The sequence below is a fragment of the Streptomyces sp. NPDC037288 genome (assembly GCF_055603265.1).
The window spans coordinates 25,981-83,651 of record NZ_JBVJVY010000017.1 but is presented as its reverse complement, the minus strand read 5'-3'; the positions used below and the strand labels follow the sequence as shown (position 1 = coordinate 83,651).

Genomic DNA, 57,671 nt, shown 5'->3' with positions numbered 1-57,671 from the left:
CGGTCCGGCGGCGGGCAAGGGCCGTCGTCACCGCCGCCGGACCCGTCCGCACCCTAAAAGGACTAGACCAGCACGGTCAATGGGTCCGGACCAGGCCAATCGGCCCTGACCGACCGGCAGTTGCGCGGCGTGACTGCGCCGCGCAAGACCGGCGACACGCGCTGTGAGGGAACCCACATCGCTCACGTGTCGGGACGGCCGTCCGGCGTGGCACACTGGCCCTGTACCAGAAGCAGCGCACTCCGGGGTCGGTGAAAGTCCGAACCGGCGGTTACAGTCCGCGACCCGGTCGCTTCCAGCGGCCGGTTGACCAGGTGAAATTCCTGGACCGACGGTTAAAGTCCGGATGGGAGGCAGTGCGCGGCGGGCGGGCATGCGTTTCCGTGTGCGCGCCGCCGTATGTGGGCGCGTCCGTATGTGGACGGGCCCGTTCCGGCGACGCCCCGGTGTGTGCTCACCCGTAGATTCTGTCGTCATCGACAGGCCCCGGAGTCCGTGCCCGAAGAGGCAGGAGGACCCGGGAAGTGTTCACCGGAATCGTCGAAGAGCTGGGTGAGGTCACCGCCGTCGAGAACCTCGGCGACGCCTCCCGCTTCCGGCTCCGTGGCCCCGTCGTGACCGAGGGCGCACAGCACGGCGACTCCATCGCCGTGAACGGGGTCTGTCTCACCGTCGTGGAGCACGAGGGCGACGAGTTCACCGCCGACGTGATGGCGGAGACCCTGAAGCGTTCCAGCCTCGGCGCGCTCACCGTCGGCTCCCGCGTCAACCTCGAGCGTCCCACCGCCGTCGGCACGCGCCTCGGCGGGCACATCGTGCAGGGCCATGTCGACGGCACCGGCGAGGTGGTCGCGCGCATTCCCTCCGAGAACTGGGAGATCGTCAGGATCTCGCTCCCGGCGGACCTCTCCCGCTACGTCGTCGAGAAGGGTTCCATCACCGTCGACGGCATCAGCCTCACCGTCGTCGAGGCCGGCCCGGACTACTTCACCGTCAGCCTCATCCCGACCACCCTCGGCCTGACCACGCTCGGCGTGAAGCAGCCCGGCGACCCGGTCAACCTCGAGGTCGACGTCATCGCCAAGTACGTCGAGCGGCTCCTCGGCGACCGCGCCCAGGGAGCCACCAAGTGAACTGGCTGAACTCCGAGGCCTTCACCCTCTTCGGCCAGCACATCATCTGGTCGGACATGGTCGGCAACATCCTCGGCCTGATCACCCTCGCCCTCGGCTGGCGCCGCTCCCTGTGGACCTGGCCCGTGCAGTTCCTCTCCGGCCTCGTCCTCTTCGCCGCCTTCTACGGCCACCTGACCGGCAGCGCCGGCAAGCAGGCCGTCGTCATGGCCGTCGCGCTGTACGGCTGGTGGCAGTGGCAGCGCGACCGGGGCCGGTCCGCGGACGGCCACATCGCCCCCCGGTTCGCCACCTGGCGCGAGCGCGCGGCGATGCTCGGCGCGGCCGCCGCCGGCACGGTCGCCGTCGCCCTGCTCTTCACGGCCTACCCGTCCCTGTCCTGGGACCCCTGGCCCGACGCCTACATCTTCGTCGGCACCATCGTCGCCATGTACGCCCAGGCCAAGGGCATGGTCGAGTTCTGGATCGCCTGGCTGCTCGTCGACCTCGTCGGCGTACCCCTCAACTTCGCCAACGGCTACGCCTTCTCCGGTTTCGTCTACGTCATCTACGGCGCACTCGTCCTGTGGGGCATGCGCGACTGGTGGCTGCGCTCCCGCAGGAGCCCGCAGCCCGTCCTGGAAGGAGCGCCGGCATGACCTCGGCACCGCTGCTGTACGACACCGCCGACCTCGAGGAGTTCACGCTCGACCCCGTCGAGCAGGCCATCGCCGACATCGCGGCCGGCCGCCCGGTCGTCGTGGTGGACGACGAGGACCGGGAGAACGAGGGCGACCTCGTCATCGCGGCCGAACACGCGACCCCCGAGATCGTCGCGTTCATGATGAGCGAGTGCCGGGGACTCGTCTGCGCCCCCATGGAGCCCGAGGAACTCGACCGGCTCCGGCTCCCGCAGATGGTCCAGGACAACACCGAGTCGATGAAGACCGCGTTCACCGTCTCCGTGGACGCCTCCGCCGCCCACGGTGTGAGCACCGGCATCTCGGCCTCCGACCGCGCCACCACGCTCCAGCTGCTGGCCAGTGGCACCGCCGAGCCCACCGACTTCGTCCGCCCCGGCCACGTCTTCCCGCTGCGCGCCAAGCCCGGCGGCGTCCTGGTCCGCAACGGCCACACCGAGGCCGCCGTCGACCTCGCCCGGCTCGCGGGGCTGCGCCCGGCCGGTGCCATCGTGGAGATCGCCGGTGAGGACGGCCACATGCTGCGGCTGCCCGAGCTGATCCCGTTCGCCCGCAAGCACGGGCTGTCGATCATCTCCATCGAGGACCTGATCGCCTACCGCCGCGGCAGCGAGTCCACCGTCCGCCGCGAGGCCGAGACCCGCCTGCCCACCGCCCACGGCACCTTCACCGCCTACGGCTACCGGTCCACCGTGGACGGCGTCGAGCACGTCGCCCTCGTGCACGGCGAGATCGGCCCCGGCGAGGACGTCCTGGTCCGCGTCCACTCCGAATGCCTCACCGGGGACGTCTTCTCGTCCCTGCGCTGCGACTGCGGCCCCCAACTGGACGCCGCCCTCGAACGGATCCAGGCCGAGGGCAGGGGCGTGGTGGTCTACCTGCGCGGCCACGAAGGGCGCGGCATCGGTCTGCTCTCCAAGCTGCGGGCGTACGAGCTTCAGGAGCGGGGCCGCGACACCCTGGACGCCAATCTCGAACTCGGGCTGCCCGCCGACGCCCGCGACTACGGCGCCGGTGCGCAGATCCTCGCCGACCTCGGCGTGCGCAGCGTCCGCCTGATGACCAACAACCCCGAGAAGACCGACGCACTGCTGCGCCACGGCCTCAAGGTCAGCAGCCGTGAGCCGATGCCCGTGCAGGCGGGCGAGCACAACCTCCACTACCTGCGCACCAAGCGGGACCGGATGGGGCACGACCTGCCGTGGCTGGACACACCTGCCGTGTCCACCTGCGGCAACCAGTAAGCAAGCGAGAAAGCACTTAGGAGAGACGTGAGCGGCAAGGGTGCACCGGAACTGTCCGTACGCAACGCGAGCGACCTCAGGGTCGCCGTCATCGCGGCGCAGTGGCACGAGAAGGTGATGGACGGCCTGGTGAACGGCGCCCTGCGCGCCCTGCACGACCTCGGGATCGACGAGCCGACCCTGATCCGGGTCCCCGGCAGCTTCGAACTGCCGGTCGCCGCCAAGGTGCTGGCCGGGCGCGGCTACGACGCCGTGGTCGCCCTGGGTGTCGTCATCCGCGGCGGCACCCCCCACTTCGACTACGTCTGCCAGGGCGTCACCCAGGGCCTCACCCAGGTCAGCGTCGAGACCGGCGTCCCCGTCGGCTTCGGCGTGCTCACCTGCGACACCGAGGAGCAGGCCCTGGACCGGGCCGGCATCGAGGGCTCGAACGAGGACAAGGGGCACGAGGCGGTGACCGCCGCGGTCGCGACCGCGGCCACGCTCCGCTCAGTATCTGAACCCTGGCACTGAGGTACCGCCCGAACCGCGTAGGGTGGGACCACCATGTCCAAGAAGACGTTCGAGGAGCTCTTCACCGAGCTCCAGCACAAGGCCGCCCACGGCGATCCCGCCACCTCCCGCACCGCAGAGCTGGTCGGCAAGGGGGTCCATGCCATCGGCAAGAAGGTCGTCGAAGAGGCCGCAGAGGTCTGGATGGCCGCCGAGTACGAGGGCAGGGAGGCGGCCGCCGAGGAGATCTCGCAGCTGCTGTACCACGTCCAGGTGATGATGGTCGCCCGCGGGATCTCCCTGGACGACGTCTACGCCCACCTCTGAGCCGTACCCGCGCACACCCCCGCCCCGTAGAGAACGAGCAAAGGAAGCCGACCTCATGCTGCGCATCGCCGTCCCCAACAAGGGTTCACTGTCCGGCCCTGCGGCGGAGATGCTGCATGAGGCCGGCTACCAGCAGCGCCGCGAGTCCAAGGAGCTGCGGATCGTCGACCCGGAGAACGAGGTCGAGTTCTTCTACCTCCGCCCCCGCGACATCGCGATCTACGTCGCCTCCGGCCGCCTCGACCTGGGTATCACCGGCCGCGACCTGCTGATCGACTCCGGCGCGGACGCCGAGGAGATCCTGCCGCTCGGCTTCGCCCGCTCCACCTTCCGCTTCGCCGCCAAGCCGGGCACCGCGAACGGCATCGAGGACCTGAAGGGCAGGACGGTCGCCACGTCGTACGAGGGGATCGTCGCGGGGCACCTCGCGGACAGCGGCGTCGACGCCTCCGTCGTCCACCTGGACGGAGCCGTGGAGACCGCCATCGAGCTGGGCGTCGCCGAGGTCATCGCCGACGTCGTGGAGACCGGCACCAGCCTGCGCAACGCGGGCCTGGAGGTCTTCGGCGAGCCGATCATGAAGTCCGAGGCGATCGTCATCCGCCACACCGGCGCCAACGGCGAGGAACCGAAGGTCCAGCAGTTCCTGCGCCGTCTCCAGGGCGTCCTGGTCGCCCGGACGTACGTGATGATGGACTACGACTGCCGCGTCGAACAACTGGAGAAGGCCGTCGCGCTCACCCCCGGGCTGGAGTCCCCGACCGTCTCCCCGCTGCACAACGAGGGCTGGGTCGCGGTCCGCGCCATGGTCCCCGCCAAGGAGGCGCAGCGGATCATGGACGACCTGTACGCCATCGGCGCCCGCGCCATCCTCACCACGGCCATCCACGCCTGCCGCCTGTAAGGGGTACGCACCGCGATGTCCGATCTTCCCTCCCTTCCCGTCACCTTCCGGCCAGGCCGCACCCGGGCCATCCTGCTCACCGCCGGTGTCGCGATCTTCCTGACCATCTCCGGGGTCGCCCTGCTGCTGGAGCGGCTCGGCCCGGGGGAGCGGGCCAGCTTCATCGTCACCGGAGCGCTGATCTTCTGGGTGCTGGCCCAGCTCGCCCGGGTGAGGGTCGTCGCCGACGAGTCCGGCGTCACCGTGGTGAACATCGCCAGCAAGCGGCGCCTGGCCTGGGCGGAGATCCTTCAGGTGAACCTCCGTCCGGGCGACCCGTGGGTGTTCCTCAACCTCAGCGACGGCACCAGCCTGCCCGCGCTCGGCATCCAGCCGGGCCTCGCCAAGCAGCGCGCCATCGCCGACGCACAGGCCCTGCGGGCGCTCGCCGAAGCCCGTTCCCCGGACCACCCGGTCGAAGATCAGGGCTGACTCGGGGGCGCCCACCCTGCCCGAGTGGCCCCTGTCTTGATTAATCTGGTGGGGGAGGCCTCTTCGCTGCGCCTCCGCCCCTGCGTGCCAGCCGGTGCACAGGGGTTCCTGCTACCCGAGGAGTGACTCCCTCCAGCGATGGACGGATCGTCCTGTAGTACCTGCGCCGCCCCGACCCGACATACCGGGAAGGCGGTGGCAGCGTGACCACCCCCCTGCTGCTCCTCGGAGCGGCTTTCCTGCTGATCCTCGCCAACGGCTTCTTCGTGGCCGCGGAGTTCGGCCTGGTGACCGTCGAGTCGACGGACGCCGAGAAGGCTGCCGCCGAGGGCGACCGACGGGCCCACAGGGTCGCGGAGTCGCTCAAGGAGCTGTCCTTCCAGCTTTCCGGCACCCAGCTCGGCATCACCATCACCTCCCTGGTCGTCGGCATGCTCGCCGAACCGGCGCTGGCCGAGCTGCTGCACGGCCCGTTCGCCGCGATCGGCATCCCGGGCGGTGCCGTCTCCGGTGTCGCCGTGGTCGTCGGCATGCTGCTGGCCTCCGCGGTCCAGATGGTGATCGGCGAACTCGTGCCCAAGAACTGGGCGGTGTCCAAGCCACTGCAGGTCGCGCGGTTCGTGGCCGGCCCGCAGCACCACTTCGCCCGGCTGTTCCGCCCGGTGATCGCCGCGCTCAACACGGTCGCCAACCGCCTGGTGCGCGCGCTCGGCGTCGAGCCCGCCGACGAACTGGCCTCCGCCCGCACCCCGGGCGAACTGGTCTCCCTGGCCCGGCACTCCGCCCAGGCCGGCGCCCTGGAACAGGACACGGCCGACCTGTTCGTGCGTACCCTGTCCCTGGGCGAGCTGACCGCGCAGCACGTCATTACCCCGCGCGTGAAGGTCAGCGCCCTGCAGGACACGGCCACCGCCGAGGACGTCGTCAACCTCACCCGGGCCACCGGCCTGTCCCGCTTCCCCGTCTACCGGGAGAAGATCGACGAGATCGTCGGCATGGCCCACCTCAAGGACGCCCTCGCGGTCCCCGTGCACGACCGGCTGCGCACCCCGGTCAGCCGTATCGCCCGCAAGGCCCTCCTCGTCCCCGAGACCCTGCCCGTCCAGCCGCTCCTCGCGCGGCTGCGCAGCGAGCAGCCGATCGCGGTCGTCGTCGACGAGTACGGCGGCACGGCCGGCGTGGTCACGCTGGAGGACATCGTCGAGGAACTCGTCGGAGAGGTCCGCGACGAGCACGACGCCAAGGACGTGCCCGAACTGCTCCCGGCCCCGCCCGAGGACGGCAGGCCCGCCTGGGACGTCGACGGCAGCTGCCGCGTCGACATCCTGCAGCGCATAGGCCTCGACGTGCCCGAGGGGCCGTACGAGACGGTCGCCGGACTGGTCGCCGACCTGCTCGGCCGGATCCCGGCCCCCGGCGACCGGGCCGAACTGCCCGGCTGGCGGCTCTCGGTCCGCCAGGTCGGCCACTACCGCGCCGAACGGGTCCGCCTGGTCAGGACGGTCCCGGCGGTGAACGTGATGGAGGCCGTCCGATGAGCGTCCTCCAACTGGTCTTCGCCGCGCTGCTCGTGCTCGCCAACGGCTTCTTCGTCGGCGCCGAGTTCGCGCTGGTCTCCGTCCGCCGCAGCCAGATCGAACCCCTCGGCACCGCCCGGGCCCGCCAGGTCCTGTACGGCCTGGAAAGGCTGCCGCAGATGATGGCCGCGGCGCAGTTCGGCATCACCGTCTGCTCCCTGACGCTGGGCGCGGTGGCCGAGCCGACGGTGGCGCGTCTACTGGAACCGGTGTTCGAGGCGGTGCGTCTGCCCGACGGCGTGATCCATCCGCTCGGCTATGTGCTCGCGTTGGCCGCGGTGGTCTTCTTCCACCTGGTCATCGGCGAGATGGTGCCGAAGAACCTGGCGATGGCGGCCCCCGAGAAGGCGGCGCTCTGGCTGAGCCCGGGCCTGGTCTACTTCGCCCGTCTGTGCAGGCCGATCACGGTGTCCCTGGGCGCCTGCGCCCAGGCCGTCCTGCGCCTCTTCCGGGTCGAGCCCAAGGACGAGGTGGAGGCGGTGGTCACCAGCGAGCAGCTCAACCGCCTGCTGGAGGACTCCGGCCAGGCGGGCCTGCTCGACCCCGAGGAGCGGGAACGCCTGGAGGACGCGCTGGAACTGGGCTCCCGCCCGGTGACGGACGTCCTGCTGCGCCGGGAGTCCCTGGTCACGGTGAACCCGGCGATCACTCCGGGACGGATCGTCGAGCTGACGGCCCGCACCGGGTACTCCCGCTTCCCGGTCGCCGCGTCGGACAAGGGGTCGTTCATGGGGTACGTCCACGTCAAGGATGTCCTGGACCTGGAGGACTCCGACCGTGCGGTGCCGCAGCACGTGTGGCGCCCGATGACGACCCTGCGGGCGGAGCTGCCGCTCGACGACGCGCTGACGGTGATGCGCCGAGCGGCCACGCACTTGGCCCAGGTGGCGGACGCCTCCGGCAAGGTGCTCGGTCTGGTGGCTCTGGAGGACGTCCTGGAGATGCTGGTGGGTGAGGTGCGGGATCCGGCACACCGGGAGACTCAGGATGTGAGGCTGACGGAGCCGAGGGTGAGCGGAGAGCCGGAGGGAGCACTCGCCTAGCAGCTCGGGTGGTGGGGGAGCTGCGCGGCTGCCGGTGCGTGGTGGCTGAGCGCGCGGTTCCCTACGCCCCTTGGGGGCGCTTCACATGCCCGACGGGTCATGCGGCCCCCGCCCCGACAGCACCTCCCCGTACGCCTGCATCAGGTCGGGCAACCGCAGCGTCGCCAAGTCCTCCCGCGACAACGACCCCGCATACGTCGACAACCGCAGATCCCGGTACGCACAGCTCTTCTCGTACAGAGTCCGCAGGAACCGCCCGTTCCCCAACTCGTCGATCCACCCCTGATCGACCACATGCCCGGCGATCGAGCGCAGCTCCTCCAGCGCCTCGTCGTCCCACGCGTCCCCGTTCTCCGAAGCGAGCACCTTGCCGATCTCGGTGAGTTCCTGCGGCCGGTAGGAGGGGAAGTCGACGCGGGTCGTGAAGCGGGACGACAGCCCGGGGTTCGCCGCCAGCAGCCGGTCCATGCCCTCCGGATAGCCGGCGAGGATGACCACCAGATGGTCCCGGTTGTCCTCGGCACGCTTCAGCAGCACCTGCAAGGCCTCGTCGCCGTACGCGTCCCCCTTGCCGTAACCCGAGTTGGACAGCGAGTACGCCTCGTCCACGAACAGCACCCCGCTGATCGCCGAGTCGATCAGCTCGTTGGCCTTCACGGCCGTCTGCCCGAGGTACTCGCCGACCAGATCGGCCCGCTGGGCCTCGACCAGGTGGTCACCGCCGAGCAGCCCGAGGGCGTAGAAGACCCGGCCGAGGATCCGGGCCACCGTGGTCTTCCCCGTCCCCGACGGCCCCGAGAAGACGAAGTGCCGTTTCGGGGGCTGTACCGGCAGCCCCTGCCCGGCCCGCAGCCGGGCCATGTTCAACTGCGCCGACAACGCTTTGACCTGGCGTTTCACCGGCTCCAGCCCCACCATGCGCTCCAGCTCGGCGAGCGCCTCCTCGAGCAGGGCGGGATCGGTCGGCCCGGCCGGGACCGGCGAGGACGGCACACCCGTCTTCACCCGCACCGTCCGACCGGCCTCCGACGGCAGGGGCCCCGTCGGCAGGTCCGGCTCCGGCAGCCGCAGATCACGGCCCTCGGTGCCGAAGACCGGGTCGTACCCGTCCGGGCCGTCCACACTGTCCTGTCCGGCACCCGTCAGGGTGATCGCGGCGAGGCCGGCGGTGTCGTCGTACCCGTCGCCCTCGGCGATCGCCGCGAGCCGCGCCGAGGTGTCCATGAACGCCGGGTCCACGCGGTGCACGGCCCGGTAGAGGGGGAGCGCGGCGGCGCTGCGGCCCGTCCCCTCGTGCGCCCGGGCCAGCCAGTAGCGCAGCTCCTTGCGCTGCGGCTGCTCACTGCGGCAGCGCATCAGCGCCGCCGACAGCAGCGGTTCGGCCTGGCCGTACATCTCCAGCCGGACCCGGGCCATGCCGCCGAACAGACCGGCCTCGATGCCGAGCATGGGGTCGTCCAGCAGCGGGTCGGTGTGCCGTACCAGCTGCTCCCAGTCCTTCACCAGATAGGCGCGGCAGGCGTGCAGGAAACGGACCTGGGGGTCGGTGTCGACCGGGGGCAGCCCGGCGAGGGCGCGGTCCAGCTCGGGCACGTGCCGGCCGTCCAGCCAGTGCGAGGCGTGCGCCAGCAGCAGATCACGCGGGCTCTCCAGTACCGGCTGGACCCACCAGCCCAGCCAGTACCAGGAGTTGAGGGTCCGGCGGTGCCGGGCGCGCTGTTCGCCGAAGCGGTCGCGGTGCCGGAACATCCTGAGCAGGGAGGTCGTCGTGTCGACCCGGAGCGCGTGCAGCCCGAGCCAGCCGTCCGCCATCCCGGGGTCCGTCCGCACCGCGGTGCGGAACTCCTCCTCCGCCTGGGGGTATGCGCCCATCGTGTAGGCGTCCACCCCCCGCAGCCAGGCCAGGTCGGCCGGGGCCTCGGGGCCCTGCGTGCCGAAGTCCATCCCGTCCCCCCACAGACCGTGCCCCCGTGGTTCACCACCGGGCAGTCGCCCGACGGACGCCGCGCATCGAACCGCCGTGCCGCGGACCGGAGTTACCAGTGTGCGAGGCAGCCGCGAAGGTCGCCCCGAGGGCATCGTACCCGCGCGAAGACCGGGTGCCGAAGGGTGCCGCGCAGGCCGTTTGACGAGGTGGGAGCAGACGGGGCGCACGGGGTTTCGTGACCGAGGGTGAGCGGATCGGCGCGCCGGGAGCCCGCAAAGCGTCCGCGGGCAGAACGAAGCCCCCGATCACGGGGGAACAACCGGGGGCTTCGCGTCTGTGAGCGGCTCCGAACGGCCGCACATTGAGAACGTAAGACCTGTACGGCCCCCGGGTCAAGCCGAGTTGAGGCCTTCGGGGAAGTTCGTCCGGATGGGTCTTCACGGCTTCACCACAACGCGGACGGGCCGTCACTCTGGGTCATGCTTTGGTCGGGCCCACGGGTTGACGCCGGCCCCGCCAGCACCTCGTACCCCTCAGATGTCTGCCGTACCAGGAGATCGGCATGGGGGCGCGAGGGGTCTTCGGCGAAGTGCGCGCGCTCCGCCGCCACCCAGCCGTCCCAGAACTCCCGCTGCTCCACCCCGTCCCGCAGCCGGCCGCGCGTCCAGGACTCCTCCCGGGGCAGCTCCATCCAGAGCAGCAGGGCCAGGTACGGCCGCAGCGCCCGGCGCCCGGCCCCCACCCCCTCGACCAGGACCACGGGCGCCGCCGGCAGCGGGCGCGGCGTGGTGAACGTGCGGGCCCGCCAGTCGTACGGCGTGTAGTGCGCGCTCTCGCCGCGGGCGAGTGGCTGGATCACCTGGGTCATGACCCGCTCGGTCCACTCGAAGAGCTGCTCGTGGCTGGCGATGTCGTCGAGGTGCAGCACCGGAGCACCGCCGAGCGCGGCGGACAGATGCCCGGCGAAGGTGGACTTTCCCGAGCCGGCGTGCCCGTCCACGCCGATCAGCCGGACCGGGCCGAGGGACGGGGGAAGCCCGCGCAGCCGGGCGGCGAGGTCGAGAATGGTGGTTCCCCGGTGTGGGTCGGTGTGGGCGGTTTTCCGGAAACAGTGTAGTAGCGGCCCATAGCGGCCGGACCGTCGTGGCCGCCGCGCCTCGAAAAAGTCGGGGTTTGAATCATCGGCTGGCAGCCAGTCAATGGCCCGGATAAACATTCGCGAATCCCCTGACCGATATGTCGAATTCGGCGTTCCGGGTGTGCCCGTAGCTGAGTAGGGTGCCTCCAGCGCAACCGGTGTGCGTCGTACGGTACTGGCAGGGGGACATGGCCGCGGAGTTATTCGAAGGGCACTATGTGTGGCATCCGGCGGCCGACGACCGCGTCCTGGCGAGCGTATGCGTCGATGTGCGCGCCGGACGTTATCGATACGCGTCCGAGGCCCTCGCCGAGACGCGTTCCGACTTCGCCCTGCGCGCTCACCGCTCGCTGGTCCTCGCCTCCGAGGCGGCCGGCACCGACCTGGTCGAGCGCTGGCTCGCCGAGGAGCCGACGCCCGAGGCGGCGCTGATGTGGGCCCGGGTCGCGGTGCAGCGTGCGCTGCGGGCGGCCGACGCGCGCGACGAGCGCGCCGAGGCGCTGGAGCGGATCGCGCTGACCGCCTGCGACCGGGCCGCCGTCCTGGCTCCCGAGGACCCCACGCCCTGGGTCGCCAAGCTTGCCATGGCCCGGCTGCACCGGCTGCGCGACCCGGCCCCGCAGGGTCTGCTCACCGCCCCGCCCGGCCCCTGGCGGCTGTTCGCGCACATCCTGTCCCTGGACCCCTGGCACCGCGAGGGCCACCACCGCTTCCTGTCGTGCTTCTTCACGCGCTACGGCGGTTCGGTCAACGCGGCCTGGGACGTGGCCGCCTTCCTCAGCCAGCGGGCGCCCGCCGACTCCGCCCTCCGGCTGCTGCCACTGGTGGCCCTGGTGGAGAGCTACAACCCCACCCAGTTGCTGGCCGACCGCGTCTGGGAACAGCCGCAGTGGCGTTCCACCGCGCTGGCGATCTATCACAACTGGCTGCCGGCGGTCGCGGGTTACCGCTTCACACCGGTGCTCGACCTGGCCTACCTCGCACATGCGCTCGTGATGGCCCAGCGTGAGTTCGAGGCCCGGGCGGTGTTCACGGCGATGGGCCCGTACGCCTCGCGCATGCCCTGGAGCGCCTTCGGCGACCCCGCCGAACAGCTCTCCCGGGCCCGCCGCACCTGCGGCCTGCCCGTCCCGCGACCCGACTGACCCTGTTCGTTCGTCCCTGCTCCCCATCGAGAGAAAGGCCGATCTGTGTCGGAACGGATGTCGACTCCACGGGCGAAGGCCCGCGCGGGCGAAGACCCGGTCGTGCTCGACGACGACGCGACCCTGCACGCGATGGGTTATCCGCGGAAGCTCACCCGGCGCTTCCAGGCGTTCGACAATTTCGCGATCTCCTTCACCATCATCAATATCCTCTCGGGTATTTTCTCGTCCTTCGGATTCGGTATGAACGCGGGCGGCCCCCGTGTTCTCGTGTTCGGCTGGACAGGTGTCTGCGTCATGGTGCTGCTCATCGGCGCGGCCATGGCGGAAGTCGCCTCGGCCTATCCGACGAGCGGCGCGCTGTATTTCTCCGCCGGTAAACTTGCAAAGCGGCACAAGGGTGCCTGGTCCTGGTACACGGGCTGGCTGAACTTCGTCGGCCAGATCGGCGGTACCGCCGCCACCGGCTATGCGGCCGCCACCTTCATCCAGGCCTTCATCCAGCTGCAGTGGCCCTCCTACCGGCCGACCGCGCACCAGACAGTGCTGATCACGGCCCTGATCATCGTTGTGCAGGGCCTCGCCAACACCTACACCGTCCAGCTCGTCGCCGTACTGAACCGCATTTCCGTGTGGTGGCTGCTGATCGGACTCGTGGTGATCGTGGGCGCACTCATAGTGATGCCCGATCACCATCAGCCGGCGTCGTTCGTGACGCATTTCGAGAACAACACCGGCTTCACGAGCGGACTTTACGGAGGCATGCTCGGCCTGCTGGTCACCAGCTGGACGTTCACCGGGTTCGACGGCAGCTTCCACATGTCCGAGGAAACAGTCCGCGCGACGGTCAACGCGCCCAAAGGGATCACCCGCGCCATCGGCTATTCGGCGATCACCGGTCTCATCCTGATGCTGGCACTGGTCTACAGCATTGGCGACTACGCCAAGGTGGCCGGTTCCGGGGCACCGCCGGTCCAGATTCTCATCGACGGCCTCGGACTGGGCGCCGCCAAGGTCATGCTCCTCATCGTGATCGGCGCGATGCTCTTCTGCGGTCTCGCCAACCTCACCAGCAACACCCGGCAGATCTTCGCCTTCTCCCGCGACGGAGCCATGCCCGGCTCCCGCTGGTGGCACTCGGTCTCGCCACGCACCCGTACGCCCGTGAAGGCGGTGTGGCTCGCGGTGGTGTGCTCGGCGGCCCTCGTCGTGCCCGGCTGGTGGTCCCACACCGCCTTCACCGCCATCGTCAGCGTCAACGTGGTCGGTCTCTTCCTCGCCTACGCCGTGCCGATCTTCCTGCGGCTGCGGCTCGGCGGCGAGTTCCAGCCGGGGCCCTGGCACCTGGGCCGCTGGGGCCGGCCGGTCGGCTGGCTCGCGGTCATCTGGATCGTGCTCAGCAGCGTCCTGTTCATGCTGCCGCAGGCCTCGCCCATCACCGCCGACACCTTCAACTACGCGCCGGTCGCGCTCGCGGCCGTGCTCGTCGTGGCGACGGTCTGGTGGTTCGCCACCGCCCGCCGCCGCTTCCAGGGCCCGATCAGCTACGGCCGCCCCGACGAGGTCGCGGCGATGGATCTCGTCTGACGCCGAGCGCCGTTCGAGGAGGCGTACAGCCCGGGTGGTCGCGGGGACCTGTGCGGCTGCCGGCCCGTGGCGGGCCGGTCGCGCAGGTCCCCGCGCCCCTTGGAGAGCCGCGGGGCCGGTCAGCCGCTGGAGAAACCTCCACTGGCCAAGACCAATATTCATCCCGCTGCGTGCGCCGAAGTGCTGGCAGGGGCATGCCCGCTGCTCCATAGTTGGCCCACACGTGCGGCAGATCCGCCCCGACCGCACCGCAGACCTGGGGGTAATCGCGCCCATGAGCAGAGCCCGACAGCCGTCCCGCAGAACCGTCCTGACCGCCGCCGTCGCCGCAGCGGTGGCCGGCGGAACGGCCCCCGCCGCCGCCGTCGCGCGGCGCCCCGCCGCCGATACCGGCGGCCCCGGCCGGACGCCGGCCCGCCCGGTCGACTACCACGCCTGGACCACGTACCGCGAGTGGCGCCTCGGCGCCGCCCAGGGCGTCCGGACCGTCGCCGGCCCCCGCCCCGGCGTGGTGATCGGCACTCCCGCCGGCCGCAGCGACTACACCGACCCGCACACCGGTACCACCGCCACCTGGGAGTACGCCACCTGGACCGCCCCGGTCCACCGGCTCACCGTCCCCGCCACCGAGCTCGTCGCCTCGTGGAACGCGCACACCCCCGACGGCACCTGGCTCCAGGTCGAACTGCAGGGCACGTACTCCGACGGCACCGCGACCCCCTGGTACGTGATGGGCCGCTGGGCCTCCGGTGACCAGGACATCAAGCGGACCTCGGTGGATGACCAGACCGACGGCAAGAGCACCGTCTGGACCGACACCTTCGCCGTCGACGACGCGAGTACCGGCCTGCGCCTGACGTCGTACCGGCTGCGCCTCACCCTGTACCGCAAGCCCGGCACGCGCCTGACCCCCACCGTGTGGCGGCTCGGTGCCATGGGCTCCGACATCCCCGACCGGTTCACCGTCCCCGCCTCCACCCCCGGCCTGGCCCAGGAACTGGCCGTCCCGCGCTACTCGCAGGAGATCCACAAGGGCCAGTATCCGGAGTACGACAACGGCGGTGAGGCCTGGTGCAGCCCCACCTCCTCGCAGATGATCGTCGAGTACTGGGGCGGCCGGCTCACCCCCGGGCAGCTGTCCTGGGTCGATCCCTCCTACGCCGATCCGCAGGTCGACCACGCCGCCCGCTTCACCTACGACTACCAGTACGAGGGCTGCGGCAACTGGCCGTTCAACGCGGCCTACGCCGCCACGTTCAAGGACCTGCAGAGCGTGGTCACGCGCCTCGCCTCGCTGACCGACCTGGAGACGCTGATCGCGGCCGGCATCCCGGCCATAACGTCACAGTCGTTCCTGAAGACGGAGCTGACCGGTGCCGGCTACGGCACCTCCGGCCATCTGATGACCGTGATCGGGTTCACGGCGGACGGCGACGTGATCGCCAACGACCCGGCCTCGCCGAGCGACGACGCGGTACGGCGGGTCTATCTGCGCCGGGAGTTCGAGAACATCTGGCTCAGGACCAAGCGGTACAACGCCGCAGGGAAGGTCGTCTCCGGTACCGGCGGGGTCTGCTACCTCTACTTCCCGGCCCACCCGAGCCCGCGCCAGCGCAAGGCGCTCGAGGCGGTGGGCGTGCGCTGACCCGGCCCCTGTGAGCAACGTCTCTGCCGCAAACGCCGTCGCGGGTGGCAAGGTGGACAAATGGGTGGGGGGTTCCGCTCAGTACGTCCGACCTCTGTGAGAAGCCATGACCGCACACCCGGCCACCGCCGCCCGCATCCGCACCGGCGGCCCCCAGGAAGACGGCCCGAAGATCCTCGAGCACGTCATGGGCTGGGTCCTCGTCGCGGTGATCGCGATGCTCGTGACCCAGCTGGGTCTGCTCTGACCGAGCCGCACGCGGTCGGCATGTTCTGACATACTGCGCAGGTCCCACCGACCTCCCAGACCAGGGTCGAAATTGAATATGCCTCAGCAGCGTGCCGCCGTACGTCCCCGGGGGAACGGTACCGAGCGCTCGGTGGCGCGTCGCGCCGAACTCATCGCCATCGGGCGGAAGTTGTTCGCCGACACGTCCTACGACGCGCTGTCCATGGATGACATCGCCCGCCAGGCGCATGTCGCCAAGGGGCTGATCTACTACTACTTCCAGTCCAAGCGCGGCTACTACCTGGCGATCATCCAGGACTCCGTCGCCGACCTGGTCACCTCCGCCGCGGGCGGCCTGGACAGGCCCGCCGTGGACCGCGTGCACCGCACCATCGACGGCTATCTGCACTACGCCGAGCATCACCAGGCCGCCTACCGCACCATCGTCAGCGGCGGCGTCGGCTTCGACGCCGAGGTGCACGCGATCCGGGACGGGGTGCGCGAGGCCATCATCGCCACCATCGCCGAAGGGGCCTACGGCCGCAGCGACATCGCACCGCTGGCCCGGATGGGCCTGCTCTCCTGGGTGTGCGGCGTCGAGGGCGCGACCCTGGACTGGATCGACCGCCCCGAGCTGTCCCGCGCCGCCCTGCGCGAGCTGCTGGTGAAGACGCTCGGCGGGGCCCTGCGTGCCGTCGAGGAGCTGGACCCCGCGTACCCGGCCCCGCAGCCGGCCCGCCGCGACGGCGACCCACCAGGGCGCACACGGGAGTCCCACCCGTGCCGCGAGGGGTTCCGGCCGGAATCTTGAAGTAAGCGGTCGTTAACTGGTGACTGGAGGTCGCTGATCGGGCATACTCACTGCGCACAGCCGCTGGTCAGCAGCTTCCGAGACCCGGGAGCGGGCGCCCGCGGCACCACGGAACGACCAGGCGGAGCCGCCCCCACCCGACGGGCCAGACCGCCGGTGCCCGAACAGGGAGGAGACCGACGCCATGTCCGACCGCGATCCGCAGCCGGTGGAGCGTCAGCTGCCGACGGAAGAGGCGCGGGATCTGCTCGCGCTCGTCCGGGACATCGCCCAGCGCGAGATCGCGCCAAAGGCGGCCGAGGAGGAGGACACCGGACGCTTCCCGCGCGAGGTCTTCACCCTGCTGTCCGAATCGGGCCTGCTCGGCCTGCCCTACGACTCCGAGTACGGCGGCGGCGACCAGCCCTACGAGGTCTACCTCCAGGTCCTGGAAGAGCTCTCCGCGGCCCGGCTCACCGTGGGCCTCGGCGTCAGCGTGCACACGCTCGCCTGCTACGGGCTCGCGGCCTACGGCACCAAGCAGCAGCAGGTCGAGCATCTGCCCGCGATGCTGGGCGGCGGCCTGCTGGGCGCCTACTGCCTCTCCGAGCCGTCTGCCGGTTCCGACGCGGCGTCGCTGCGGACGAAGGCCGTCCCGGAGGGCGACGGCTGGGTGATCAACGGCACCAAGGCCTGGATCACGCACGGTGGCATCGCCGACTTCTACACGGTGATGGCCCGCACCGGCGAGGAGGGCCCCCGCGGGATCACCGCCTTCCTGGTCCCCGGGGACGCACCGGGCCTGAGCGGGGCGGTGCCCGAGAAGAAGATGGGCATGAAGGGCTCGCCCACCGCCCAGGTCCACTTCGACGGCGTCCGGGTCGGCGACGACCGCCGGATCGGCGAGGCGGGCCAGGGCTTCTCCATCGCCCTGTCCGCCCTCGACTCCGGGCGGCTCGGCATCGCCGCCTGCGCGATAGGCCTCGCCCAGGCCGCCCTGGACGAGGCGGTCGGCTACGCCACCCAGCGCCGGCAGTTCGGCCGTCCCATCGCCGACTTCCAGGGCCTGCGCTTCATGCTCGCCGACATGGCCACCCAGATCGAGGCCGGCCGCGCGCTCTACCTCGCGGCGGCCCGGCTGCGCGACGCGGGCAGGCCGTTCGCCAAGCAGGCCGCCATGGCCAAGCTGCACTGCACCGACACGGCCATGAAGGTCACCACGGACGCCGTGCAGATACTCGGCGGCTATGGCTACACCGCCGACTTCCCGGCCGAGCGCTTCATGCGCGAGGCCAAGGTCCTGCAGATCGTCGAGGGCACCAACCAGATCCAGCGGATGGTCATCGCCCGTCACGTGGCGGGACCCGAAGGTCGCTGAACTGGCCCGTGCGGACCGTCGGAGCCGCCAGCCTGATCCACTCCGGGTCGTGGCGGCCCGGCAGGGTCCGGCCCCGGTCGGCCCAGGCCCGCATGAGATCGCGGTAGATGGGCGGGTCCTGCGGCAAGGGTGGCGGAACCGATTCTGCGGGGCGGGGCACGAAGATGCGGCGCTGACGCCCGGTGGCCGTGTACGTGGGGGTCATACCCGGGCAACGCGGCAGCGGCCGGACAGGTCACCGCCCGGCGGTATCGCGCGTCAGTTCAGGCACGTCCGGTTCCCCCTCTGGCCACCTCCGGTCGGCTGACGTACCGTCAGCCGACCATCGTTCAGGGGGTGCCCGTGGCCGACGACCGTCCCGTACCGCTCGACGAATACCCGGTGCACCAGGTGCCGCTGTCCATGAAGCACGTGTCGACCGGCGACCGCAACGCATACGACCGCTGCATCTTCCACGTCTTCGACCACTCCGGGCGCGCCCTGCTCATCCTCGGCCTCGGCGTCTACCCCAACCTGGGCGTGATCGACGCCTACGCCACCCTGCGCACCGGGGACACCCTGCACGCCGTCCGCTCCTCCGACGCCCTGGGGGAGGACCGGATGCGGCTCGCCGTCGGTCCGCTGCGCATCGAGGTCCCGCGCCCGCTGAAGGAGCTGCGCCTGATCTGTGAGGACGAGGGGCTGTCGTACGACCTGACCTGGACGGCCGCCTTCCCCGCCCTCTGGGAGCCGCACCATCTGCAGCGCCGGGGTGACCGGCTCACCCTGGAGGGCCGCCGTTTCGTCCAGGCGGGTACCGCTCAGGGCGTGATCCGGGCCGGTGCGGAGGAGTTCCGGGTCACCGCCGACGACTGGACCGGCACCCGGGACCGCAGCTGGGGGGTGCGGCCAGTGCCCGGCGAGGACGGCGGGCGGCTCGCCGCCGACCACCCCACCGAGGGCTTCCACTGGATCTGGTGCCCGGTCCGCTTCGAGGACCGCTTCCTGATGGTCATCACCCAGGAGGACGCCGACGGCTACCGCTCCCTGAACGACGCGACCCTCGTCCGGCCCGGCCACCGCGACCGCCAACTGGGCTGGCCGCAGGCCGAGATCACCTACCGCCCCGGCACCCGCCATCCACAACGGGCGGTCATCCGGCTCGGCGACGCGCGGGGACCGCGGAAGCTGGACGCCGAGATCCTGGCCTCCTCGCCGCTCGCGCTCGGCGCGGGCTATCCGCCGGCGGACGACTGGCAGCACGGGACCTGGCGGGGCCCCGGCTGGACCGACCGCCGTACATACGACATGACCCTGCCCCACCCCCTGGCCGCCTACGGCGTCACCGACCACGCGGCACGCTTCCGGCTCGACGGGCGCACCGGTTACGGCATCTTCGAGCACGGCTCGTTCGGCCGGCACGACCCGAGCGGCTTCACCGGCTTCGACTCGGTCGCGTCCTGAGGGAGGAACCCGCCATGGCCACGGCACCGCGTCCGCGCACCACGACCCGCGACCCCGAGGACCTCGCCCGGCGCCTCACCGCCTGGCTCGACACCCGGCTGCCCGGTGCCAAGGCCACCGGCGTCACCGTCCCGGCCTCCAACGGCATGTCGAGCGAGACCCTGCTGTTCGCCATCGAACACCCCGAAGTGCCCTGCTCCGCCTGTGCGTTGAGGTTGGCGGCGGACCCGCAGGCGTACACCGTCTTCCCCGAGTACGACATGGGCCGCCAGTACCGCACCCTGCGCCTGGTGGCACAGCGCACGGACGTGCCCGTACCCCGTGTGCTGTGGCTGGAGGAGGATCCGGCTCCGCTCGGGGCGCCGTTCTTCGTCATGGAGCGGGTCGCCGGGCGCGTGCCCCCGGACGTCATGCCGTACACCTACGAGGGCAGTTGGCTGCAACGCGCGAGCGACGCCGAACGCGAGCACCTGGAGGCCGCGACCGTCGGCCTGCTGGCCCGCCTGCACGACCAGGTTCCCCTCGCGGAGGCCCGGTTCCTCACTTCGCCCGATGCGGGGGACGCGCTGCGCCGGCACGTGACGGCCCAACGCGCCTACTACTCCTGGGTGACCGACGGCCTGCCCCGCTCGCCCCTCATCGAGTCCGCCTTCGACCGGCTGGAGGAGCTGTGGCCGCGCGAGCCCGGCGAACCCGTCCTCACCTGGGGTGACGCACGCATCGGGAACATCGTCTACGACGGCTTCGATCCCGTCGCCGTCCTGGACTGGGAGATGGCGGCGCTCGCCCCGCGCGAGGTCGACCTCGGCTGGACCATCTATCTGCACCGTTTCTTCCACGACCTCTCGGTCGCCTCCGGGCAGCGCGGACTGCCGGACCTCCTGCGCCGCGACCGCGTCGAGGCCCGCTACGCACGCCTGACCGGGAACACCCCGCAGGACATGGACTTCCACACCCTCTACGCCGCGCTGCGGCACGCGATCGTCATGCTGCGCATCGCCTACCGTCAGGCGTACTTCGGGGAGATCGCCGTACCGGCGGACCCGGACACGCTGATCCTGCACCACGGCAGCCTGCGCGCCATGGTGCAGGGCACCTACTGGATGCGGTGAGGGAGGCTCAGGCGGCCTGGCGGCGCATCGCCGGCACGCGCATCGGGCGCGAGCCCGGGCCGCCGACGTGCGAGAACGGCTGCGTCCGCCAGTTCAGGCCGCGGGGGAGCGTCAGCAGGAGGGCGGTGTCCTGCTCCTGCGGCTCGACAGACTCGTCCGCGGGGCGGGCCTCGGCCGCCTTGCGGCCCGTACCCGCGCAGACCGTGAGGCCGAACGGGTTCCACGGCGAGGCGCACAGCGCGTGCTCCGGCAGGACCTGCTCGTCCGCCAGCAGCGCGATCGGCTGGGCGCAGTCCGGGCAGATCACCCGGTACATCTCGAAGGTGTCGTAGGCGTCCGGTTCGTCGTCGAAGACGTCGGGTTCGACGCCCTCCGGTCCGGGCTCGACGGCCGGCTGCTGCCGCTTGGACGCGGATCGACCAGGGCGATGGACACTCTGCATGGGATTCTCCCCCTAAGGCTGGGCCGTGACGGCGCTGCGGCCTCGACCACAGCAAGCACTTCCCGTCCGCCCTCGGCGGTAATCACGAGAACATCACGGAGCCCGTTCGGGGTGTGTGTCGTTCGTCACATGCCGCGTGCAGGTGCGGAGATCAAGCGCACTGTAGGTTTTGGCGCCATGGAGGAGCTGGACCGACAGATCGTGCAGCTGCTCGTCAAGGACGGGCGGATGAGCTACACAGACCTGGGCAAGGCCACGGGCCTGTCCACGTCGGCCGTGCACCAGCGGGTGCGCCGGCTGGAACAGCGTGGCGTCATCCGCGGCTATGCCGCGGTGGTCGACCCCGAGGCCGTCGGGCTGCCGCTCACCGCGTTCATCTCCGTGAAGCCGTTCGACCCCAGCGCCCCCGACGACATCGCGGACCGCCTCGCCGACGTCCCCGAGATCGAGGCCTGCCACAGCGTCGCCGGCGACGAGAACTACATCCTCAAGGTGCGGGTGGCCACTCCCCACGAACTGGAGGAACTGCTGGCCCGACTGCGATCACTGGCGGGCGTCTCCACCCGCACGACGGTCGTGCTGTCCACGCCGTACGAGGCCCGGCCACCGAGGATCTGAGACGGCGGCCGGCAGGCCACCGCCGCGGGCGGTCGTTCCGCAGGGCCGTGCCGGGCGCGATTTCGGCCCGCCCGGGTGCGGCCTCCCCCCGGCGGCAGGAGAAACTGTCCGCTATGAGTGAGCGCGCCGCCGAGCCCCCCAAGACCGTCCTCCTCCGCCGAGGAGAGGTGCACAGCCCTGCGGACCCGTTCGCCACGGCGATGGTGGTGGAGCGGGGCCACGTCGCCTGGGTCGGCTCCGAGGGCGCCGCCGACGCCTTCGCCGACGGTGTGGACGAGGTGGTCGACCTCGACGGCGCCCTCGTCACCCCCGCCTTCACCGACGCCCATGTGCACACCACCGCCACGGGCCTCGCCCTGACCGGACTCGACCTGTCCGACGCGCCCTCCCTGGAGGCGGCCCTCGCCCTGGTCCGCGACTTCGCCGCCGCCCGCCCGGACGACCGCGTCCTGCTGGGCCACGGCTGGGACGCCGCCCGCTGGCCCGGCGGCCGCCCGCCCACGCGCGCCGAACTCGACGAGGCGACCGGCGGCCGTCCGCTCTACCTGTCCCGCATCGACGTGCACTCGGCGGTCGTCAGCACCGCCCTGCTGGATCTGATCCCCGGCGACGTTCCCCGCGAGGACGCCCCGCTCACCCGCGACGCCCATCACGTCGTACGCGAGGCCGCGCTCGCCGCGATCACCCCGGCCCAGCGAGCCGAGGCCCAGCGCTCCGCCCTCGCCCGCGCGGCCTCTCTCGGCATCGGCTCGGTGCACGAGTGCGGCGGGCCGCAGATCTCCTCCGAGGACGACTTCACCGGCCTGCTGAAGCTCGCCGCCGAGGTGCCCGGCCCCCGGGTCGTCGGCTACTGGGCGGAGCAGAACGTCGAGCGGGTCCGCGACCTGGGGGCCGCCGGCGCCGCGGGCGACCTGTTCGCCGACGGCGCCCTCGGCTCGCACACCGCCTGTCTGCACGAGCCGTACGCCGACGCCGACCACGCCGGGACCGCCTACCTGGACGCCGAGGCCGTCGCGGCCCATGTCGCCGCCTGCACCGAGGCGGGCCTGCAGGCCGGCTTCCACGCCATCGGCGACGCCGCCGTGAGCGCCGTGGTGGAGGGCGTGCGAGCCGCCGCGGAGAACCTCGGCCTCGCCCGGATCCGCGCCGCCCGCCATCGCGTCGAGCACGCCGAGATGCTCACCCCGCAGACCGTCGCCGGCTTCGCCGAGCTGGGCCTGATCGCCTCGGTCCAGCCCGCCTTCGACGCGCTGTGGGGCGGCGAGGACGGCATGTACGTGCGGCGCCTCGGCGCCGGACGGGCCCGCACCCTCAACCCCTTCGCGGCCCTGCTGCGGGCCGGCGTGCCCCTTGCCTTCGGCTCGGACAGCCCGGTCACCCCGCTCGACCCGTGGGGCACCGTCCGCGCCGCCGCGTTCCACCACACGCCCGAGCACCGGGTCTCCGTCCGGGCCGCGTTCACGGCGCACACGCGCGGCGGCTGGCGGGCCGTGGGCCGGGACGACGCGGGCGTCCTGGTGCCGGGCGCGCCCGCCGACTACGCGGTCTGGCGCACCGACGAGCTGATCGTCCAGGCCCCCGACGACCGTGTGGCCCGCTGGTCGACCGACCCCCGCTCCGGCACGCCCGGCCTGCCCGACCTCACCCCGGGCCGCGACCTGCCCATCTGTGTGCGCACCGTGGTGGGCGGACGGACGGTGTTCGTACGGCCGGGCGAGTGATCTACGGGGGTGGCGCGGCGGAGCGGGGGCGCCGCCGCCCCGCCGCCCCACCTGCGCATCCTCTGCGGCGGTCGGCCCATCCGGAGTGTCTTTGCAGGTCAGACGGCTGTTGACAGTCGACGGCCGAGGGCCGGTAGGTTCGTCCGAGTCCACCACCGGACGCCCGACCGGGGCGTTCACGAAACTCGTCGCAGCGCCGCTGGGTCAGGGACGGTGTGCCGCACCGGGCATCGTCGCTGGGAGCCAGGCTCAGCGCCCGCGCCGCCGAGGGAACGTTCCGGCCCGGCAAGGTGTGACCCGGGTGGGGCCCGTGCGCTCAGTAGACAACGGCTTTCGGTCGATCCGCAGCCAGCGGGTCCCAGGTCGGCCCGAAGGGCGCCGGGCCCCCATCCGCCGTGGCGGGAAGTCACCGGCGGCGTGGCTCGAAGGTGCCCAAAGCAGCATTCTTACCCCACTCTTGTGGAATCGACACTGCCGTACGTACAAGTCGGCACGTCTTAGCAGCCGGTGACCACTATGGTGGATCCTTGCGTACAACCAGAAGGGGCAGCAGTGAACGACGGCGACGGGACCCTCGCGGCCAAGGCCCAGGGGAGGCAGTTCGGTCCGCTCGGCACGGCCTTGGTGATCATTCCGACCTACAACGAGGCGGAGAACATCAAGACCATCGTCGGCCGGGTACGCAAGGCCGTCCCCGAGGCGCACGTACTGATCGCGGACGACAACAGCCCCGACGGCACCGGCAAGCTCGCCGACGAGCTGGCCGCCGAGGACGGCAACGTCCAGGTGATGCACCGCAAGGGCAAGGAGGGCCTCGGCGCCGCGTATCTCGCGGGCTTCCGCTGGGGACTGGAGAACGGCTACGGCGTCCTGGTCGAGATGGACGCCGACGGCTCCCACCAGCCCGAGGAACTGCCCCGGCTGCTCACCGCCCTCAAGGGCGCCGACCTGGTGCTCGGCTCCCGCTGGGTGCCCGGCGGCCGGGTGGTGAACTGGCCCAAGTCCCGCGAGTTCATCTCCCGTGGCGGCAGCCTCTACTCCCGGCTCGCCCTCGACCTGCCGCTGCGCGACATCACCGGCGGCTACCGCGCGTTCCGCCGCGAGACCCTGCAGGGCCTGGGCCTGCAGGAGGTCGCCTCGCAGGGCTACTGCTTCCAGGTCGACCTGGCCCGCCGCGCGGTCAAGGCCGGCTACCACGTGGTCGAGGTCCCGATCACCTTCGTCGAGCGCGAACTCGGCGACTCCAAGATGAGCAAGGACATCCTGATCGAGGCGCTGTGGCGGGTCACCGCCTGGGGTGCGAAGGACCGGGTCGCCAAGCTCACCGGCAAGAACAAGCGGACCGCCTAGGCTCCCGTCGGCTCCGGGTCTTCCGCCCGCTTTCCGGCCGATCATCCCCTTATCCCGCGCTGAGGCGCCGCCAGGCACACTGGGGGCATGACGACTGGCGCTCCGACCTCTCCGTACACCACCACCCGGCCCCGGCGCTCCCGGCTGCGCAGGTATCTGCCGCTCGGGGTCGCCGCCTGGCTGGTGCTGGAGATCTGGCTGCTGACCGTGGTCGCGGGCGCGGCCGGCGGGCTTGCCGTGTTCCTGCTGCTCGTCGCGGGCTTCGTGGCCGGCTCCGTGGTCATCAAGCGGGCGGGCCGCCGCGCCTTCCAGAGTCTCAACGAGGCTCTGCAGCGCGGTGGTTCGCCGGAGCGCGGCGGTGGCAACGGCCTGATGATGCTCGGCGGCCTCCTGCTGATGATCCCGGGCCTGGTCTCCGATGTGGCCGGCCTGCTCCTGCTGCTGCCGCCGGTGCAGAAGGCCGTCAGCCGGTACGCCGAGAACGCTCTGGACAAGACGCTGCGCACGGCCGCCCCGGGCGGTTTCGGTGACGCCTTCCAGCAGGCCCGCATCCACCGCCCCGACGGCAAGGTGGTGCAGGGCGAGGTCATCAGGGAGGACCGGCCCGAGCCGGGAGAGCAGTGGCCGCCGCTGTCGCGCTGAGCCGGCTGGCGGACAGACGAAAACCGCGGGCGCCGTACGATTCGTACGGCGCCCGCGGTTTCGGTATGCGCTGTATCTCCGCCCAGCCCGAAGGGACTAGGCCGACTTACGGCTGTCCCGGGGGTGAACCGCGATGTTCATCGCCCCCGAGCGCAGAACCGCCAGGCGCTCCTCGAGGACCTCTTCGAGCTCCTCGCGGGTGCGCCGCTCCATCAGCATGTCCCAGTGGGTACGCGCGGGCTTGGCCTTCTTCTCCTCAGGGCCGTCGCCGTCGACGAGGAGTGCCTGGGCCCCGCAGACCTTGCACTCCCACTCCGGCGGGATCTCCGCCTCGACCGAGAAGGGCATCTCGAAGCGGTGCCCCTTCTCACATGCGTACTCCACGGCCTGGCGCGGGGCCAGGTCGATACCGCGGTCCGTCTCGTAGCTGGTCACCACGAGGCGCGTACCGCGAAGAGCTCGCTCACTCATGAATCGTGCCTCCCGGGCTTGTCGCCCACAGGACAGGTGTCGCTGTCGTCGTCATCCGGTCAACGTCCGGTCGGCGGTAAAGATTCCCGTTCCGTGTCCCGTTCCGGGTCATGCGTCGCCGTCGTAGCCGCCCCTTGTTGTACCCACCAGCGCCCGGTTTGTCACATCTGCAAGCAGATGTCACCCAGCGTTTCGGCATCTTTGACGCGCAGTAACGGTACGCCCGGCAGGCCAAAGGCGTACACTACCGCCCTTTTGTGTTGAGCGCTAAATCGAGGCTAAATCTTCTCGGGAACCGGGTTGCCCGCCTCGCCGATGGCCCGGCGCACCGGCACGCGCGCCAGCAGGGCGAATCCGATGACGAAGAAGGCCACCAGCGAGACGATCGCGGACCGATAACTTCCGGTCAGCTGGTAGGTCAGGCCGAACAGCAGCGGCCCGAGCCAGCTCATCCCGCGGTCGCTCACCTCGTACGCCGCGAAGTACTCGGCCTCCTTGCCGGGCGGCACGAGATGCGAGAACAGCGACCGGGACAGCGCCTGGCTGCCGCCGAGGACCAGCCCGATCCCGGCGGCCAGCACGAAGAAGAACACCGGGGCCCCGGCGGGCAGGAAGTAACCGGCCGCCAGCGTGACCGTCCAGGCCACCAGCGAGCCCAGGATCGTCCGCTGGGCGCCGTACGTCCGTGCCAGCCGCCCCATCGCCAGCGCCCCGGCCACGGCCAGCACCTGCACCAGCAGCACGGCGACGATGAGTGTCGACTGGCCCAGTCCCAGCTCCTGCGAGCCGTAGACGGAGGCCTGGGAGATCACCGTCTGGATGCCGTCGTTGTAGACGAGGTACGCCAGCAGGAAGGCGAGCGTCAGCGGATGCCGGCGCATGTCCCGGACCGTCGCCGCCAGCTGCCTGAGCCCGGGCGCCGTGGTGTGCTCCGCACGACGCGCGTGCCGCCGGTCGCGCAGCCTGCGCAGCGGCACGAGCGTGAAGCCGCCCCACCACAGGCCCGCCGAGGCCAGGCACACGCGGACGGCGGCCGTCTCGCTCAGGCCGAAGGAGTCGTGCGCCGAGTACAGGACCAGGTTGGCGACGAGGACCGTGGAGCCCGCCGCGTACCCGAAGGCCCAGCCGCGCGAGGAGACCGCGTCGCGCTGCGCGGGCGGGGCGATCTGCGGCAGGTAGGAGTTGTAGAGCATCATCCCGACGGACTGCGCCGCGTTGGCCACCACCAGCAGCACCCCGCCGAGCAGATACCGGTCGCCGTCCAGGAAGAACATGCCCGTGGTCGCCGCGGCCCCGGTGTACGCCGCCGCGGCCAGCAGCGGCTTCTTCCGGCCGGTGCGGTCTGCCGCGCTGCCCACGAGCGGCATCACCACGACCGCCAGGATCACCGACAGGGACACCGAGTAGGCGAAGAACGAGCCCGCCCGGACCGGGACGCCGAGCGGATGCACATAGCCGTCGGCGTCCGCGGCCCGCTCGGCGACCGCGGTGAGGTAGGGCCCGAGGAAGACCGTCACCACACTCGTCGAATAGACCGAGCAGGCCCAGTCGTAGAAGTACCAGCCGCGCTGCTCGCGCCGCAGCGCGGCGGAGTCGTCCGCCGTCTGCGCCCGCACGGTGTCGGTTCCCACCCGTGCCCTCGCTTCCCCGCTTGAACTGCGAAGGCTCAGGTCCCGGCGCCGGGTGGTCAGACCCAGACGCCGCGGTCCTCCATGACCTTGCGCAACGTGTCGATGTGATCGGTCATGATGCCATCGACGCCCAGGTCCAGGAGCCGGTGCATGCGCTGCGGTTCGTTGACCGTCCACACGTGCACCTGCAGCCCGCGCGCGTGGGCGGCGCGGACGAAGCGGTGGTCGACCACCGGGACGCCCGACTGGGCCTCGGGCACCTGCGCGGCGACGGCGGACCGGCGCACGGCGGCCGGCAGGCCCCACGAGCGCAGCCGCAGGTTCAGCACCCCGCGCGTGCCGAACGAGGTGGCCAGCCGCGGTCCCGCCAGCCGCTGGGCGCGCAGCACCCGGGCCTCGGAGAACGAGCCCACACAGACCCGCTCCCAGGCGTCCGTACGCTCGATCAGCTCCAGCAGGGGGCGCAGGGCGGGTGCCGCCTTGACGTCGACGTTCCAGCGGACCTCGGGGAAGGTCTCCAGCAACTCCTCGAACAACGGCACTGGTTCCCGGCCGCCCACGCGCGCCTGCCGTACGTCCTCCCACGGCAGGTCGGCGATGCGGCCCGCGCCGTCGGTGACCCGGTCCAGCGTGGAGTCGTGGAAGGCGACGAGCCGGCCGTCGGCCGTGGCGTGCACGTCGGTCTCGATGTAGCGGTAGCCCAGCTCCACCGCGCGCCGGAACTGCGCCACGGTGTTCTCCAGCCCGTCGGCGGCCCCGCCCCGGTGGGCGAAGGCGATCGGGCCCGGGTGGTCGAGGTAGGCGTGGCGTATCGGCGGTGTCGTGAGGGTCACGGCCGCAGTATGACCTGCTTCGGTGTCGCGGCGGCAACCACCGTGCTGCCGCCCGATACCCCGGGGACGGCGAACACCCGCAGGAACAGCTGCGCCAGCGGTCCGATGGACACGGCGTACAGCACGGTGCCGACCCCGATGGTGCCGCCCAGCAGGAACCCGGTGACCACGACCGCCACCTCGATCCCCGTCCGGATCAGCCGGATCGAGCGCCCGGTGCGCTGGTGCAGACCCGTCATCAGCCCGTCACGCGGGCCGGGTCCGAAGCGCGCCGAGATGTACAGGCCGGTCGCCACGCCGTTGAGTACGATCCCCGTCAGCAGGAGCGGCACGCGTGTGACCAGGGAGTGCGCGTCAGGGACGAGCGAGAGGGTGCCGTCCATGGCGAGGCCGACGGCGAAGACGTTGGAGACCGTACCGAGCCCCGGGCGCTGCCGCAGCGGGATCCACAGCAGCAGCACCGCCGCTCCCACGATGATCGACACCACCCCGATGGTCAGCCCGGTCAGCTTCGCGAGGCCCTGGTGCAGTACGCCCCAGGGTTCCATGCCCAGGCCCGCCCGGAGGAGCAGCGCGGCACTCGCGCCATAGAGCGCGAGCCCGGCGTACAGCTGGGTCAACCGTCGTCCGAGACGGCGCCGAGTGGACATGAGATACCCCCTGGGTGGTAGCGGTGGCCTGACGCATGACACTCTGTGGCTTGGGAAGAATCGCCATCCATGGCCAATTCGGGGAAGGTGGACTGATCTTCATGGCGCAGTGGACCTCGGCCATGGGGGCCGCGCAGCTCGCCCGGCTCCTCAACTCCCAGCAGGAGCGTCCGGCGGGTCCCGGCACCCGCCGTCCGCCCGCCTACCGTGCCCTCGCCGACGGCGTCCGGCTGCTGGTGCTCGAAGGGCGCGTGCCCGTGGCCGCCCGCCTCCCCGCGGAACGGGAGCTCGCCCTCGCCCTGTCCGTGAGCCGTACGACGGTCGCCGCCGCCTACGAGGCGCTGCGCACCGAGGGCTTCCTGGAGTCCCGGCGGGGCGCCGGCAGCTGGACGGCCGTGCCGGCGGGCAACCCGCTGCCCGCCCGCGGCCTGGAACCCCTGCCCCCCGAGGCCCTGGGCTCGATGATCGACCTCGGCTGCGCCTCGCTTCCGGCGCCGGAACCGTGGCTCACCCGCGCCGTGCAGGGCGCCCTGGAGGAACTGCCGCCGTACGCCCACACGCACGGCGACTATCCGGCCGGACTGTCCGCCCTGCGCGCGATGATCGCCGAGCGGTACACCGCGTGCGGGATCTCCACCATGCCCGAGCAGATCATGGTGACGACCGGCGCGATGGGCGCCATCGACGCGATCTGCCACCTCTTCGCGGGCCGCGGTGAACGCATCGCGGTCGAGTCCCCGTCCTACGCCAACATCCTGCAGCTGATGCGGGAGGCCGGCGCCCGTCTCGTCCCCGTCGCCATGGCCGAGGGGCTGTCCGGCTGGGACGTGGACCGCTGGCGCCAGGTCCTGCGCGAGGCCGCGCCCCGGCTCGCCTATGTCGTCGCCGACTTCCACAACCCCACGGGGGCGCTCGCCGACGAGGACCAGCGCCGCCGTCTGGTGGACGCGGCGCGTTCGGCCGGTACGGTGCTCGTCGCCGACGAGACGATGACCGAGCTGTGGCTGGACGAGGAGTTCGCGGGCGGCGGGATGCCGCGCCGGGTCTGCGCCTTCGACCCCGCGGGCTCGACCGTCATCACGGTCGGCTCGGCCAGCAAGGCCTTCTGGGCGGGGATGCGCATCGGCTGGGTGCGGGCGGCTCCGGACGTCATCCGCAGCCTGGTCGCCGCGCGGGCCTACGCCGACCTGGGCACGCCTGTGCTCGAACAGCTCGCGGTCAACTGGCTGTTCAGCACTGGGGGTTGGGAACAGGCGGTGGAGCTGCGCCGGGCCCAGGCCCTGGAGAACCGGGACGCGCTGGTGACGGCGCTGCGCCGGGAACTGCCGGAGTGGGAGTTCAACGTGCCCAAGGGCGGTCTGACCCTGTGGGTCCGCGCCGGCGGCCTGTCGGGCTCCCGGCTCGCCGAAGCGGGTGAGCGGACCGGGGTCCGCGTTCCTTCCGGCCCCCGCTTCGGCGTGGACGGCGCCTTCGAGGGCTACGTGCGTCTGCCGTTCACCGTCGGGGGAGCGGTGGCGGAGGAGGCGGCGGTCCGCTTGGCCGCGGCGGCCCGGTTGGTGGAGAACGGCGGTACGGGGGGTGCGGAGGCTCCGCGCACGTTCGTCGCCTGACGCCTCACAGCTCCGGGCCGGTGTGGTCGGGCGGCTGCGGGTCGGTGGTGACTGATCGTGCGGTTCCCCGCGCCCGGGGGACGGCATGAACCCGAACGGCGCTACCCGGCTGCTTCCGCAGTCACCGCCGGCTTCGTGAGATCCGCCGGCTCGGACCCCACGGCGGTGGCCCGCGCGGGCAGCAACTCCAGCACCGCCTGGCGGTCGGCGTCGCTGGTGGCGTCGTCGTACGGATCCGGCGTACGCGGCACCTGAAGCCGATGCACCGGCCCCACCCCCAGCCGCGCGTACCCCCGGCCCGGCGGCACATGCCCCATCGGCGTGGTGTGCGGCGGAGCTCCCAGGACGGATTCCACCTGCCGGGGCGCCGCAGGCCCGAGCACGACACGCGCGCGCGTGTGCTGCCGTACCGCGCTGCTCAACGCCTCCGCGCTGTCGAACTGTTCGGCCACGACGACGGTCACGTTCGCCGCCCGGCCGTGCCGCAACGGTACCTGGAGCAGCGTCTGCGGGTCCTTGTGCCCGTCCGCCCCGGCCAGGTGGGTGAAGACCGACGGGCGGTCCAGCATGATCCACAGCGGGCGCCGGGCGTCGGCCGGCGGCGGGTCGCCCGCCTGCCGGGCCAGGTTGACGGCGATGAGCCGCCGCTCGGTCTCCTGCGCGGCCCACTCCAGGCTCGCCAGCGCCCCGGGCAGCGCGCACTCCACCGCCAGGACACCGTCCCGGCCGGTCAGACACGCGTACTCGCCGGTGCCGCCGCCGTCGACGATCAGGACGTCCCCGTACTGGAGGGCCTGCAGGGCGATCGAGCGCAGCAGGGTCGAGGTGCCGCTGCCGGGGTGGCCCATGGCCAGCAGATGCGGCTCGGTGGAGCGCACGCCGGTGCGCCAGACGACCGGCGGGACGTCGATCTCCTCCTCTCCGTAGGAGAGGGGAAGCGTGCGCTGGACCTCGCTCGGGTCGGTGAAGCCGAGGACGGTCTCGCCCGGCGCGGTGACGAAGTGCTGGGCCGGGATGTCGGCGGGCAGCGGGGGCAGGACGGTGAGGGTGAGCTGGTTGCCCTCCTCGTCCCACGTGAAGTGGTATTCCCGGCCCCGCCCGGCCTTCGCGGTGAGCAGCTGCTCGATCCGCGCGCGGGCGTCGTGCTCGCCGTCCGGGAAGTAGGCGGGGTAGCGGATCACGAGATGACCGACGCGCCCGGTGTCGTCGAACTCGTGGGCGGGGAACGCCTTACCCCACTCCCCGCCGTGCGCGTACAGCGGCGCCGGGTCCTCGGGGCTGGAGAAGTACGGCACCAGAGCCTCGTACAGGGACTGGAGCCGTTCGGCCTGGGACTCGTCGGGCCCTTCGGGGGCCGTCGGGGTGCGGTCCCGGCCCTGCCAGGCCGCCGCCGACGTCAGGGTGATCGCGGCGAGCAGGGGCCCGTACGGCGCCAGCACCACGACCAGGACGACGGAGGCCACCAGGAACAGCAGTGGCCCGCGTTTGTCCTTCGGGGTGTCCGTCCATCTGCGCCGCCCGGCCGAGGCCAGCCGGCGCAGCCCGCGTGTGACGGTGATCAGGGGGTGGAGGACGTCGGTGGCGCTGTCGGCCGCCGTCCGGGCCAGCTCCCGGCTCCGGGCGAGCTGCATCCGGGCGATCTGGGCGCTGTCCTTGCTCAGGATGCGGGGGAGAGGGCGCCGGGCCACTGCTGACTCCTGGTCGTGCGTGCGGGTGGGGCGGGCGGGATCAGAACTTGAGGCCGCCCAGGAGGCTGGCCAGGCTCTCGCCGCCGGCCTTGATGCTCGGGGCGATGGCCGTGCTCGACAGGTAGAAGCCGAACAGAGCCGAGACGGTGGCGTGCGAGCCCTTCAGTCCGTCCTTGCGGAAGAAGAGGAACACGACGACGCCGAGCAGGAACACGCCGGACAGGGAGAGGATCATTTCGGGCCTCCTGGTGTCGAAGGTGGGGGACAGTCACCATGAGTTCTTCCAGGATCACAGGATGTATCCATACGATTAAAGGTGCAACTGGGTGAAATCCTGCTCATTTCGCCCACCCGGTGGAGTCGCCCTGACCCGGTTGACCAGGCCTGTTGCCTCCGGTGGGGTCTGTTGCTGATCTTTACCTCCGGCACATCGGGTCATGTGCCGCGAGAGCCAGTACGCTGGCGATTCACTCGTACGGCCGTGTTCCGCTCGCTGCCGTACGCTCCCTGCAGTCCAGAAGCTTTTGAGGAGAGGCGGTCCCGCCGATGAGTGAAGCCCCCGACCCCGAGGTCGTGGAGCTGGCGACCAAGATCTTCGATCTGGCCCGGCAGGGGCAGACCGAGGCGCTCGTGGCGTACGTCGACGCCGGCGTTCCGGCCAACCTCACCAACGACCGCGGCGACTCCCTGGTGATGCTCGCCGCCTACCACGGCCACGCCGACGCGGTCCGCGCCCTGCTCGCCCGGGGCGGCGCGGCGGACCAGGTCAACGACCGAGGCCAGACCCCGCTCGCGGGTGCTGTCTTCAAGGGCGAGACCGAAGTGATCAAGGCTCTTCTGGAGGGCGGAGCCGACCCGGCGGCGGGGACGCCGTCGGCCGTCGACACCGCCCGGATGTTCAGCAAGACGGAACTCCTGGAGCTGTTCGGCGCGCACTGACGCGCATGTCCTGACCAGGTACGACACAGAAAACGGGGGAGGCGGTACAGGGCCGCCGGAAATACGGTCGCGGCAGCACAAACCGCCGGGTCATCATGACGACGTGATTCACGGACGCGATGGCTGGGCAGGTGTTGCCGCACCGCGCGGGCCGTGATGCGGTCCGCATGGGCCACAGACGAGAGGCAGAGAGAAATGGTCTTCAGCAAGCAAGAGACGGCGGGCGCTCCGACGTTGTGTCACGCGGCCAGGTAATGCGTGTTCCCCGGTTGCGTCGACGCTTGATGTGAGGCTGTTTCCCATGTTCGATCCGGTCATAGCGCCCAGCGGTACGCTGCTCGGCCTGCTCCAGCGGGGCCGCGGCGACGGCACGCTGCACGCGCTCACCGCCCCGCGCGCCGAAGCGCTCGCGGCCCTGAACCAGTGTGTGCTGCGCGATCCACGCCACGACTGGCAGGTGGAGAACCGCTCCCTCTACTACGCCCGGCTCTACCTCGACCTGAACGGCGAGCTGGATGCCATCGAGGCGCACCTCTTCGATCCCGAGGACGTCCTCGACACCGACGAGTCCCGAACCGGCCTCGCCCTGGCGGTCCTCGGGCACCTGGCTTCCTACGGCAGGCACGACGCGCTCCGGCTGTTGCGCCGGTACGCCGCCCACGGCTCGAACTGGGCCTGGGCGCTGGACGAGCTGGCCCTCAGGGACGACGACGCCGGCCTGCGCGCCCTCGCCGCGCCCGTCCTGGCCCGCTTCGCCACCGATCCCGAGGGCGAGGCCGAGCTGGCCGCCGCCGTACGCGACGCCTTCGAGCCGAGGCCCTGGCGGCTGTGGGCGGAGGATCCGCGCGAATCGATCGCCACGCGCGTGCGTGAGGCGCACGAGACCGGCTGCTTCGACCGCTGGCAGCGCCAGCTGCGGCCCACCGGTCCCCGCCCCGGCTGGAGCGTGCGCGCCGTCTTCGAGTGGGCCCAGCAGGGCATCGAGCGCGGTGCGGCTCTCCATGTGCCGGCCGCCCGCTGCCTGGTGGCCGTGGCCGGCCCCGAGGACCGGCCGGAGATCGTCCAGGCCGCCCGGAACGGCGTCGACGGGGCCCGCTGCACCGCGCTGCGCTACCTCGCCGACGGCCACGACCCCGAGGCGCTCGACCTGATCGAGGTCGCGGTCGCCGACGGCTCGAGCGTCGTCGTGGAGGCCGCCGCCGACGCCTTCGAACGGATGCGCAGCGTCGCCGCCGTCGACCGCGCGCGCCGCTGGGCCCAGCGCCCCGACGTGCTCGGGGCCGCCGCCGGGCGCATGCTCGCCTGTCGTGGCGGCGTCCAGGACCGCGACCTCGTCCTCGGCGCCCTCCGTGAGGCCGTACGCGGTGAGGGCCCCGACGCACCGACCCTGTGGACCCTCGTCGACGGTGCCGGACGACTCGGCATCGCCTGCGCGGCCCCCGTCCTGCGTCATGTCTACCGCGAGACGGCGTCCTCCCATCTCCGCGGCCGGGCCGCCCGCGCCCTGGCCGCCACCGACCCCTCCTTCGCCACCGGGTTCGCCGTCGAATGCCTGTGGGACTGCGAGGAGACCACCCGCGAACTCGCCGCCCGGCACGCCGAGACCGGTGACGCCCGAGTCGTGGAGCGCCTGCGCCGCCTGGCCGCCGACCCGGCCGAGGAGGCGGAGGTACAGACGGCGGTGCGCAGCCGCTTCGGCCCCGACGCCGCCCTCGGCTGACCCCCGCGCACGTACCCGGCCCGGGCGGACGACCGCCCACCGGGTGAACACCCGGTGTCCCGCGGGTCAGGCGGTCATGACGGCCGTCTGACCTGCTCGGGTGTGCAGCTCAACGCTCATGGGACGTTCCCCGGGCGGAAAGATCGAAGTCGACGCGGCCACGTCCGGCGCGGCGACAACACCCGTATGCGTGTCGTCATCGTGACCGAATCCTTTCCCCCCGATGTGAACGGCGTGGCCCACTGCGCGCTCCAGACCGCCCGGCACCTCGTAGATCGCGGTCACCATCCGCTCGTCGTCGCTCCCGCTCCCGCTCCCGCACCGGGCGGCGGACCGGACACGGACGCCCCGTGCCCGGTCGTCCGGACCCCCTCCCTCCCGCTCCCCGGCTACCCCCAGGTCCGTGTCGCCCTGCCCAGCCGGCGGCTCGCCGCGGCGCTCGTCGAGCACCGCGCCGACCTGGTGCATCTCGCCAGCCCCTTCGTCCTCGGCGTGCGCGGCATGGCCGCCGCCGCCCGGCTCGGCATCCCCGCCGTCGCCGTCTACCAGACCGACCTGGCCGGTTACGCCCGTACCTACATGGGCGCCGGCGAGGCGGCCGCCTGGCGGCGGATCCGCTCCGTGCACGCCGCCGCCGACCGCACCCTGGCCCCCTCCAGCGCCGCCCTCGGCGACCTGGAGGCGCACGGGGTGCCCCGGGTCCGGCTGTGGCCGCGCGGCGTGGACACCGTACGTTTCCGGCCAGAGCACCGTGACGAGGCGCTGCGCCGCGAACTCGCCCCGGACGGCGAGCTGATCGTCGGCTACGTCGGCCGGCTCGCCCCCGAAAAGCACGTCGAACTCCTCGCCGGTGCCTGCGGCCTGGAGGGCGTCAAGGTCGTGGTGGTCGGCGACGGTCCCAGCCACGCCCCCCTCGTCGAGGCCCTGCCCGGCGCCGTCTTCCTCGGCCGCCGCACCGGCCACGACCTCGCGCGGATCTTCGCCTCGCTGGACCTGTTCGTGCACACCGGCCCCTTCGAGACGTTCTGCCAGACCGTCCAGGAGGCCATGGCCAGCGGGGTGCCGGTCGTCGCACCCGCCGCCGGCGGCCCCCTGGACCTGGTCGTCCACGGCCGCACCGGACTCCTCGTCCCGCCGCGCGACGCCACCGCGGTGACGGACGGCGTCCGCGCACTGGCCGCCGACCCGGTGCGGCGGACCGCGTTCGGCGCCGCCGCACGCACCATGGTCGAGGGCCGCACCTGGGCCGCCGTCGGCGACCAGCTGATCGCCCACTACGACGACGTCCTCGCGGCACGCCGGACGGTGGTGGCGGCATGACCGGACAGTCCCTGCGCATCGTCCGGCTCGCCAACTTCGTCGCCCCGGCCTCGGGCGGCCTGCGCACCGCCCTGCGCGAACTGGGCAAGGGCTTTCGGGCGGCGGGCCACGAACCCGTGCTGATCGTGCCCGGCGAACGGCACACCGACCGCGACACCGAGCAGGGCCGGGTCATCACCCTGCCCGGCCCGCCGCTGCCCGGCACCGGCGGCTACCGCGTCCTCACCGACAGGCGGCGCGTGGCCGCCCTGCTGCAGGAGCTGGCCCCGGACCGCCTGGAGGTCTCCGACCGTACGACCCTGCGCTGGACCGGACGCTGGGCCCGCCGCGCCCGCGTGCCCGCCGTGATGGTCTCCCACGAGACCGCCGACGGCGTACTGCGCACCTGGGGTCTGTCCGAGAACCTCTCCCGCCGGGCGGCCGACGCCCTCAACACCCGTACCGCGCACGTCTACTCGCGGGTGGTGTGTACCACCGAGTTCGCCGAGCGCGAGTTCGTGCGCATCGGCGCGCGCAACGTCGTACGCGCCCCCTTGGGCGTCGACCTGATGGAACGCCACCCCGCGCTGCGCGACCCGGGCCTGCGCACCCTGCACGCGCGCGGGGGCGAGGCACTGCTGGTGATGTGTTCCCGGCTGTCGGTCGAGAAGCGCCCCGGCACCGCCCTGGACGCCCTGGAGACGCTGATACGACGCGGGCGGCGGGCGGTGCTCGTGGTGGCCGGGGACGGGCCGCTCAGGGCCCGGCTGGAGCAGCGCGCGCGGGAGCACGGGCTGCCGGTGACGTTCCTCGGGCACGTCGCGGACCGGGCCGCGCTCGGCGCCCTCCAGGCGACCTCGGACATCGCCCTCGCACCCGGGCCGGCCGAGACCTTCGGGCTCGCCGCCCTGGAGGCCATGGCGTGCGGCACGCCCGTCGTGGCGAGCGCGTCGTCCGCGCTGCCCGAGGTCATCGGGTCCGCGGGGGCGACCGCGGCCGACCGGGGCGAGGCGTTCGCGGACGCCGTGGAGCTGCTTCTGGACCGCGACGAGCACGCGCGGCGGGACGCGGCACGCGCGCGTGCGGAGTGCTTCGGCTGGGGCACGGCCGTGGAGGCGTTCCTGGCGGCGCACGACGCGGAGGTGCTCCGCCCCACCGGCGTCCGCCGCGGCATACCGGAGGGTGTGGCATGAGACCCGTCCGCTTCGTCGCCCTGGGGGACTCGCTTACCGAGGGCGTGGGCGACCCCGCCGGGGACGGCTGGCGGGGCTGGGCCGCGCTGCTGGCACCCTCCCTCGCCGAGACCCCCCACGCCGTGGCGTTCACCAACCTCGCCGTCAGCGGCGCACAGACCCGGGACGTGCTGGAACGGCAGACCCCGCCCGCCCGTGAAATCCGCCCCGACCTGGTGTCGGTGGTGATCGGCGTCAACGACACGCTGCGCCGCACCTTCGACATCCAGGCGGTGGCCGCCCACCTCGACGAGGTCTACGCGACCTTCACCCGCGAGGGCGCCACCGTCCTCACCGCCTGCCTGCCCGACCCCGGCGCGATGCTGGGCCTGCCGGGCGCCCTGGCCCGCCCGCTGGCCCGTCGGCAACGGGCCGTCAACACCGTCGTCCACGCGCTGTCCGAACGCTATGGGGCCGTCCACCTGCACGTCGCGGACGGCGCCTGGATCACTGACCGGGGCCTGTGGAGCGCGGACCGGCTGCACCCGGGCGAGCGCGGGCACCGGCAGCTCGCCGTGCGCTTCCACGCGCTGCTCACCGAGGCGGGCCGGGCGACGGGACAACCGCCGTCCCCCGCGCCGGAGTTCCCCGCGCCGACCCGGACGGCGAGCCTGCTGTGGCTGGCCACGGCCGGCACCGCCTGGGTGGCCCGGCGCTGCAAGGACCTGCTGCCCCAGCTCCTGCGCCTGGCGGCCGACGAGCTGCACCACCGGGCCCGCGGCACCGGCGCCCACCTCGACCTCGCCGCCTCCGCCGCGGCGACCGCGGCCTTGGCCGCCCTGGCAGAGGGCACCGGGCGCCAAGCGGGTGCGACCCCGGCCGGCCATCCCGCCGAAGTGCCCGGGGCCGCGGTGCCGGGCCCGGCTGCCGGCGGGATCACCGGTGCCGGCGGGGGCACCGGTGCGGCGGCGGGCGGGGTGACGACTGCGGCTCGCGGGGTGTCCGCGACCGAGGGGCCGTGTACGGCCGTCGGGACACCGGCGGCATGGACCACTGCGGTCCCCGGGTGACCCGGGCGCTCGGGGGCCCTGGAGGGAGGTTCACCGGGACCGGCCCGCTCCCGCACGGACCAGGCGGCGGTGTCCGGCGGTCCCCGCGACGGCACCCGTGCGTGTCTCCTACCTGGCAACGCGGTCGGTACGCGCGTCCGTCCCGGTTCAGGCGATGCCCGTCAGCCGGTACTGCTCGTCGCGGGCGTCGGTCAGGAACATGTGGCCCGGGGCGTGGGTGATGGCGAACGGCGGCCGGGAGGCCGTCACCGCGGTCTGCGGGGTCACTCCGCAGGCCCAGAACAGCGGGATGTCCCCCGGCGCGCTGGTCACCGGGTCGCCGAAGTCGGGCCGGGCGAGATCCTCGATGCCGAGGGCCGCGGGGTCTCCGGAGTGCACGGGACCACCGTGCACGGCCGGCAGCAGGCTGCTCTCCCGGATGGCCGCGCGGATGTGCTCCGGCGGCACCGGCCGCATGGAGACCACCATCGGCCCGCGCAGCCTGCCCGCCGCCCGGCACGCGCGCGTGGTCACGTACATCGGCACGTTGCGGCCCTGCTCGACGTGCCGGATCGGCACGCCCGCCCGGGCCAGCGCCCACTCGAAGGTGAAGCTGCACCCGAGCAGGAACGACACCAGGTCGTCCCGCCAGTGCGCACGCACGTCGGTGGGCTCGTCGACCAGCTCGCCGTCCTGCCACACCCGGTAGCGCGGCAGGTCGGTGCGCAGGTCGGCGCCTTCGGCGAGGACGGTCACCGGGGAACCGGCGTCCGTGACGTCGAGCACCGGGCACGGCTTGGGATTGCGCTGGCAGAACAGCAGCATGTCGTACGCCCAGTCGGCCGGCACCGAGATCAGGTTGGCCTGGGTGTGGCCCGCCGCGACCCCGGCCGTGGGGCCCGTGAGGCCGTCCCGGAAGCGCGCCCGCGCGGTTTTCGGGCTCCACGCGCGTGCGCGCTCGTCGACCGCGGTGACGGGGGTCGTGCTCATGGGCACCTCGCAGCAGGGACGGGGAGTGCGGGGACGTGAGCGTGAGTGGAGACAGAGTAGAGGATCGTTGAACGATCCTTCAATACCCACGTTGTTTCGTTCCGGTCTGTGCGATTGAATTCCGGGCATGGCAGAGCAGCTGACGGCACTGGCCGACGACCGGGCGCTCCTGGGGCGTACGAGCACGGCGGAGCGGGTTTCGGACATCCTCCGCAGCCGCATCGCCGACGGGTACTTCCCGCCCGGCACGCGGCTGTCGGAGGACGGCATCGGCGGGGCGCTCGGCGTCTCCCGCAACACCCTGCGCGAGGCGTTCCGGCTGCTCACGCACGAACGACTGCTGGTCCACGAACTCAACCGCGGGGTGTTCGTACGGGTCCTGACGGTCGAGGACGTCGAGGACATCTACCGCACACGCTCCCTGGTCGAGTGTGCCGTCGTCCGCGGGCTCGGCGGGCCGCCGTACCGGCTGGACGGGGTGGCCGCGGCGGTCGCCGAGGGAGAGGCCGCGTCCGCCGGGAACGACTGGAAGGCGCTGGGGACCGCCAACATCCACTTCCATCGGGAACTGGTCGCCCTCGCCGGGAGCGAACGCACCGACGAGCTGATGCGCAGCGTCTTCGCCGAGCTGCGGCTCGCCTTCCACGTCGTCGACGACCCGCGCCGGCTGCACGAGCCCTACCTCGCCCGCAACCGCCAGATCCTGCAGGCGCTCCAGACCGGCGACAAGCGCGAGGCCGAGCGACTGCTGGAGACGTACCTCGCGGACTCCCTGGAGCGAATGGTCGAGGTGTACCGGCGACGGGTCGGCGCGGAAGGCGCCCCGTAGGCGCCGGGAACTGCGCGAGCAACCACGGCCGGCCCGCGCCCGGAACGACACCCGCAGCCCTGTCGGCCAATCCGGCGGAGCCGCCCGTTTGGGTCGATGTCAGACCAAGGACCTAGTCTGTGCACCGTGACTTCGCCTGCATCGACGGACAGCGTTCCGCCCCAGCTCAGCGCGGGGCCGCGCCCGGCACCGGGCCCGGCCGCCGACGAGGGGCTGGCGCGTCGGCTGCGCGCGCTCGCCTGCACCGCGCCGCTGCACGACCTCGACGCACGCAAGGCCAACCTGGCCGGTGAGTACTCGGTGTACGGCATGGCAGAGGTGGCCCTCGCCGTCATCGACCTGGTCACGCTCAACATGGACTTCGACACCGGCGCCGACCACGAGCAGATCGTGCTCCGGCTCGTCCCGCGCATCGCCGCGCAGGCCCCGCACCGGCCGACCGCCGAACACGAACGCGTGGCCCGCTGGGTCCTGGAGAACCTGATCAACGTCGGCAGCGCCGACCGCGGCTTCCGCGCCGTGTACGGCACCTTCGCGCCGGACGGCACCTACGTCCGCAGGGACTACGACTTCAAGCTGATCGAAGAGGTCCCCGGCCCCGGCGGCACGGTCTATCTCCGCACCACGGACGAGGCGGTCAACGTCCTGGTCGGCGCCCTCGACACCGACGTCACCAGCGCCCAGATCGCCGCCGAGGTCAAGCTGGAGGTGCTGATCAACCGCGGCCGGCTCGCCGACGCCCAGCTCGCCGCCGAACAGGCCCGCTACCGCACGGTGCAGTACTCGGAGACCCTGCGCCGGGCCCTGGACGCCACCCGGCGCAACGTCCGCGCGGTCGACTGGCTGGGCGCCGTGCCCGACATGATCGCCGAGGCCCTGGACCACGTGGCCGATCGCTACCGCCACGAGAACGCGATCCTCACCAACATCCGCAAGGCCCGCGACGAGACCGAGGAGCCCGAGCACAAGCGCCGCGCCGCCGAGCTGGTCGACATCGTCAAGGACTGCATCCGGCGGCACACCCAGCTCCAGTCGCGGCTGCTGGAGGCGGGCCCGCTGTTCCGCGCCGAGCAGGACCGGCAGGCCTTCGCCACACCGGCGACGACCTCCGGGACAGACCTGTACGGCCATCTCGTCGCGCCCCTCCTGCCATTGCCCGTGGAGCAGGCGATCCGGGTCACCGACGCGTTCTTCGCGAACGGCACGGGCCTGCGGACCCCCGTGTCCGTACGGGTGGCCGATCTCGTCGACATACTGTTGACGCCGCCCGTCGAACGGGAGCACCTCGGCGCGGAGATGCCCGAGCCCGACCTGATCGCCACGCCGGACGACAGCCGGTTCAGCGAGGAGCAGCTCGCCGCCGCCATGGAACTGCTGGATCTTCCGGCCGACGCGCCGCGCAGGCTGTCCGGACTGCTGGCCGAGGCCCGTCGGACCGGCGACCCCGATCTGGCCTACCTGGTCGCCCTGCTGGCGGTCCACGCGGCCAGCCCCGCCGTCGGCACCGCCTACCGGCAGGGCGAGGAGAAGCTGCTGTTCGCCGTGGACGACGGCACCGAACTGGACGATCCCGAGTTCGGCGGGGCGGACCTGATCGTGGGGACCGCGCTGCTGGACGCCGCGGGGATGGCGGCGGACCGGACGGAAGCAGCATGAGTGAGCAAGAGCGCGACAAGGAGCCCAAGCCGTGACCGAGCACGTCGAGTGGAGTGAGCCCGAGCCCGCCGCCGCCGCGCCGGCCGGCTCCGCCGTCACCCCCGCCGACGCCGCCGACGCCGCGCGGCTCGTCGCCTTCGGGCTGCAGCCCAAGCTGCAGCCCGCGCGGGACCAGGAGTACACCGAGCTGCTGCGCCGGTACCGCGAGGACCCGGCGTTCGCGCGGCTCGCCGACGCCGTCGCCGCCGGTCTGGGGCTCGTCGTGCTGGAGGTGTCCCCGCGCGCGGGCATGGCCGTGACGGCCGCCGAGGACTCCGTGTTCGCCGTCCGCATGGGTGACTACGCGCGTCGCACGACCGCCGACTCCGGCGACCGCTTCCTGCACGGACTCGCCCATCTCGCCGCGGCCGCGCTGGCGTTCCCGCGCCCGGAGGACCTGGCCGACGACTCCTACATCGGCCGCGTCACCGTCAACGGCGTCGACGCCTTCGTACGGCAGGCCTGCCGGCGCCTGGAGGAGCGGGCCGAGGAACTGGGCGAGAACACCGACCCGGCGACCGACGCGCCCGGACTGGAGGCCGCCTGGCGGATCTGGGCCAGACGCAGCGCCACCGGCGCCACCAAGGACGCCCGCCGTCCGGCCGCCTCCACCACCGGCATCGTGGCCAAGGCCCTGGCCTTCCTCACCGACTCGGGCTTCCTGCAGCGCACCGGCGACGACAGCGGCGGCACATACCGCACCACGGCCCGCTACCAGCTCCAGGTCCGCGACCTGGCCGGCACCGCCGCCATGGCCGAACTGCTCGAGCTGGGCGTCGTACCGGTGACCGACGGCACGGCCAGCCTGCTGCCCGCCGAGGACACCGGGGACCTGGAGCTGGTGGCCGACGCCGGACTGCCGTTCCACTCCTGAACCCGTAGAACCACCGCACGTTTTCCGAAGACTTACGACGAGAGTCCGCCATGTACGAGCTGTCCCGGGTCCGCCTCTACTCCATCGGACCCGCCGGTGCGCGCTACGCCGACACCGTGCTTGACCTGCGGGGCGTCGGCGAGCCCGTGCCCGACCCGGCGCCCGCGCAGGCGGAGCTCTTCGAGGAGGAGCCGTCCGGCCCGCCGCGCCGGCCCGCGCCCGCCGGCGTGCTCTTCCTGGAGAACGGCGGCGGCAAGTCCGTACTGCTCAAGCTGATCTTCTCGGTGATGCTGCCGGGCCACCGCAACACCCTCGGCGGCGCCAGCTCCGGTGTGCTGCGCAAGTTCCTGCTCGCCGACGACTGCGGCCATGTGGCACTGGAGTGGCAGCATGTGCAGACGGGCGAGTGCGTCGTCGTCGGCAAGGTCAGCGAATGGCGCGGACGGCAGGTGTCCAACGACCCGCGTAAGTTCGCCGAGGCCTGGTACTCGTTCCGGCCCGGGCCGGGGCTCAGCCTGGACAACCTGCCCGTCGCCGAGTCCACCGCCGTACGGCCCTCCGCCGAGGGCACCTCGGGCGCGCAGGGACGCCGCCGGACCATGAAGGGCTTCCGTGACGCCCTCATGGAAGCCGGCAAGGCCTACCCGCACCTGGACGTGCACTGGGAGGAGATCCACGACCGGTGGATCGAGCACCTGGGCGACCTCGGCCTCGACCCCGAACTCTTCCGCTACCAGCGGGAGATGAACGCCGACGAGGGCGAGGCGGCCGGTCTGTTCGCGGTCAAGAAGGACTCCGACTTCACCGACCTGCTGCTGCGCGCCGTCACCGACACCCGCGACACCGACGGCCTCGCCGACCTGGTCAGCGGCTTCGGCAACAAGCTGGGCCGACGCGCCGAGCTGATCGCCGAACGGGACTTCACCGCCGGGTCGGTCGACCTGCTCGGGCGGATCGTCGAGGCCGCCGACGCCCGCTCACGCGCGCGTGACGTGCACGCGGGCGCCGAGCGCCGTACCCGCACCCTCGCCCGGCGGCTGTCCGCCCGGGCCGTGCGGGAGCGGGTCCGGGCCGCCGACCTCGCCCAGCGGGTCACGGCCGCCGCGTACGCCGTCACGCACTGCGAGGGCGCGCGGGAGCGCAGCGCCCTGATCGCCGCCGAACTCGCCTACCGGCACGCCTCCCTGGCGCTGGCCGCCGCCGAGAAGTCCGCCGCCGCACAGAAGCGGGAACTGGCCGACGCCCGCACCCTGCACTCCGCCTGGCAGGCCGCCGAGGCCGTGCTGCGCCACCGCGCCGCCGCCGACCGCGTCGCGCGCGTCTCCGCCGCCATCCAGGAGGCGGAGCGCGACGCCGCCCCCGCTCTCGCCGCCCGTGCCAAGGCCGCCGTGGACCTCGTACGGGCCCTGCACACGGCCGCCGAGAACGCCGAGGCCCTCGCCAACGAGGAGGAGGAGCGCTCCGCCGCGCTCCAGGAGGCCGGCGACTTCGCCCACCGCGACTCCACCACCGCCGCGACCGAGGCACAGCGCGCCCGCAGCGAGGCCGGGCATCTGCGCCAGCGCCTCGCCGAGGTCGAGCAGGAGACCGCCGAGGCGGTGCGCGCCGGCTGGCTCGACGACAGCGCGGCGGACGCCGACCCGGCCCGTGCCGCACTCGCCGCCAGCGACGCCGAGAAGACCACCGTCGCCGCCTGGGACGCGGCCCGCGAGGCCGCCCGCAAGGTCACCGAGCAGGCGCGCGAGGCGGCCTCCGCCGAGTCCCGCGCGGAACTGACGGCGGCCCGCGCGGCGGACGCCGCGACGGCGGCCGAGCGCGCCTACGAGGCCGAGCGGCGTCTCGCCCAGTCCCTGGCCGCCGAGGAGCGCCTGGCGGAGTTGCTGAGCCTGCCGGGTGCGCTCGCGGCCGGACACGCCGCAGTGCCCGGGCCCCGGTCCGGGGCCGACGACGCGATGGGCGCCCGGAGCGGCACGCGCGACGGCGCGACTGACGCGGGCGAGGGCTCCGCGGACGGGCGGCACGGCGCCGCGGAGCAGACGGGACCGGGCGCGAACGGCACCCCCGGCCCTGCCGGAGGCACCCTCACCGCGGAGGAACTCGACCGCTTCGCCGACGAGTTGCGCGAGCTTCTCGACGACGCCGTGTCGACCGCCGAACGCCACCTCTTCGAGCTGCGCACCGCCGCCGCTGACGACTCCCGGATCCTCGGTGCGCTCGGCGACGGCGGACTGCTGCCGCCCGGTCCGGACGTCCTGGCCACGGTCGAGTTCCTCGGCGAGCACGGCATCCCGGCACTGCCCGGCTGGCGCTATCTCGCCCAGGCCGTCGACCCCGCCGACCACGCACGCGTGCTCGCCGCCCGTCCGGAACTGGTCGACGGTGTGGTCATCACCGACCCGGACACGCACGCGCGTGCCCGCGAGACGCTCGCCGACGCCGCCCTGCTGCCGCGCTCCGCCGTCGCCGTGGGCACGGCCGCGGCCCTGCTCGCCCCCACCCCCGCCGACAGCGCCGCCCCCGGTGACGTCTTCCTCGTGCCGCCGAACCCGGCCATGCACGACGAGCACGCCGCCGACGAGGAACGCCAGGCGCTGCGCGCGCGGGCCACCGAGCGCGACGAGGAGATCCGCGCGCTCGCCGCCCGTCTCGGCAAGGACCGTGAACTGGCCGCACGGCTCGCCTCCTGGCGCACCGGCTGCCCCGCCGGACGTCTCACCGAACTGGGCCGCACCGCCGAGGAAGCCCGTGCGTTCGCCGAGGAGTCGGAGGCCGAACTGGCCGAGGCGCGCACCCTGCGCGCGGAGGCCGACGAGGCCGCCGCCGAGGCCGTACGGGTCCGCGACGAGCGGCAGGAGGCCGCGCAGAAGGCCCGCCGTGCCGCCGACGCCCTCGCCGGACTCGCCTACCGGCTCCGCGAGCGCGCCGGCTGGCAGGTGAAACTGCGCGAACTCGCCGACGAGGCCGCCGAGTCCGAGGCCCGGGCCCAGGCCTGCCTGGAGCGCGCCCGCGCCGCCGACGAGGACCGCCGCGCCGCCCAGCGCGCCGCCGACGACGCCCGCCGTACCGCGCGTGCCCTGCGCGCCGAGCGCTCCGAGATCGCCGGCGCGCCCGACGACGTACCGGCCGAGGACGCGGACGCCCCCAAGGCGTCCCTGCCCGCCCTCCGCGAGGCCTACCGGGCCGCCTCCCAGGTGTACGAGAAGGTCGGGGTCGGCGCCGACCTGCGTGCCGAGCAGGCCCGCGCGGAGAGCGACGAGAGCGGCGCCCGCGCCGAACTCGACCGGCTCAGCAACAAGGTCCGCACGCGCGCCGAGCAGCTGCTTCAGTCGCCCGACGGCTCCGACGGGCCCTCCCGGCAGGCGGCGGCCGCGCGCGCGGAGGAGCTGGTGCAGCTCCTGGAGACCCGCACGTCGAGCGCCAGCGAGCAGCTCGGCCGGCTGCGCGGCGAGGCCGAGCGGCATGCCCCCGGGGACGGCGAGGCGCACACCGAGCTGCCCGAGGAACTCGCCCCGCGCGACGCCGAGCACGCCCAGGCCCTCCTGCGTACCGCCACGACCGAACTCGCCGCCCGTGCCGAGGCGCTGGCCGGGGCCCGCGAGGCGCACGCCGAGCTGCTGGAGACCCACCGGGCCGCCGAGGACGCGGCCGGCGGCTTCGACGAGATCGCCGCGATGCTCCGCGACCTGCTGCGCGAGCACGCCACCGAGGAGGAGCAGGAGGAGCCGGAGCCGTACCCGGGCAGCCTGGAGGAGGCCCGGCACTCGGCCGCCGAGGCCCGTCGCTCGCTGCGCGGCTGCGCCGCCGACCTGTCCGCCGCCGAGGCGGCCGTGCGCGAGGCGAGCGACGTGCTCGTCCGGCACGCCAACGCCACGCGCTACGAGCAGGTCCGTACCCCCGCCCGGCAGCAGATCCGCGAGCTGCCCGCCTCCGCGCTGCCCGAGCACGCGCAGAAGTGGGCGGATGCCTTCGCGCCCCGACTGCGCGTGCTGACCGACGAGTTGGCGCAACTGGAGCGCAACCGCGACTCGATCGTGGACCGCCTGCGGGGCCTGGTGGAGTCCGCCCTCGCGACCCTGCGCTCCGCCCAGCGGCTCTCCCGTCTGCCGGAAGGCCTCGGCGAGTGGTCCGGGCAGGAGTTCCTGCGCATCCGCTTCGAGGAGCCCGACCAGGCCACGCTCACCGAACGGCTCGGCGAGGTCATCGACGAGGCCACCCGCGCGGCCGTGAAGAAGAACTCCGACCTGCGCCGCGACGGCATGTCGCTGCTGCTGCGCGGTGTCGCGGCGGCGCTGCAGCCGAAGGGTGTGGCCGTCGAGATCCTCAAGCCCGACGCCGTACTGCGCGCCGAGCGGGTGCCCGTCGGACAGATGGGCGACGTGTTCTCGGGCGGTCAGCTGCTCACGGCGGCCATCGCGTTGTACTGCACGATGGCCGCGCTTCGCTCGAACGACCGGGGGAGGGACAAGCACCGGCATGCCGGAACACTGTTCCTCGACAACCCCATCGGCCGCGCCAACGCCACCTACCTGCTGGAGCTGCAGCGAGCCGTGTCCGACGCGCTCGGTGTACAGCTGCTGTACACCACCGGCCTGTTCGACACGACCGCGCTGGCCGAGTTCCCGCTGGTCATCCGCCTGCGCAACGACGCCGACCTGCGCGCGGGCCTGAAGTACATCAGCGTGGAGGAACACCTCCGGCCCGGGTTGCCCCAGCAGCCCCGGGCCGGAGAAGCGGTGCACAGCGAGATCACGGCGACCCGGATGTTCAAGAAGCCGGCGTAGCCGTCAGCGGTCCTCCTTGATCAGATCCGCGCACTTCTCGCCGATCATCATCGTCGTGATGCACGGGTTGACCGCGATCAGGTCCGGCATCACCGCTCCGTCGGCGACCCGCAGTCCCTCGACCCCCTTGACCCGCAGCCGCGCGTCGAGCGGGGCCGAGGGATCACCGGCGGCGCCCATCTTCACCGTGCAGGACGGGTGATAGACGGTGTTGTGCGTCTTGTGGATGTAGTCCAGGAGTTCGTCGTCGGTGCGGACATCCGGGCCGGGCGCCAGCTCAGCGCCCGTCCAGCCGCTCAGCGCCGGCTGCGCGGCGATACGGCGGGCCAGCCTGAGTCCGTACGTCATCACCCGCACATCGTGTTCGTGGGTGAAGTACCGGGGGTCCACCCTCGGCTTGTCCCGGTAGTCCAGGGTCCGCAGCCGTACCGTGCCGCGCGACTTCGCCTTGGTCACATTGGGCGTCAGGCAGAACGCGTTCTCCGAGGTGGGGTAGCCCCAGCGTGCGGTGTTCATGTCGAACGGAACCGAGCCGTAGTGGAACATCAGGTCGGGCCGGTCCAGGCCCGGTTCGGTGTCGTAGAAGATGCCCGCCTCCCACCACTGGCTCGACGTGGTGGTCATGGGCCGCTTCGCCTCCCACATGATCACGCCCTCGGGGTGGTCCTGGAGGTTCTCGCCGACGCCCGGGGAGTCGACGACGACGTCCACGCCGACCTCGCGCAGATGTCCGGCCGGGCCGATGCCGGACAGCATCAGCAGCTTCGGGGAGTCGATCGAGCCGCACGAGACGATCACCTCGCGCCGGGCCCGCACCGTGCGGGTGTGCACCAGGTCCGGGTCCAGGTACTCCGCGCCCACGCACCGCCGGCCCTCCAGCACCAGCTTCTTGGCGCGCACTCCGGTACGGATGTCCAGATGTGGACGCTTGCCCATGACCGGGTGCAGATAGGCCACCGAGGACGACTGGCGGACGTTGTTCTCGTCGGAGTTGATCTGGAACCAGTTGGCCCCGCGCACCACCGTCTTCCCGGTGTTGAACGGGACGGTGGGTATGCCCGCCTGCGCACACGCCTCCAGGAGGGCGGCGCCGCACGGATCGCCGCCCTTCAGGGTGCGCAGCTTCACCGGGCCGGTACGGCCGTGGTGGTCGCCGGGCGCGTCGTTGTTCTCCAGCCGTCGGTACAGCGGGAACAGGTCGGCCGCGCTCCAGCCCGTACAGCCCTGGGCCGCCCAGTCGTCCAGATCCTGTGCCGGTGCCCAGAAGGCGATACAGGAGTTGTGCGACGAACAGCCGCCCAGCACCTTCGCGCGCGCGTGCCGCATGAAGCTGTTGCCGGTGGCCTGCGGTTCGACCGGGTAGTCCCAGTCGTAGCCGGACTCCAGCAGGCCCATCCAGCGCTCCAGCTTGAGGACGTCGTCGTCGCCGACGTCGCTCGGCCCCGCCTCCAGCACGCACACCGTCACGGACGGGTCCTCGGAGAGCCGCGCCGCCACCACGTTGCCGGCCGTGCCGCCGCCGACCACCACGTAGTCGAACTCATCGATGCTCATATGACCTCCTTGCCGGCCGGAACTCAGCCGGAATCAGTCGTAATCGGTCGTAATGGGTGGGTGGGGGCGGGGTCAGTCGGCCGCCGGGGCGGCGAGGGGGGCCGAGGCGGCGGACGCCGCTTCCAGGCGGTGCTCGGCGAGCACGCCGGTGCGGTGGCGCTGGACGAACCAGTAGTAGGCGAAGCCGCCGCCCGCGATGACCGCGACGAACAGCACCGCGCCCCAGCGCAGATACCAGTGGTAGGGCGCGCTCGCGTTGTAGACCGCGGCGCGCGGCCAGATCAGGTTGACCGTCATGACCGCGCCCCACACGACCGCGACGATGTTGACGAGCAGCCCCCAGCGGCCCAGCGAGAACCGGCCCCCGCCCGCCGGCTGCCACCTGCCGCGCAGCCGGGCCACCAGCATCGGCACGGTGACCCCCAAGTAGGCGAGGTAGATCATGATGATGCCGATGCTGGTGACGACCGTGAAGATCTGCGGCTGGCGGATGTTGACCACGAGGATCGCCAGCGCCAGCACGCCGATGATCACGGCCGGCAGGACCGGGGTCTGGAAGCGCGGGCTGACCCGGGCCAGCAGCGAGGACGCGGGCAGGTTGTTGTCCCGGGCCATGGCGAACGCCAGCCGGATCGCCGCCGTGTGCACGGCCAGCGCGCACACCGTGACCGCGATCAGCACGCACCACAGCATCGCCTTGCCGGCCGTCGGACCGAGCACGTCGAGCACGACGTACTGCAGACCGTCCGTCGACAGCTTGTCGCCCTTGAGGCTGGAGACGCTCATCAGTGCCAGCAGCAGGACCAGTCCGCCCAGTACGAAGGAGGCGACGATCGCGCGGATGATGGCGCGCGGGGCGTTCCGGGACGGGTCCAGGGACTCCTCGCCGAGCGAGGCGGCGGTGTCGAAGCCGTACATGACGTACGCCGAGGCCAGCGAGGCCACCAGGAAGGCGCCGAGGTAACCCGCTGAGTAACCCGATCCCGTGTGGTTCGTCTGCATGACGACTTGGGGGCCGCGGGTGATGTGGACGGCGAACAGGATGATCAACACAACCGTGGCGATCAACTCGATGAAGACGCCCGCCGTGTTGATCGTGGCCATCAGCTTGACGCCGAACGCATTGATCAGCGTGGTGAACAGGATCAGCACGGCCGCGAGGACGACCGCGTTCGTCGCCACGTCGTACTTGCCGGTGCCGTCCCCGACGAACTGGAACGTGGACGAGATCTGCGGCAGCGTCAACTGGTAGGCCAGCGCGACCGCCGAGATGGACACGATGGACGCGATCAGCATCATCCACCCGGCCAGCCAGCCGAGATGCGGATTGCCGATCTTCTTCGACCAGTTGTAGACCGAGCCGGCCACCGGGTAGCGGGCGGCGAGTTCGGCGAAGCACAGGGCGACCGCGAACTGGCCGACGAACACCATCGGCCACGACCACCAGTAGGCGGGACCGCCGCTGCCGTAGCCGAAGTAGAACAACTGGAACGTGCCCGTCAGGATCGAGATGTAGCTGATCCCGGCGGCGAAGGTGTGGAAGTTGCCGAGAGTGCGCTTGAGCTCGGGTTTGTAGCCGAACTCCGCGAGTTCGGCATCGTCGTGGTGGTGGGGGCCTGGCGATTGTTCGGTGGTCGTCATGAGCGGACTCCTCTGGCTGTCAGTCGAACCAGCCCTGCGGTGCCGGCGCGGTGGTGCGCCAGATGTGTTTCGTCTCGCGGTACTCGGCGAGCCCCGCCGGTCCGAGTTCACGGCCGAACCCGGACTGCTTGTAACCACCCCATTCGGCCTGGGGCACGTACGGGTGGTAGTCGTTGATCCAGACCGTGCCGAGGCGCAGTTCCGCCGCGACCCGGGCCGCCCTGGCCTCGTCGCCGGTCCAGACGGCGCCCGCGAGGCCGTAGATCGTGTCGTTGGCGAGCCGTACGGCCTCCTCTTCGGTGGTGAACCGCTCGACGGTCAGCACCGGTCCGAAGGACTCCTCCCGGACCACGGACATACCGCTCGTGCACGCGTCCAGGACCGTCGGCAGGTAGTAGAAGCCCTCGTCGTAACCAGCGCCCGAGGGCCGGGCGCCGCCGCACCGCAGCACCGCGCCCTCCTCGACGCCCCGGGCCACATAGGCCTCGACCTTCGCCCGGTGGGCCGCCGAGATCAGCGGCCCGGTCTGCGCCCGCTCGTCGAACGGACCGCCCAGCCGGATCAGCCTGGCCCGGCGTACGACCTCGGCCACGAACCGGTCGTGCAGCGCGTCCTCGACCAGCAGCCGGGCCCCGGCCGAGCACACCTGCCCGGAGTGCAGGAACACGGCGGTCAGCGCCATGTCGACCGCCGCGTCGAAGTCGGCGTCCGCGAAGACGATGTTCGGGTTCTTGCCGCCGAGTTCGAGCGCGACCTTCTTCACCGTCCCGGCGGCGGCCGCCATCAGCCGGCGGCCGGTCTGCAGGCCGCCGGTGAAGGAGACCAGGTCGACGTCCGGATGCTCGGCGAGCGGGGCGCCCGCCTCCGGACCGGCGCCCAGCACCAGGTTGGCCGCGCCCGGCGGCAGCCCCGCCTCCGCCAGCAGCCGCACCAGGTGGATCGCGGTGTGCGGGGTCAGCTCGCTCGGCTTCAGCACGAAGGTGTTGCCCGCCGCGAGGGCCGGGGCGACCTTCCACGCGGTCTGCAGCAGCGGATAGTTCCAGGGCGTGATCAGCGCGCAGACGCCGACCGGTTCGTACACCACCCGGCTCTCGACGCCCTCCCGGCCGGTGTCGACCACCCGCCCCGTCTCGCTCGCGGCCAGCCGCCCGAAGTAGCGGAAGCAGTTGACGACGTCGTCCATGTCGTACGCGCTTTCCACCAGCCGCTTGCCCGTGTCCAGGGACTCGGCGCGGGCCAGGGAGTCCTTGTCGCGGACGAGCAGGTCCGCGACCCGCAGCAGCAGGTCGCCGCGTTCCCGGGCGGGCGTACGCGGCCAGGGACCGGTGTCGAAGGCGCGCCGGGCCGCCGCGATCGCCTCCACGGTGTCCTTGCCGCCGGCCTCGTCCACGACACCGACCAGCGTGCCGTCGGCGGGGCAGCGGATCTCCCGGGTGCGCTCGTCCAGGGCGCTGCGCCACTGGCCGTCGATGCAGAGATCAGGCATGGTCGTCTCCCAGCCGGGTCAGCAGCCACTCGTGGAAGATCCCGATGTGGTGCTCGTTCGGGACCAGCACACCGCCCCTGCGGTACGCGCGCGAGGACATCGCCGGCTGGGTGCGCTCGCACGCCTCGAAGTCCTGCACGTTGACCCGGTGGAACAGCTCCACGGACTTCGACACGTCCGCGCCCGACGCCACCACCTCCGGCGCGTACAGCCAGTCGCACTCCACGACCGTGCGGTCCTCGGCCAGCGGGAACATCCGGTGCAGGATGACGTGGTCGGGGACGAGGTTGACGAACACGGCCGGCTTGATCGTGATGGCGTAGTAGCGGCGGTCCTGGTCGGCGCCGACCGCGGGGAGCCTGGCGAAGCCCTCGCTGCCGTCGACCGTGAAGCCCTTGATCTGCTCGCCGAACTCCGCGCCGTGCCCGACGTAGTACTGGGCGGCGTACCCGTCGGCGAACTCCGGGAGGACCTCGGTGAGTTCGGGGTGGATCGTGGCGCAGTGGTAGCACTCCATGAAGTTCTCGACGATCAGCTTCCAGTTGGCCTTGACGTCGTAGGTGATGCGCTTGCCGAGAGCCAGCCGCTCGGTGCCGTAGCGCTCGATGGCGGCGGCGTCGCCGAGCCGTTCCACGGCCGCGTACATCACGGTGTCCTCGAAGGAGGGCGGTTCGTCGGCGAGGCACACCCAGGCGTAGCCGAGCCATTCGCGCAGGGCCACCTTGATCAACCCGTACTCGACGCGATCAACGTCCGGCATCTTGATCAAGTTGGGGGCGGCGACCAACTTGCCGTCGAGGTCGTACGTCCACGCGTGGTACGGGCACTGCAGAGCGCGGCGCACCTCGCCGGACTCCTCCAGGCACAGCCGGGCACCGCGGTGCCGGCACACGTTCAGGAAGGCGCGCAGCTCCCCCGTACGCGTGCGGGTGATGATGACGTTCTCGCGGCCCACCTGGACGGTGCGGAAGGCGCCCGGTCTGTCCAGGTCCGCGCTGCGGACCGCGCAGAACCACAGGGACTCGAAGACGTTCTCCTGCTCCTGCCGGAAGACGTCCGGGTCGGTGTAGTAGTGGCCCGGAAGCGTCGCGATGAGGCTCGGGGAGATCGGGGTCGTCGTCACGGGGGCTCCTCAGGCGGGCGCGACGGTGAGAAGGGCGGGGTCGAACAGGCTGACCGGGCGCGCGGCAGCGCCGCCCATGCCGCCGAGACCGATGACGTTGACGTCGTGTGAGGGGGACATCGGGCGCCTCCTAACGGCGGATGCGTGTCATCTTGGGGTCGAACAGCGGTTCGTCGGCGACGGTGGCCGGCACCTTCTCGCCGAAGTACGCGATGTGCACGCCGGTACCGGTGGCGAGGCCGGCCGGGAGCCAGGCGTAGGCGATGCAGCGGCCGAGCGTGTAGCCGTACGACGCGCTGGTCACGTAGCCGGCCGGGGCGCCGTCGACGAACACCGGCTCCTTGCCGAGGACGACGGCTGCGGGGTCGTCGAGGAGGAGCGGGGTGAGCCGGCGGGAGGGCTCTCCGGCCCGCTCCAGTGCCGCCTTGCCGACGAAGCCCTCCTTGTCCATACGGACCGCGAAGCCGACGCCCGCCTCGAACGGATCGTGCTCGTCGGTCATGTCGGTGCCCCAGGCGCGGTACCCCTTCTCCAGCCGCAGGGAGTTGAAGGCCGACCGCCCCGCCGCGATCACGCCGTGCTCCTGGCCGGCCTCCCACAGCGTGTCCCAGAGCCGAAGGCCCAGGTCGGCCGTGGTGTACAGCTCCCAGCCCAGCTCGCCCACGTAGCTGAGGCGCATCGCGGTCACCGGCACATGCCCCAGGTACGTCTGCCGGGCGCGGAAGTAGCCGAAGCCCTCGTGGGAGAAGTCGTCCCGGGTGAGCGGCTGGAGCAGGTCGCGGGCGAGCGGCCCCCACACGCCGATGCAGCAGGTGCCGGAGGTGATGTCGTTGATCCGGACGTCGTCGGGCGCGTGCCGCAGCAGCCAGTCGAGGTCGGTGGGGGAGTTGGCCCCGACCTGGAAGCGGTCGGGGGCGAGACGGGCGACGGTGAGGTCGGAGCGGATGCCCCCGGCCTCGTCCAGGAGCAGGGAGTAGGTGACCGCGCCGGGCTTCTTGCGCAGGTTGTTGCTGGTCATGCGGTCCAGGAAGGCGAGCGCTCCGGGCCCGGTCACCTCCAGGCGGCGCAGCGGGGTCATGTCGTACAGGGCGACCTTCTCGCGGGTGGCCTTCGCCTCGGCGGCGGCGATCGGGGACCAGTAGCGGGCCGACCAGGCGTCGCGCTCGGGGAGGCCGTCGAGGGCGTCCACGAGCGGGGCGTTCGCCTCGTACCAGTGCGGACGCTCCCAGCCGGCGCCTTCCAGGAAGAAGGCGCCGAGTTGCTGCTGACGGGCGTGGAAGGGGCTGACGCGCAGTGGCCGTGGCTGTTCCATCGGCTGGAGGGGGTGCAGGACGTCGTACACCTCGACGAACTGCTGTGAACCGCGTTCACGGACGTACGACGGTGAACGCTGCGCTTCCTCGAACCGGGTGAGGTCGCACTCGTGCACGTCGGCGGAGGGCCGCCCGTCGACCATCCACTCGGCCACCGCCTTCGCCACCCCGGCCGAGTGCGTCACCCAGACCGCCTCGGCCAGCCAGAAGCCGCGCAGTTGCCGGGCTTCTCCGAGGAGCGGCATGCCGTCCGGCGTGAAGGAGAAGACGCCGTTGAACCCGGTCTCGATCTCCGTCTCCCGCAGCGCGGGCAGCAGCCGCCGGCAGTCCTCCCAGCTCGGCGCCCAGTCCTCCGCGGTGAAGGGGTACGAGGACGGCATCTCCAAGTCCTGCGCGCGCGCCTCGTCGTACGCGAGCACGGCGAACGGGTCCACGGGCAGCGGCCGGTGCGCGTACGAGCCGATGCCGATGCGGTCCGTGTGCTCGCGGAAGTACAGATCCCGGTCCTGGAAACGGAGGATCGGCTTCGAGGCCTCGGCCGTGGCGCCCCGCAGCTCGGGCAGCGGCCTCGTCCTCGCGTACTGGTGCGCGAGCGGCTGCAGGGGTACGTCGACCCCGGCCATGCGGCCGATGACCGGCCCCCAGAAACCGGCCGCCGAGACGACGTGGTCGGCGGGGAAGGTGCCGCGGTCGGTGACCACGGCGGTGACACGGCCGCCCTCCTGCTCGATGCCGGTGACCGTGTGACGGTCCAGGAAGCGGGCGCCGCGCGCGGTGGCCCGGTCCATCTGGGCGCGGGCCGCGAGCAGGGCCCGGGCCAGGCCGTCGTCGGGCGTGTGGAATCCGCCGAGGACGACCGACTCGTCCAGGAGCGGCCACAGTTCCCTGCAGCGGGCGGGGCCCAGGACCTCGCCGCGGATACCCCAGGACGCGGCGTAACCCGCCCTGCGGTGCAGGTCGGCCAGGCGCTCGGGGGTCGTCGCGAGTTCCAGGCCGCCGACCTGCTGGAAGCAGGGGACGCCGTCGGCCTCGAGGGAACAGAACTTCTCGACGGTGTACTTGGCGAACTCCGCGAGGGTCTTCGAGGGGCTGGTCTGGAAGACGAGCCCGGGCGCGTGGGAGGTGGAGCCGCCCGGGGCGGGGAGCGGGCCCTGTTCGAGGACGGTGACGTCGCTCCAGCCGCGGGCGGTCAGCTCGTCGGCGAGGGAGCAGCCGACGATACCGGCGCCGATGACGACGACGCGGGGGCCCTGGGACCGGGTTTCGGGGGTGCTGGACATGCCCCTCCTTGTGGTGGCGGGGATGGCAGGTGCGGGGGAGTCGCTCAGATGGCGGGGACGTTCGGCCGCTCGGCGGCGATCGTCGTGTCCTGGCCGTGGCCGGTGTGGACGACGGTGCCGCCCGGCAGGGTGAGCAGCCGGGCGCGGATGGACGCCTCGATCGTCGGGCGGTCGGAGTAGGAGCGGCCGGTGGCGCCGGGACCGCCGTGGAAGAGGGTGTCGCCGGTGAAGACCGCGCCGAGGGCCGGGGCGTACAGACAGCAGCTGCCCCACGTGTGGCCGGGGGTGTGGACGACCCGGAGTTCGATCCCGGCGACCGTGAGGACGCGGCCGTCGGTCAGCTCGCCGTCCGGCTTGCGGCCGGGGTGGGTGTGGGACCACAGCTCGTGGTCGTCCGGGTGGAGCAGGACGGGGGCGCCGGTGCGGGTGGAGAGTGCGGTCGCGGCGTCGATGTGGTCGTCGTGGGCGTGGGTGCAGACGACGGCGCTGACCCGGCGGCCCGCCGTGGCGCGGTGGATCGCCTCGGCGTCGTGCGCCGCGTCCACGATCAGTACCTCCTCGTCGTCACCGACCAGCCAGACGTTGTTCTCGACGTCGAAGGTGTCGCCGTCGAGGCTGAAGGTGCCGTGGGTGACGACGCGTTCGGTGCGTACGGCGCCCTTCACAGCACCACCACCGAGCGCAGCACCTCGCCCCGGTGCATCTTCCCGAACGCCTCCTCCACCTGCTCCAGGCCGATCGTCTCGGACACGAACGCGTTCAGGTCGAGCAGGCCGTACAGGTACTGGTCGATCAGGAACGGGAAGTCCCGGCTCGGCAGACAGTCGCCGTACCAGGAGGACTTGATCGCGCCGCCGCGCGAGAAGACGTCGATCAGCGGGAGTTCGACCTTCATCTCGGGTGAGGGCACCCCGACCTGGACCAGCAGACCCGCGTGGTCGCGCATGTAGAAGGCCTGCTCGAAGGTCTCGGGCCGGCCTACCGCGTCGATGGCGATGTCCACGCCGTGACCGTCGGTGAGGGCGCGGACCGCCTCGATCGGGTCGGTGCCCAGGGAGTTGACGGTGTGGGTGGCGCCGAACCTCTCCGCCTGGTCGAGTTTCTTGTCGTCGATGTCCACGGCGATGACCTTCATGGCGCCGTTCAGGCAGGCACCCGCGATGGCCGCGTTGCCGACGCCTCCGCAGCCGATGACGGCGACCGAGTCACCGCGGCCGACGTTGCCGGTGTTGACCGCGGCGCCGTAACCGGCCATCACCCCGCAGCCGATGAGACCGGCCGCCTCGGGACGCGCCGCAGGGTCGATCTTCACCGCCTGACCGGCCGCGACCAGCGTCTTCTCGGCGAACGCGCCGATGCCGAGGGCGTTGCTGAGCGGGGTGCCGTCCGGCAGGGTCATCGGCTGGGCGGCGTTGCGGGAGTCGAAGCAGTACCAGGGCCGGCCGCGGCGGCACGAACGGCAGCTGCCGCAGGGCGCCCGCCAGGCCAGCACCACGTAGTCACCGGGCCGCAGGTCGGTGACGTCCGCGCCGACCGCCTCGATCGTGCCGGCCGCCTCATGGCCCAGCAGGAACGGGAAGTCGTCGTTGATCGCGCCCTCGCGGTAGTGGAGATCCGTGTGACACACCCCGCAGGCCTGCACCCGGACCAGGACCTCACCGGGCCCCGGATCGGGAACCACGATCGTCCGCACCTCCACGGGTGCGCCCTTCTTGACAGCGACTACGGCACGGACCTCGTGTGGCACGACAAGCTCCTCTGCTGTTGCGCATTGCACGATGGGTTGCGCGATGGGGAACATCTTGAGAACGGCGTCACACGGCCGTCAAGAGGTGCGCGTTAACCCTTGGCAAAAGGAACCTGTGGGGCGAAACCCGTCGGACACACGGCGGCGGGGGGGGGGGGGGGGGGGGGGGGGGTGGGGCCACACCGCCGGCGTCCCGCAGGCCCTTCGACAACCGTGATACCACCGCGCCGCCACCCCACCCCAGACCCCCCGCCTCCCT

At 72.2% G+C, this 57,671-nt stretch carries 47 protein-coding genes, 1 pseudogene and 1 riboswitch; of the genes and pseudogenes, 31 read left to right on the top strand and 17 right to left on the bottom strand.

The features are described from left to right. The first annotated feature begins 233 nt into the window (after nt 1-233). A riboswitch (FMN riboswitch) is annotated at nt 234-364 on the top strand. A 160-nt stretch (nt 365-524) separates the two neighbouring features. The 9 genes from ACZ7GZ_RS20570 (at nt 525) to ACZ7GZ_RS20530 (ending at nt 7,871) form a co-directional block, all read left to right on the top strand. After that, complete coding sequence (locus ACZ7GZ_RS20570) at nt 525-1,133, top strand: riboflavin synthase (protein WP_471026056.1); 609 nt, start codon at nt 525-527, stop codon at nt 1,131-1,133. Further along, nucleotides 1,130-1,771, top strand: coding sequence for a nicotinamide mononucleotide transporter family protein (locus ACZ7GZ_RS20565; RefSeq protein WP_471026055.1), 642 nt, complete (start codon nt 1,130-1,132; stop codon nt 1,769-1,771). The genes ACZ7GZ_RS20570 and ACZ7GZ_RS20565 overlap by 4 nt, the downstream gene beginning before the upstream one ends. Beyond that, entirely contained in the window at nt 1,768-3,057 is a 1,290-nt protein-coding gene (locus tag ACZ7GZ_RS20560; RefSeq protein ID WP_471026052.1) for a bifunctional 3,4-dihydroxy-2-butanone-4-phosphate synthase/GTP cyclohydrolase II, read from the top strand. The genes ACZ7GZ_RS20565 and ACZ7GZ_RS20560 overlap by 4 nt, the downstream gene beginning before the upstream one ends. Before the next feature lie 27 nt (nt 3,058-3,084). Then, the gene (gene ribH / locus ACZ7GZ_RS20555; RefSeq protein ID WP_363217187.1) at nt 3,085-3,570 is read left to right on the top strand and encodes a 6,7-dimethyl-8-ribityllumazine synthase; all 486 of its coding nucleotides are present in this window, start codon (nt 3,085-3,087) and stop codon (nt 3,568-3,570) included. 33 nt (nt 3,571-3,603) lie between these two features. Continuing rightward, nucleotides 3,604-3,876: a phosphoribosyl-ATP diphosphatase gene (locus tag ACZ7GZ_RS20550; RefSeq protein ID WP_061930286.1), complete on the top strand. Its 273-nt coding sequence runs from the start codon at nt 3,604-3,606 to the stop codon at nt 3,874-3,876. A gap of 55 nt (nt 3,877-3,931) precedes the next feature. Next, entirely contained in the window at nt 3,932-4,780 is an 849-nt protein-coding gene (hisG, locus tag ACZ7GZ_RS20545) for an ATP phosphoribosyltransferase (protein ID WP_471026050.1), read from the top strand. 15 nt (nt 4,781-4,795) lie between these two features. Next, the gene (locus tag ACZ7GZ_RS20540; RefSeq protein ID WP_471026048.1) at nt 4,796-5,251 is read left to right on the top strand and encodes a PH domain-containing protein; all 456 of its coding nucleotides are present in this window, start codon (nt 4,796-4,798) and stop codon (nt 5,249-5,251) included. 203 nt (nt 5,252-5,454) lie between these two features. Continuing rightward, nucleotides 5,455-6,789 carry a hemolysin family protein gene (locus ACZ7GZ_RS20535; protein WP_471026046.1) on the top strand — a complete coding sequence of 445 codons (1,335 nt, stop codon included), beginning with the start codon at nt 5,455-5,457 and terminating at the stop codon, nt 6,787-6,789. Further along, nucleotides 6,786-7,871, top strand: a complete 1,086-nt coding sequence (locus ACZ7GZ_RS20530; protein WP_471026045.1) for a hemolysin family protein — start codon at nt 6,786-6,788, stop codon at nt 7,869-7,871. The genes ACZ7GZ_RS20535 and ACZ7GZ_RS20530 overlap by 4 nt, the downstream gene beginning before the upstream one ends. Nucleotides 7,872-7,952: 81 nt before the next feature. On the opposite strand, the gene ACZ7GZ_RS20525 is transcribed toward ACZ7GZ_RS20530, so the two are convergent. Together ACZ7GZ_RS20525 and ACZ7GZ_RS20520 are read right to left on the bottom strand one after the other, a co-directional pair. Then, nucleotides 7,953-9,815 carry an AAA family ATPase gene (locus ACZ7GZ_RS20525; RefSeq protein ID WP_471026044.1) on the bottom strand — a complete coding sequence of 621 codons (1,863 nt, stop codon included), beginning with the start codon at nt 9,813-9,815 and terminating at the stop codon, nt 7,953-7,955. Nucleotides 9,816-10,243: 428 nt separating this feature from the next. After that, entirely contained in the window at nt 10,244-10,864 is a 621-nt protein-coding gene (locus tag ACZ7GZ_RS20520; protein WP_471026178.1) for a uridine kinase family protein, read from the bottom strand. A 260-nt stretch (nt 10,865-11,124) separates the two neighbouring features. Here ACZ7GZ_RS20520 and ACZ7GZ_RS20515 point away from each other — a divergent pair, with 260 nt between their 5' ends. From ACZ7GZ_RS20515 to ACZ7GZ_RS20480, 8 genes are all read left to right on the top strand, one after another. After that, nucleotides 11,125-12,081 (top strand): hypothetical protein, encoded by a 957-nt coding sequence (locus tag ACZ7GZ_RS20515; RefSeq protein WP_471026043.1) that lies wholly within the window; start codon nt 11,125-11,127, stop codon nt 12,079-12,081. Nucleotides 12,082-12,138: 57 nt separating this feature from the next. Continuing rightward, a complete protein-coding gene (locus ACZ7GZ_RS20510; RefSeq protein WP_471026041.1) occupies nt 12,139-13,668 on the top strand; it encodes an amino acid permease in 1,530 nt (509 codons plus the stop codon). A gap of 274 nt (nt 13,669-13,942) precedes the next feature. Continuing rightward, on the top strand, nt 13,943-15,313 hold the full coding sequence (locus ACZ7GZ_RS20505) for a peptidase C39 family protein (RefSeq protein ID WP_471026039.1): 1,371 nt from the start codon (nt 13,943-13,945) through the stop codon (nt 15,311-15,313). Nucleotides 15,314-15,419: 106 nt separating this feature from the next. Continuing rightward, on the top strand, nt 15,420-15,560 hold the full coding sequence (locus tag ACZ7GZ_RS20500; protein WP_471026036.1) for an SCO1431 family membrane protein: 141 nt from the start codon (nt 15,420-15,422) through the stop codon (nt 15,558-15,560). A 78-nt stretch (nt 15,561-15,638) separates the two neighbouring features. Continuing rightward, a complete protein-coding gene (locus ACZ7GZ_RS20495) occupies nt 15,639-16,352 on the top strand; it encodes a TetR/AcrR family transcriptional regulator (protein WP_471026034.1) in 714 nt (237 codons plus the stop codon). A gap of 184 nt (nt 16,353-16,536) precedes the next feature. Next, a complete protein-coding gene (locus tag ACZ7GZ_RS20490) occupies nt 16,537-17,709 on the top strand; it encodes an acyl-CoA dehydrogenase family protein (RefSeq protein WP_471026032.1) in 1,173 nt (390 codons plus the stop codon). Nucleotides 17,710-18,051: 342 nt separating this feature from the next. Then, entirely contained in the window at nt 18,052-19,152 is a 1,101-nt protein-coding gene (locus ACZ7GZ_RS20485) for an Rv3169 family protein (protein WP_471026028.1), read from the top strand. 14 nt (nt 19,153-19,166) lie between these two features. Beyond that, nucleotides 19,167-20,264 carry a phosphotransferase family protein gene (locus tag ACZ7GZ_RS20480; protein WP_471026026.1) on the top strand — a complete coding sequence of 366 codons (1,098 nt, stop codon included), beginning with the start codon at nt 19,167-19,169 and terminating at the stop codon, nt 20,262-20,264. Nucleotides 20,265-20,271: 7 nt separating this feature from the next. On the opposite strand, the gene ACZ7GZ_RS20475 is transcribed toward ACZ7GZ_RS20480, so the two are convergent. Beyond that, nucleotides 20,272-20,706: a hypothetical protein gene (locus tag ACZ7GZ_RS20475; protein WP_471026023.1), complete on the bottom strand. Its 435-nt coding sequence runs from the start codon at nt 20,704-20,706 to the stop codon at nt 20,272-20,274. A gap of 177 nt (nt 20,707-20,883) precedes the next feature. On the opposite strand from ACZ7GZ_RS20475, the gene ACZ7GZ_RS20470 reads away from it, so the two are divergent. From ACZ7GZ_RS20470 to fxsA, 4 genes are all read left to right on the top strand, one after another. After that, a complete protein-coding gene (locus ACZ7GZ_RS20470) occupies nt 20,884-21,324 on the top strand; it encodes an Lrp/AsnC family transcriptional regulator (protein WP_076092236.1) in 441 nt (146 codons plus the stop codon). 113 nt (nt 21,325-21,437) lie between these two features. Next, entirely contained in the window at nt 21,438-23,045 is a 1,608-nt protein-coding gene (locus tag ACZ7GZ_RS20465; RefSeq protein WP_471026020.1) for an amidohydrolase, read from the top strand. Nucleotides 23,046-23,597: 552 nt separating this feature from the next. Continuing rightward, nucleotides 23,598-24,395, top strand: a complete 798-nt coding sequence (locus tag ACZ7GZ_RS20460) for a polyprenol monophosphomannose synthase (protein ID WP_471026018.1) — start codon at nt 23,598-23,600, stop codon at nt 24,393-24,395. Nucleotides 24,396-24,482: 87 nt separating this feature from the next. Then, nucleotides 24,483-25,037, top strand: a complete 555-nt coding sequence (gene fxsA, locus ACZ7GZ_RS20455; RefSeq protein WP_471026016.1) for an FxsA family membrane protein — start codon at nt 24,483-24,485, stop codon at nt 25,035-25,037. A 96-nt stretch (nt 25,038-25,133) separates the two neighbouring features. Here fxsA and ACZ7GZ_RS20450 read toward each other — a convergent pair whose 3' ends face one another. The 4 genes from ACZ7GZ_RS20450 to yczE all read right to left on the bottom strand — a co-directional run bounded on the left by ACZ7GZ_RS20450 (nt 25,134) and on the right by yczE (nt 28,622). Beyond that, complete coding sequence (locus ACZ7GZ_RS20450) at nt 25,134-25,508, bottom strand: RNA polymerase-binding protein RbpA (protein ID WP_003977404.1); 375 nt, start codon at nt 25,506-25,508, stop codon at nt 25,134-25,136. Nucleotides 25,509-25,786: 278 nt separating this feature from the next. Next, nucleotides 25,787-27,139, bottom strand: a complete 1,353-nt coding sequence (locus ACZ7GZ_RS20445) for an MFS transporter (protein WP_471026013.1) — start codon at nt 27,137-27,139, stop codon at nt 25,787-25,789. A 56-nt stretch (nt 27,140-27,195) separates the two neighbouring features. Further along, nucleotides 27,196-27,972 carry a glycerophosphodiester phosphodiesterase gene (locus ACZ7GZ_RS20440; protein ID WP_471026011.1) on the bottom strand — a complete coding sequence of 259 codons (777 nt, stop codon included), beginning with the start codon at nt 27,970-27,972 and terminating at the stop codon, nt 27,196-27,198. After that, nucleotides 27,969-28,622: a membrane protein YczE gene (gene yczE / locus ACZ7GZ_RS20435; RefSeq protein WP_471026009.1), complete on the bottom strand. Its 654-nt coding sequence runs from the start codon at nt 28,620-28,622 to the stop codon at nt 27,969-27,971. Before yczE ends, ACZ7GZ_RS20440 begins: the two co-directional genes overlap by 4 nt. Before the next feature lie 101 nt (nt 28,623-28,723). On the opposite strand from yczE, the gene ACZ7GZ_RS20430 reads away from it, so the two are divergent. Continuing rightward, nucleotides 28,724-30,232 (top strand): SCO1417 family PLP biosynthesis transcription factor, encoded by a 1,509-nt coding sequence (locus tag ACZ7GZ_RS20430; protein WP_471026007.1) that lies wholly within the window; start codon nt 28,724-28,726, stop codon nt 30,230-30,232. Between the two features lie 101 nt (nt 30,233-30,333). Here ACZ7GZ_RS20430 and ACZ7GZ_RS20425 read toward each other — a convergent pair whose 3' ends face one another. Both ACZ7GZ_RS20425 and ACZ7GZ_RS20420 read right to left on the bottom strand, forming a co-directional pair. Beyond that, entirely contained in the window at nt 30,334-31,920 is a 1,587-nt protein-coding gene (locus ACZ7GZ_RS20425) for a hypothetical protein (protein ID WP_471026004.1), read from the bottom strand. A 40-nt stretch (nt 31,921-31,960) separates the two neighbouring features. Continuing rightward, nucleotides 31,961-32,155: a hypothetical protein gene (locus ACZ7GZ_RS20420; protein WP_031174416.1), complete on the bottom strand. Its 195-nt coding sequence runs from the start codon at nt 32,153-32,155 to the stop codon at nt 31,961-31,963. Between the two features lie 311 nt (nt 32,156-32,466). Here ACZ7GZ_RS20420 and ACZ7GZ_RS20415 point away from each other — a divergent pair, with 311 nt between their 5' ends. The 5 genes and pseudogenes from ACZ7GZ_RS20415 to ACZ7GZ_RS20395 all read left to right on the top strand — a co-directional run. Continuing rightward, nucleotides 32,467-32,859 carry an ankyrin repeat domain-containing protein gene (locus ACZ7GZ_RS20415; protein WP_471026001.1) on the top strand — a complete coding sequence of 131 codons (393 nt, stop codon included), beginning with the start codon at nt 32,467-32,469 and terminating at the stop codon, nt 32,857-32,859. 301 nt (nt 32,860-33,160) lie between these two features. Then, nucleotides 33,161-34,579 (top strand): HEAT repeat domain-containing protein, encoded by a 1,419-nt coding sequence (locus tag ACZ7GZ_RS20410; RefSeq protein ID WP_471025999.1) that lies wholly within the window; start codon nt 33,161-33,163, stop codon nt 34,577-34,579. A 186-nt stretch (nt 34,580-34,765) separates the two neighbouring features. Further along, the gene (locus ACZ7GZ_RS20405; protein WP_471025996.1) at nt 34,766-35,899 is read left to right on the top strand and encodes a glycosyltransferase family 4 protein; all 1,134 of its coding nucleotides are present in this window, start codon (nt 34,766-34,768) and stop codon (nt 35,897-35,899) included. Continuing rightward, on the top strand, nt 35,896-37,071 hold the full coding sequence (locus tag ACZ7GZ_RS20400; RefSeq protein WP_471025993.1) for a glycosyltransferase: 1,176 nt from the start codon (nt 35,896-35,898) through the stop codon (nt 37,069-37,071). The genes ACZ7GZ_RS20405 and ACZ7GZ_RS20400 overlap by 4 nt, the downstream gene beginning before the upstream one ends. Next, nucleotides 37,068-37,895 (top strand): annotated as a pseudogene (locus tag ACZ7GZ_RS20395) (SGNH/GDSL hydrolase family protein); the annotation flags it as partial. The gene ACZ7GZ_RS20400 and the pseudogene ACZ7GZ_RS20395, both read left to right, overlap by 4 nt. Nucleotides 37,896-38,267: 372 nt before the next feature. On the opposite strand, the gene ACZ7GZ_RS20390 reads toward ACZ7GZ_RS20395, so the two are convergent. Continuing rightward, a complete protein-coding gene (locus tag ACZ7GZ_RS20390; protein WP_471025990.1) occupies nt 38,268-39,089 on the bottom strand; it encodes a putative hydro-lyase in 822 nt (273 codons plus the stop codon). A gap of 127 nt (nt 39,090-39,216) precedes the next feature. Between ACZ7GZ_RS20390 and ACZ7GZ_RS20385 the strand changes: the two genes are divergently transcribed. The 4 genes from ACZ7GZ_RS20385 (at nt 39,217) to ACZ7GZ_RS20370 (ending at nt 47,268) form a co-directional block, all read left to right on the top strand. Beyond that, complete coding sequence (locus tag ACZ7GZ_RS20385; protein WP_471025987.1) at nt 39,217-39,918, top strand: GntR family transcriptional regulator; 702 nt, start codon at nt 39,217-39,219, stop codon at nt 39,916-39,918. A 126-nt stretch (nt 39,919-40,044) separates the two neighbouring features. After that, nucleotides 40,045-41,574, top strand: coding sequence for a hypothetical protein (locus tag ACZ7GZ_RS20380; protein ID WP_471025984.1), 1,530 nt, complete (start codon nt 40,045-40,047; stop codon nt 41,572-41,574). 31 nt (nt 41,575-41,605) lie between these two features. Next, on the top strand, nt 41,606-42,487 hold the full coding sequence (locus ACZ7GZ_RS20375; RefSeq protein ID WP_471025982.1) for a hypothetical protein: 882 nt from the start codon (nt 41,606-41,608) through the stop codon (nt 42,485-42,487). A gap of 50 nt (nt 42,488-42,537) precedes the next feature. Beyond that, nucleotides 42,538-47,268: a hypothetical protein gene (locus ACZ7GZ_RS20370; protein ID WP_471025980.1), complete on the top strand. Its 4,731-nt coding sequence runs from the start codon at nt 42,538-42,540 to the stop codon at nt 47,266-47,268. Nucleotides 47,269-47,271: 3 nt separating this feature from the next. Here the strand turns inward: ACZ7GZ_RS20370 and ACZ7GZ_RS20365 are convergent, their stop codons facing one another. The 7 genes from ACZ7GZ_RS20365 to ACZ7GZ_RS20335 form a co-directional block, all read right to left on the bottom strand. After that, complete coding sequence (locus ACZ7GZ_RS20365) at nt 47,272-48,822, bottom strand: GMC family oxidoreductase (RefSeq protein WP_471025978.1); 1,551 nt, start codon at nt 48,820-48,822, stop codon at nt 47,272-47,274. 72 nt (nt 48,823-48,894) lie between these two features. Then, entirely contained in the window at nt 48,895-50,463 is a 1,569-nt protein-coding gene (locus tag ACZ7GZ_RS20360; protein WP_471025976.1) for an APC family permease, read from the bottom strand. Between the two features lie 19 nt (nt 50,464-50,482). Then, nucleotides 50,483-51,949, bottom strand: coding sequence for an aldehyde dehydrogenase family protein (locus tag ACZ7GZ_RS20355; protein ID WP_471025974.1), 1,467 nt, complete (start codon nt 51,947-51,949; stop codon nt 50,483-50,485). Beyond that, nucleotides 51,942-53,072 carry an aromatic ring-hydroxylating oxygenase subunit alpha gene (locus tag ACZ7GZ_RS20350; protein ID WP_471025972.1) on the bottom strand — a complete coding sequence of 377 codons (1,131 nt, stop codon included), beginning with the start codon at nt 53,070-53,072 and terminating at the stop codon, nt 51,942-51,944. Before ACZ7GZ_RS20350 ends, ACZ7GZ_RS20355 begins: the two co-directional genes overlap by 8 nt. Before the next feature lie 130 nt (nt 53,073-53,202). Next, nucleotides 53,203-55,665 (bottom strand): GcvT family protein, encoded by a 2,463-nt coding sequence (locus ACZ7GZ_RS20345; protein ID WP_471025970.1) that lies wholly within the window; start codon nt 55,663-55,665, stop codon nt 53,203-53,205. 44 nt (nt 55,666-55,709) lie between these two features. Beyond that, nucleotides 55,710-56,330, bottom strand: a complete 621-nt coding sequence (locus ACZ7GZ_RS20340) for an MBL fold metallo-hydrolase (RefSeq protein ID WP_471025967.1) — start codon at nt 56,328-56,330, stop codon at nt 55,710-55,712. Further along, the gene (locus tag ACZ7GZ_RS20335; protein WP_471025965.1) at nt 56,327-57,412 is read right to left on the bottom strand and encodes an S-(hydroxymethyl)mycothiol dehydrogenase; all 1,086 of its coding nucleotides are present in this window, start codon (nt 57,410-57,412) and stop codon (nt 56,327-56,329) included. Before ACZ7GZ_RS20335 ends, ACZ7GZ_RS20340 begins: the two co-directional genes overlap by 4 nt. Nucleotides 57,413-57,671 lie beyond the last annotated feature (259 nt).

Bases quoted from the DNA above. Each gene is read 5' to 3' on its own strand.
- ACZ7GZ_RS20405 (WP_471025996.1), top strand. From the start codon at position 34,766: ATGCGTGTCGTCATCGTGACCGAATCCTTTCCCCCCGATGTGAACGGC.
- ACZ7GZ_RS20560 (WP_471026052.1), top strand. From the start codon at position 1,768: ATGACCTCGGCACCGCTGCTGTACGACACCGCCGACCTCGAGGAGTTC.
- fxsA (WP_471026016.1), top strand. From the start codon at position 24,483: ATGACGACTGGCGCTCCGACCTCTCCGTACACCACCACCCGGCCCCGG.
- ACZ7GZ_RS20465 (WP_471026020.1), top strand. From the start codon at position 21,438: ATGAGTGAGCGCGCCGCCGAGCCCCCCAAGACCGTCCTCCTCCGCCGA.
- ACZ7GZ_RS20360 (WP_471025976.1), bottom strand. From the start codon at position 50,463: ATGACGACCACCGAACAATCGCCAGGCCCCCACCACCACGACGATGCC.
- ACZ7GZ_RS20480 (WP_471026026.1), top strand. From the start codon at position 19,167: ATGGCCACGGCACCGCGTCCGCGCACCACGACCCGCGACCCCGAGGAC.
- ACZ7GZ_RS20515 (WP_471026043.1), top strand. From the start codon at position 11,125: ATGGCCGCGGAGTTATTCGAAGGGCACTATGTGTGGCATCCGGCGGCC.
- ACZ7GZ_RS20530 (WP_471026045.1), top strand. From the start codon at position 6,786: ATGAGCGTCCTCCAACTGGTCTTCGCCGCGCTGCTCGTGCTCGCCAAC.
- ACZ7GZ_RS20420 (WP_031174416.1), bottom strand. From the start codon at position 32,155: ATGATCCTCTCCCTGTCCGGCGTGTTCCTGCTCGGCGTCGTCGTGTTC.
- ACZ7GZ_RS20505 (WP_471026039.1), top strand. From the start codon at position 13,943: ATGAGCAGAGCCCGACAGCCGTCCCGCAGAACCGTCCTGACCGCCGCC.
- ACZ7GZ_RS20430 (WP_471026007.1), top strand. From the start codon at position 28,724: ATGGCGCAGTGGACCTCGGCCATGGGGGCCGCGCAGCTCGCCCGGCTC.
- ACZ7GZ_RS20470 (WP_076092236.1), top strand. From the start codon at position 20,884: ATGGAGGAGCTGGACCGACAGATCGTGCAGCTGCTCGTCAAGGACGGG.
- ACZ7GZ_RS20540 (WP_471026048.1), top strand. From the start codon at position 4,796: ATGTCCGATCTTCCCTCCCTTCCCGTCACCTTCCGGCCAGGCCGCACC.
- yczE (WP_471026009.1), bottom strand. From the start codon at position 28,622: ATGTCCACTCGGCGCCGTCTCGGACGACGGTTGACCCAGCTGTACGCC.
- ACZ7GZ_RS20410 (WP_471025999.1), top strand. From the start codon at position 33,161: ATGTTCGATCCGGTCATAGCGCCCAGCGGTACGCTGCTCGGCCTGCTC.
- ACZ7GZ_RS20475 (WP_471026023.1), bottom strand. From the start codon at position 20,706: ATGCAGAGTGTCCATCGCCCTGGTCGATCCGCGTCCAAGCGGCAGCAG.
- ACZ7GZ_RS20370 (WP_471025980.1), top strand. From the start codon at position 42,538: ATGTACGAGCTGTCCCGGGTCCGCCTCTACTCCATCGGACCCGCCGGT.
- ACZ7GZ_RS20365 (WP_471025978.1), bottom strand. From the start codon at position 48,822: ATGAGCATCGATGAGTTCGACTACGTGGTGGTCGGCGGCGGCACGGCC.
- ACZ7GZ_RS20400 (WP_471025993.1), top strand. From the start codon at position 35,896: ATGACCGGACAGTCCCTGCGCATCGTCCGGCTCGCCAACTTCGTCGCC.
- ACZ7GZ_RS20450 (WP_003977404.1), bottom strand. From the start codon at position 25,508: ATGAGTGAGCGAGCTCTTCGCGGTACGCGCCTCGTGGTGACCAGCTAC.
- ACZ7GZ_RS20415 (WP_471026001.1), top strand. From the start codon at position 32,467: ATGAGTGAAGCCCCCGACCCCGAGGTCGTGGAGCTGGCGACCAAGATC.
- ACZ7GZ_RS20550 (WP_061930286.1), top strand. From the start codon at position 3,604: ATGTCCAAGAAGACGTTCGAGGAGCTCTTCACCGAGCTCCAGCACAAG.
- ACZ7GZ_RS20500 (WP_471026036.1), top strand. From the start codon at position 15,420: ATGACCGCACACCCGGCCACCGCCGCCCGCATCCGCACCGGCGGCCCC.
- ACZ7GZ_RS20345 (WP_471025970.1), bottom strand. From the start codon at position 55,665: ATGTCCAGCACCCCCGAAACCCGGTCCCAGGGCCCCCGCGTCGTCGTC.
- hisG (WP_471026050.1), top strand. From the start codon at position 3,932: ATGCTGCGCATCGCCGTCCCCAACAAGGGTTCACTGTCCGGCCCTGCG.
- ACZ7GZ_RS20385 (WP_471025987.1), top strand. From the start codon at position 39,217: ATGGCAGAGCAGCTGACGGCACTGGCCGACGACCGGGCGCTCCTGGGG.
- ACZ7GZ_RS20495 (WP_471026034.1), top strand. From the start codon at position 15,639: ATGCCTCAGCAGCGTGCCGCCGTACGTCCCCGGGGGAACGGTACCGAG.
- ACZ7GZ_RS20525 (WP_471026044.1), bottom strand. From the start codon at position 9,815: ATGGACTTCGGCACGCAGGGCCCCGAGGCCCCGGCCGACCTGGCCTGG.
- ACZ7GZ_RS20490 (WP_471026032.1), top strand. From the start codon at position 16,537: ATGTCCGACCGCGATCCGCAGCCGGTGGAGCGTCAGCTGCCGACGGAA.
- ACZ7GZ_RS20390 (WP_471025990.1), bottom strand. From the start codon at position 39,089: ATGAGCACGACCCCCGTCACCGCGGTCGACGAGCGCGCACGCGCGTGG.
- ACZ7GZ_RS20510 (WP_471026041.1), top strand. From the start codon at position 12,139: ATGTCGACTCCACGGGCGAAGGCCCGCGCGGGCGAAGACCCGGTCGTG.
- ACZ7GZ_RS20355 (WP_471025974.1), bottom strand. From the start codon at position 51,949: ATGCCTGATCTCTGCATCGACGGCCAGTGGCGCAGCGCCCTGGACGAG.